Raw genomic sequence first — 57,671 nt, forward strand, 5'->3', positions numbered from 1 at the left:
CCTTTATTTTTCCCTCTACTATCGTCGTACACTTTACATAGCCATTACAATCTATAAAACAACAATAAAAATTTAACACTTAATGCACTTATAAAATTATAATGTGTCTAATCATTTCTATCCTAAAACGCAAAAAAGCACTTGTTGCCTTTAATTGACAATCAAGTGCTTTAAGTTCATATGTTTTTAAGTAGCATAAATTTGTAAGTTTTGTAGTAACAGTATGACACCTTTTACATGTCATGACAACTACTACGTTAAAACTTACGAGTTTGTACGAGTTCGTTAGTTTCGTATACATTCCGTGTGTTTATATTCATCACCCAGTAAAATGTCATCTCGCCTAAGCTCGTACCTCGTTTTCTTATTCTATCATTGCACATAGTACTCTATGATGGTACAACCATCATAGAGTATGTATTTTCAAACACACTATTATTTTTTCCTATCCACTTCACATATATTTTGTTTTTCATAGATTATAGTTAAAGCTTATATCCGTAAAAATATTTTTGTCCCTTTTCCCAGTTTTCACTTGAAAGTTCGTTTATATAGTCAATAAAATCTTTATAATTACTTGCACTAATAATAGTGTTGTAATCCGCAGGTACTCTTTTACCAGTCCAAATTGATAATAAAGATGGTATTAATTCCATTTTTAATTGCTCCTCATTATTAGCAGCAATCATAACCCGCTGAATCAATTTTTTAGCTAAGTCTCCAGGAAAAGCTAAATTCTGTTGAAAATAATAACTATTTGTATCCTTCTCCTGACAATACTTAAAATAAAAATTTCCAATTTCATCTATAGTTGCATCTTCACCAATTTGATCTTCAAAATTAATAAAGGAATCAATAGAGTCTCTTATAATAGTAGCTGTATCACTGAATTCCTCCCACTCTTCAAGTAAAGCCAATAAATATGGAATTACCTCAAGAGAAAGTGAGGTTGTGGCTGCTGATGCAAAAGTGTCTACTGTTTCTTCAGTTACCTCACTAAGAAAACGGAGATTATTTGAATCCCTTAAGTCTTCATGTGTTGCGACAGATAAAAATACTCTAATACATAAATTCAGAACCGCTTCATCTTTAGTCTGATTCATTAATTGAACTAATAGTGGTTTTTGAGTAAAATCCCCCGTTTTAAATAATTCTATTAAGTTAAATAAAACTTCCGTTTCTGTTAAAGATTTTAAAATTTTTTCTTTTATTTCCGATTTAGCTAAAATTGTTTTTTCTCCAAACCATATACTATTCATAAGATTTCTCGTTTCTCCCATAAATGCACCTACTTTCATTAAATTATCTCTTTCCATTTTCTCGTTGCCATTTCAGAACTTTATTTTGAAAAACAGTAACCTCAGTATGTTGTGGATTATTACCAAATACAATAATCCCATTTTCATTCTCATGTATTTTTAGTACCTTAGCATTTTCTTTACCATAACCCATTTCATGATAAAAATCCAAATTCAAATCATCAATTTGCTCTCGACGAATAGTCGATTCTCCTGTATTCTTTATATTTGAACTTACATTCTCTCCCCCAAAAGATAAACCTTGTACATGGTGACCTTTTTCAAGTTCCCCTCTTCTAACCAACGCTTGATAGTCTGCTCTTGCTTCCTTTAGTTCTTTCCCCTTTACTATTGTAGATTCATCAGGATTAGGATACCAATCAGGGTTAGTTTCGTGTAATTTTTTTGCCTCATCATAATAAGGTCCATAAACATCCTTACTCGAAGAATTATTACCCGTACCCTTAACTACATTGGCTCCTCCAACAGGTACTTTTTTAGCTGTATTTACAGCCTCCGTAGCCTTAGCAGTCATTTTAACTCCTTTTCCTACTTTAGCTATCTTTCCAAATGGTGTAAGGCCGGCTACAGCCATGACACCTGCCCCAGCACGTTCCCACCCCGAAAGTTTTTCGCCAGTAGATGGATCAATACCATCCCAAACACGACGAACATCATACTCACCACTTATTTCTCCAGCTATATCCCTGGCTAATTTTCCACCATCAAATCCTTTTTCCTCTGAAGAAGGTTTACCACACATTGCCCCTTCTTCCATTGTAACATCTTGATTATCTGTGTTACGGAATTTTTCAGCAATTCGTTTCAAATCTTCTTCTACTTGTATAATTGAATTGATAGATGTAAAAACTTTTGGTCTCGCATCATTGAACATTTGAACGAACTGTTGATTAGAGGCACCAATCCATTGAAAACACAAATGATCAATTTCATTACATAAATTATTATGTATAGATTCTAATGCGATTCGGGTATTACTTGCACGATTAGCAACTTCTTCTAGCATTTCAGGTGTTACTTTGATTTGAACCATTTCTTTCCTCCCTTTCCCAATTAAAATTATGAGATAAAAAGAAAAAAATGTAAATACAGAAACTTTAGATTAGTATAATAATGTGTATATAAAATAAAATCTGCTTAATTGCAAATAGAACCTATGTGTGTGCAATTACGCTAATAAAATAAAAGGGCATCCCCAAACGGAAATGCCCTTTTATTTCAGGTTTAAATTACACCCATCCCTTTTAATATCTCAATTAAACTAGTATAGAAGTAATCACATGCCTCTGTCTCAGAATTAAATGTCTTAAGATTACTCTTTGTTCCTCGCTCACTATAATATACTTCCTATACTCCATTCTGTTCATTGAAACAATACGATTCGTTTGGTAATCCATCCTTTAAACTATATAAATCCTTTGACACCTCTTCTTGTAAGAATTTCTGTTCTAACCCATTTTTTCACATGTTTAGAACCTACTCTTTTCAATGATTCTTCTTCAATTATTTCCTTTTAACTATTTCATTTCATTTTCAATAAAAAACAGCCCCACTAAGCTTTTAACACTTAATGAGGCCATTCGATTCACACTATTAATTATGGAACGTCGGTTTATAGAACGAACGATTATCAAGTGCAAAGACACGCTCAGTGTATTCGCCTGGTTTTGTGCGTCCTAATGCGCGGTCCATCATGTTCATTTTTGCATCTAAGTTATCGATGTAGTGCAGAATTTCTGCTTCTTTCACTAATGGTGGTTTTGGACTACCCCATTCTGCTTTTCCGTGGTGAGAAAGGACGATGTGTTGAAGAATTAATACTTCTTCTGCATCGATTTGCAGCTCGTCTGCTGCTTTCCCAATTTCGTTCACCATAATCGAAATGTGACCTAGTAAATTTCCTTCTAACGTGTACGTTGTAGAAATTGGGCCAGATAGTTCGATTACTTTACCAAGGTCATGTAAAATAACGCCTGCATATAGTAAGTCTTTATCTAATGATGGGTATAGATTTGAAATAGCTTTCGCTAAATCAAGCATCGATACAACATGATAAGCTAATCCAGATACGAACTCGTGATGGTTTTTTGTCGCTGCTGGATAGTCTAAAAATTCGTTTTGATGCTTATTTAATAAATGTCTTGTTAGACGTTGAATGTTTGGGTTTCTCATTTCAAATATGTATTGCGTAATTTTCTCTACCATATCTTCTTTTTTCACTGGTGCTTTTTCTACGAAGTCTGAGATATCCGTTACTTCATTTTCATTCGCAACACGGATTTGTTTCACACGTAATTGAATACGTCCTTTGTAGTTTAAAATGTCACCAGCTACTTTAACGATTGTTTCTGCTACATATTGTTTCTCAACTTCTGGTGATACGTCCCATAGCTTCGCTTCAATATCTCCACTTGGATCTTGTAAGATTACTGTTAAAAACGGCTTTCCATTGCTTGCTAGACCTTTTGTCGCTGTTTTAATTAACAAGAAAACATCGACTTGTTCACCAACTTCATATTCTGCAATTTTCTTTTTCATTCGAATTCCTCCACCATATCAGTTACTTTTAGTATAGCACACTACAACTCATTTTCTTTACGCTTACGCACTAATTTTATAATCTGTTTTTCTGTAAAATACGTTAGTAAATGCGCATGGCATGTAAAGAAGATGACTTGCCTATCTTGTGCAATTTCCTTTATGAGTTCAATCGTACGATTTGTCCTTACCGCATCAAAATGCACGAAACTATCATCAATAATGAACGGATAATCATGCTCAAATGTTTTCGCTAACGCAAATCTCAGCGATAAATATAACTGCTCCGCTGTCGCTTGGCTTAACTCATGACTGTAAAAACGCATACCATCGTTACGTTCCACCATGAACGGCTCCGCCTCTGACGGTGAAAAGATTTTACTATATCGTCCGCCTGTTAAATAGACAAAGTACTCTTCTGATTTTTGTAAAATACGAGGAAGATGTACTTCATGATAATATTGCTTCGTTTTCGTTAACACTGTCTTTGCGGCCGCATACGCAGCCCACTTCTTCACTTGTTCACGCACTTGCGCTTTTTTCATTTCCCACTCATGCAGTAAATCACCATACGTACTTCCTTCTTCTAAATTCGCAATTTCCATACGATGCTTCGCAATGCGCTCTGTCAGTTCTTTTTCCTTTGTAAGACAGTTTTGCGCAGTTGTCATTTCTTGCTTTAATTTTTCATCATAACCGTCAGCCTCATAATGTTCAGCTAATGACAAACTCGTTAAACGCTGTTCTAACAAATCAATTTGCGGTAATAAACGCCCTACTTGTTTCTCAGCATCTTCACGTTTTTCTGCCAGTTTACCTGCTTCTAAAAACATCTCTTCATCTGTAGAATGCGCGATATGCCATAAACTATCTCGTTCTACTAACAGTTGTTTCAATTGCTCTTGCATGAACTCATATTCCTCTTGCCATTCCGCTAGCTTCTCTTTTAACTGCTTACAAGTTTGGCGTTTTTCTTTCTCATTTTGCATACGGCTTTGCGCCTCGTGGAGCTTACTATACTCTGCACTACCGATAACAGTTTCTAGTTTATGTTCAAAATGCGAAATCATTTCATATAATGAAGATTTCCGAGCACCTTGTTTCTCTAACTCACGATATAATTGCTGCATTTTTTCCATACGCTCAAACGCCGGTAAGATGTGTGCATACGTATAAAATTCAGGGAACGTATAGCGCATTTTATACACATTTACTTGTTCACTAATGCGGAACGTTTCTCGTTCCCATTCCTCATAGGATGAAACGACTTTATCATACGCTCGCTCCATTTGCTGCAACTTATACGACTCGCGCTCAAATAGTTTACGTATCTCTTCATCTTTTTCTAACTCATAGCGCACAGACATCGCTTCTTCACTTTGTCTCCCGCCAGCACTTTGCTGAAGAGTAAGAAGCTCTTCTTGTAACCCGCTTGACGGATCTTTATATAAAACAAGGGCAAGAACAATCCCTACAAAAATAATGACACTAATAAATAAGAGCGGGCGATTGTCTATAAATAAGCTTGTGAATAAAACGACTGTGTTAATAAGAAGTAACAGAAGACAAACTCTTTGCCACTGTTTTTTCTTTTGCATAGCCGCGCCTGCTTTTTCCTCATACTTGCGCTTCATTCTCTCTGCGCCCATACCGATAAACGCCGCATCTTGGAACGATTTCTCTTTCTCAGCTAATGCACTTCGCTCTTCATCCGCTAACATTTGTTTCTTAATCTGTCTTATATTCTCTTCTTGTTCTTCTAATTGCTCCTGCGCTACTTTAAAACGATCATCAAGCTGTGCTTTTTGCGTTTCTAATTCACGCGCCTTTTGTACTGCTTGCGTAATTAACTCTTTCGTTGCCAAACTCATATCAAACGAAAGAACTGTTTCTTTTTCAAAAGTAGCACCAATTTGTTGCTCTAGTTCTGCCAGTTCTTCTTTTATATTCGTAATTGTTCCTGTCAGATCACGCATTTCTTGGCGTGCATTTTCATAAGACATGTGCTGCATTCGAAGTTCTTCTACATAACTTTCTTTTTGTAAAAACGCTTCATCTATTTGAATCGATTCTATTTCCGATTGCACATTCTCTATTTTTTTATAGAGCGAATCAACTTGTAATTGAAGCGGCTCCATCTTCGCCTTAATCGCTTCATAACGCGCAATCCCGTTTACAGGAAATTGCCCGCTCTCGTTTTCTAACACTTTCTCGTGTGCACGCTTTTCAATAACGAGAGGTTCAAGTGCTGCTAATATTTCATAATCTTGCTTTCGCTTTTCTGCACTCTCTTTTTCAACGCGAACAGTAGCTAGCTTCTCTTCACTTTCTTTTAGCTGATCCACTTGCTTTTCATACGTGCCAATTTTCCCTTGCCACTCTTTCATCTTCTCTTCAAGTTTCTTCATCTCTTGCAGTGACACGTTAATTTCAGGTTTACGCCCGCTTGGTTTAAAGCGCTGATCCATTTCTTTTTCTATCTTTTTATCTAGCTGTAATAACGCATCACTTCCGACTGCACTTGCTGAAAATAAATAATTTCCGATATCCGCTTCACCAAGCTGATGAATGTTTTGAAGGCCGTGCATATCAAATGAAAAAACAGATTCAAATAAACTTTCATTCATCCCGCTTAATATATCGTGTAAAATTTCTTCGCCGCCCGTTTTCCCGTCTTCAAAATAAACGGTCACCTCGCCAGCTGCCGTCTTTGGCAATCGTTCAATTTTCAAACGGCCGTACTTCTCTGTTTCCACAGTCATCGCACCGCCATACTTGCCGCCTTCTTTCGGCTCATAACGGCGCTGTCCTCTCGTCGGAAAACCGAATAAAATACTTTTCATAAATGAGCGAATTGTCGATTTCCCCGCCTCATTTTCACCGTATAAAACAGTCAGCATTGACAGATCCATTTCCACATTTTCTAATTTTCCGTACCCATAAATATGGAGTTTTTCAATTCTCATTTCTTATCCCTCTCTTGCTGGAATAATTGCTCTAAAATAATATTTTCTGCTTCCTTTTGAATCTCTTTCTTCTCTTCTTCTGTAAAAGATTCAATACTATTACGCGCTACAGGAGATGTCCAAATACTGCGCAACACGCCGTCCATATTGGTGAAAGCTTCTAACTCTTTTAGCACGTTACCAACGAAATGATTTTCCTCTTTCAAACGCTCGATTTCCGCAAAAGAAACCGTCTCATTTTTCCACTTCATCGCGTATACGAAATCTTTTCGCTCTTCGCTAGCTGCTAAAATATGAAAAATTTCTTCCACACGTTTTTCATCACGTAAATAAGGAGAAAGTGGCCCCTGACCTGTAAATACGACAGTTAAAAGCGTCCCTTCCTCTTCTCTTCGGAACTCATTCATCGCACTTGATATAACAGTCATAAGTTCATCAACAGTTTCAAGTCCATCAATACTCACTTCCATCTCATCCCACACAACATCCGCCGTATGGAAAAATGAACAGTGCGAACCTTGTTTCGTAAGTTCAATAAGGTACGCACCCTTCTCGCCCGTTTCCTTACGATGACGTCCTTGTATATTACCTGGATAAATAATGCACGGCTCTTCTGATAAAATTTCACTTTTATGTATATGGCCAAGAGCCCAATAATCAAACTGCTTTTCTTTCAGCTCACGAATTTGAAACGGTGCATAGCGATTATGCTCTGCATCTCCTTCCACACTTCCGTGAAGCATGCCAATATGAAAAGGCGCATCACTCATTTTCGTATACTGGGCTGTCATATTATCCGTTACCGCTTGCTGCAAATAACTAAACCCGTAAATAGAAGCTACTAGCTCACCATTTTTATAAAATGATTTCTCTTCTACATAAGGCTCCGTAAACACATGAACATTTTCCGGAAATTCAATTGCTGCCCAGCTTCCCCCTAAATGATCGTGGTTACCGTGAATAATAAAAACAGGGATATCGTACTGCGACAGTCTCTTCATTTGCTCGCGCACAAACACTTGCGCTCTCAAACTTCTCGTCTCCGCATCATACAAATCCCCGGCTAGTAATACGAAATCAACGCGCTCTTGAATCGCTTTATCAACAATACGCTCGAACGATTCAAACGTACTCTGCTTCATTCTCTCCCAAACAGACTGCGGTACATTCATCTCCATCCCTTTAAACGGACTATCCAAATGCAAATCAGCCGCATGTATAAACTTCACTTGTTTCACAAATAACGATCCTTTCTTTTTCCGTACTTTACTACGAATAGTAAATCTAGTGTCCATAAAACTTCCCCTTTATTTTAACACGCAATGTCATATATTTCTTTGCATATTCTAGTGATTTATGCCAAAATAGTTATAAGATTCTGATTTTTATTATTGGAGGGAATTTTCATGGGAGTATACGTTCTAACAGTCTTTGAAAAAGATGGTTCAAAAGCATTAGACGAATCATTCGAGGCGGCAACTGAAAAAGAAGCGAAAGCAAAAGGTGAATCTATTTTACAAGAAAAAGGATTGTATGAAAAAACACATCGCTGCACATCTTCTGCAGGTAAGCTCGTTTTATTCCAGCGCTAAAAAAAGAAGCGTCATCCGCTTCTTTTTCACTCTACTATATCTTCGTCACACCACGTAAACACCACATCTAGAATGCGATTACCGATACGTACGCGCTTATTCCATTTTCCTGTTTGGATCTGATGTTGCAATTCTGCTTTCATCTTTTCCGTCCAGTCGTGAATCGTTTCACTACCGTTGTACGGATATACGCTTGGAAACTCTTTCTGCAGTAGATGCAAGCTCTCTGCATCAAAATGAAAATGGAAGAAGTAGTTTGCTGTAAGCGATGGTTCTTGCAATCGTAAAAAATGATCATCAATTTGCTTTCTATTTCTGTAGAAAGTAAAGATATTCACTTTACCACTCGTAATTTGGTCAATTTGAATTTCGTGCTTCTCTATAATCACGTCTTGCCCACCTCGTTATATACTACCTTTAGTATATATGTCTTTTGCAACAAAGTTAACCATTTTCGCGCGAAATTCATTTCCTTCATTATATTACCTGTACCTCCAAGTACAATCAGAACAAATAAAAACAAAGTTGAAGGGGAGCGATCACATGTATTTCGGAAGCAAAGGTTGGTATGTAAAAGAACTTAAAAAATTAGGTATTCGTACTTATGAAGGTAAAAAACTAGAATCATATCGTACGCATGTGTTATCTAGTTTACTTGAGAGAATGAAGAAGGCTTCGGCTTAATAGATGTAGGAAGCAACTTTGGTTGCTTCCTTTTTATATAGTGGAAAAAAAGAAATAATCCTATCTTAACGTTCTATCTTTACCATTATACTCTCTTGATAAAAACCACCCATTATCAACTGAATCTCTATTACCAAATCTCTTTCTAGATAATCATTCGTACATACTTTAAATTTCCCATACTTATTAACCCGTCCGCTTCCAACATACATATTACCACTTGTTATGACAATTGTTGAATGTGGTTCTGCACGACCCAACACAAAATTATGACCATATTCTACAGAAGCTATTGTGATTTTTTGATGCATATTATGAATTGAACCTATACATTTCTTTTTACACAAATTAACATTACTTTCTTCAGCCCTCGAAAACGCCAGATTCCTGTTAATCTTTTCTGAAGAGGAAGCAACATTCCCCAGCCAAATAAACCTATCAAATATAGTAATAGGTAGAAACATCTACGCTAACTCCCCCATTCTTCCTTCTCGTTTTTATCGACTACAATCTTTTGATGAACTTACAACACTAATTTATATATCAATATAAAAAAATATTATTTTTTCATTCAATTTCGCACTGTTAATTTGTATAGAATACATAGAATACTATTCTTCACCCCAGATGCAATGACAACGCTACACAAAATAATCCACAATCCATTAAATGTAAATCCACCTTCAAATGTGTTAATAATAATTATGTTGCCGATTATTAAAAGAATCCATGAAATGGAATACTGTTTTCCATTTGTAATATATAAAACTCCATCCTCATAACAAACTGTAATTCCTCCACCTTGCCAAACACCAATAGCGAAAGAAAAAAGCGTAACTGCCAATAACTCTGCTTGTAAATCTCTAGTCATTGGTTGCGGCGCCGTATAAGTAATAATCCCTATCATCAGGAGAAAAGTAATAATATGTATCCAGTTTAATTTTGTTTGTTTACTTTGCAGCCAAATAAACAAAATTACTACAGAAATTAAAAACAAAGTTGCCATTTAAGTATTCTTCTTCCTTTCCCACATTAAAAACGTCTGTGTAATGCAATTAGAGCGTCCTTAAATCTCTCATACTTTCTAAAGCATAACATGAGAAAATAATAAAAAAATCGTACAAAAGGGCAAGCCTATAATGTACGATTGGGCATATATAATGTTTTAAAAATGAATTAACTTCCTTTCAATAGATACAGCTACTGCTTCTGACCTTGAATTAACACCTAATTTATTGTATATATTTGTTAAATACGCTTTTACTGTTCGCTCAGCTATTCCCATATCGAATGCAATTTCTTTATTCTTATTTCCACGCGCAATAGCTTTCAACACAAACAATTCTTTTTCTGTTAAGTTATTTTCTTCAACCTTATCAGCATATACTTCTTTCCTTTTATAATTCACTATTTTTTCCATAATATTGGGTTGTAGTAAAATCTCACCTCGAATAGCCGCTTCCAATGTTCGAAACAAATTCTCACGATCCGTATCTTTTAGCAAATATCCTTTTGCTCCTAGCTCAATTCCCTTTAACATTAATTCATCTTCGTTATAAGTAGTTAATATAATAATCGGCGTATGATTTTGTTTTTTATTTAAAGCCTCAATTGTTTCTAAACCACTCATTTTAGGCATATTTAAATCCATTAAAATAACATCAGGTTTCTTTTTTTCTATGAAAGAAAGGGCTTCTTCTCCGTTTGCAGCCTCACCTATAATTTGAAATGAATCACTCGTTTCTATTATTAATTTCAGACCTTCTCTTACAACGAAATGATCATCCACAATTAATACGTTATACTTCATCGCTATCTCCTTCATTATTGATAGGTACTTGAATACACACTTTCGTACCCTTCATCTTTTCACTCAATATATATATTTCTCCATTAATCAATCGAACTCGCTCATTTAAGCCAATTAAGCCGTAATGTCCAGGATTCTTACCGATATATCCAGTGTCAAAACCAATTCCATTATCTTCAACTTCAATAGTAAGTTTTTCAAGGTTATCGCTATATTCAACTTTCAAATGTACATCTGTTGCCTGCGAATGTTTTGCGATATTCGTTAAACATTCACTAATTACATATAAACAATGTTCCTTTACTAATCTTGAAATATGCGGGGGGCTTTGAATAGTAAATCTCACATGTATAGACGTAGCCTCAGAAAAACGTTGAACTTCTTCCTCTACAGCTTTATTAAATGAATTAGTAGTATGACGCAAATCATCAATAACCAGCCTTGCGTCATGTAAAGTTTGTCTCGCTCTTATCATAGTTTGTTTCATAATCTCTTGAGATCGCCCTGTATTCCCTTTTTGCATATGGGCGTCTATTGCTTCCAATTGCATAATTAAGCTCGCTACACCTTGCGCTAACGTATCATGTAAATCCCTTGCCATTCGCTGCCTTTCATTAGCTAATGTCAATTCTTCTACTCTCATATATGCAGACTCTAACTCTTGAATGTAGCTCTGTATACGATTACGTGCATCATATTGCTGCTTATTAATATAAGAAAAAGGAATAATAATTGCTAGTACTAAAAGGAACATAGAGATAAGAATAGCTACTTTATTCACACCATAATTCATACTAATCGCAGTACAAAATATGGCATACATGAAAGTAAAAACCGCCATTACTTTAAATATATTGTTATAAACATATAAACTTTGGGCAATTAAAATAGGCGTTAATCCAACAAAAATAGCTATTGAACCATTTGGTACAATAAATGCAGCAAGAAACACAATGAAGAGTTGTACAAAAAAGAAATACAACAATTGTCTATTCTTTAATGAACTTGCATACCAATGAAAGATAGTATGAATAACAATAATTATTGTGAAGAAGAAACTATCCATTGAGAGAATATTATTACGAAATTCTAAAAGCATTGAAGCTATATATACGAGTGTAATCCATAAAACAATAAACCTTCTTGGAATAAATACCGCTTCCAATACATTTGTATCCACGTCTATATTTGAATTCATTTTTTTCATATTCGACCTCCACCATTATATTATACAAGATGCAGCTTACATTTTGATAAAGTGAAACTTTAATTAGAGGGGCTTTTTCCCATCCCCATTACAGAATATAAATATGAAATATTGCATATCGAAATGCATTGATATAATTGTAAGCGCTTACTATAATAAGTGTATAAAGATTTATTGCATCTTACCATTAAAAAAGGAGGCACTCATATGGAAATCGCAATGGCAGTTTTAAAATTTGTAGGTGGAGTAATTCCATTAGTTCAAGAACTTTTAAAAGCATTCATGTAAGGTTATCATTCAGCAATTATCTATAATAATTATCATACAAATGATCTGTATATCAAAAACAAATTGATACACAGATCATTTGTGTGAGAAAACTTTATACGAGAACTATGTAACCTAGTAAAACAATAATAATGCATCTATCTCAAGTTAGAAAAAGACGCTCACAAGGGCGTCTTTTTCTTATATTACTATATATTCAGGAGAAATCGATTTCATCAAATAGATAAACGACGAATTTCTGTTCCCGTTTATTTTTTGATAACGAAATAATCACTCCAACCAAAAATGCTATAATAAACCCAATCAAACTAAGGGGGCACTTTTATCTTGCACGGAAAACACATTCAATTTCACAAGTTTGGTAACCCAAAAGATGTATTACAAGTTGAATATAAAGATATAGAACCATTAAAAGATAATGAAGTTTTCGTTCGTATGTTAGTTAGGCCGATTAATCCATCTGACTTAATTCCAATTACCGGAGCGTACGCTCATAGAATCTCATTACCTAACATACCTGGTTATGAAGGTGTTGGTATTGTAGAAGATGTAGGTGCAGGCGTTACGAGAGACCTTATCGGTAAACGTGTTTTACCGTTACGCGGAGAAGGTACTTGGCAGGAGTATGTGAAGACATCGGCTGATTTTGTAGTCCCTATTCCGGATTCCATCGATGATTTTACAGCGGCACAAATGTATATTAATCCTCTTACGGCGTGGGTTACTTGTACAGAAACGTTAAACTTACAGCGTAATGACGTTTTATTAGTGAACGCTTGTGGGTCCGCTATTGGTCATCTTTTCGCGCAGTTATCACAAATTTTAAACTTCCGATTAATTGCTGTTACAAGAAATAATAAGCATACAGAAGAGTTACTGCGCCTTGGTGCTGCATATGTAATTGATACTTCCACTGCCCCGCTTTATGAAACCGTTATGGAATTAACGAACGGGCTCGGCGCGGATGCTGCGATTGATTCTATCGGAGGACCGGATGGAAATGCATTAGCTTTCTCCTTACGTCCAAACGGGCACTTTTTAACAATCGGTCTTCTATCAGGAATACAAGTGAACTGGGCAGAGATTGTCACGAAAGCAAAAGTGCACGCGAACATATTTCATTTACGACATTGGAATAAAGAGGTATCACCATATAAATGGCAAGAAACGTTTCGTCACTTAATTCGCTTATTAGAAAATAAGCAATTACGTTTTATGAAAGTCCATTCTACATATGATTTAGCGGATGTGAAAACGGCGGTTGATGTTGTGCAGTCTGCTGAGAAAACGAAGGGGAAAGTATTTTTGACGAGTTATTAAATGCAGTTGAAAAATCTATTTTGATTGATTTTCTCAAAATAGATTTTTTTATGTCTAATAAACCCTACTTTAGTATCCTGGCTTCAACTACCTAAAAAATAACATTGTCAACAGCACTTAAATTGGTTATCATAAAAACGAATATAACAGGAGATGAGCAGATGAATATGATCGAAAAGAAATCTTTTTCAAAAGTTTCTCGGCGGAAATTAGTCGATGAAGTGCTGGAACGTCTACAAGAGAAAATCTTTTCTGGCGAGTATGAAGTTGGTGATCGCCTCCCTACAGAGCCGCAATTAATGGAAGAGTTAGGAGTTGGACGTTCAACATTGCGAGAGAGCATAAAAATATTAGTACATGCCGGCATATTAGAAGTTCGCCAAGGACAAGGTACTCGTATTGTTTCACTCAATACAACGCAAGATTCATTTGAAAAACGACTGCAAGCAGCTAATATACATCATGTGTATGAAGCACGAAATATGTTAGATAAAGAAGTAGCAATGTTAGCGGCACATCGCCGAAGTGACGAGGATCTTTTATACTTAAAAGGACATTTGAGTAAAAGAAAAAATGCCCTTCAAGAAGGAAATTATGTAGCATACATAGATGCAGACATTCAGTTTCATCTAGCCATTGCAAAGGCGAGCAAAAACGAAGTTCTACTTGATTTGTATCAATCTTTCGTACCTGCCCTTCGCCACATTTTAAGCCAATTCATATTAAATACAGTGGACTATGAAGATAACTCAGACATTCATGAAAAGTTATTCCAAGCTATTTTAAAACAAAATGCCGAAGAGGCACGAACATACGCCGTTCAAAATTTGGAGCTGAAATAAGCTCCTTATCTATTACATTTAAACATCAGATGATATACTGAATAACATCTGATGTTTATGAGAGGAGAAAATGAAATTGAAACATCAAAAACGAACTTATTTGTATATACTAGCACTATTTTTTGTTTCTATTAATTTGCGTATCGGAATTACATCAATTTCACCTGTATTAGAAACAATCCGACAAGACTTAAATATAAGCAATTTTTCCGTTAGTTTTTTAACAGCTATTCCTGTTTTTTGTATGGGGACATTCGCCTTACTGACTGGAAAGGTAATTAAAAAATATGGGGCAGAAAAATCAATTATGGCTTGTCTTATTTTAATCGGCTTGGCAACATGTATGAGGGCTTTTACCTTTTCTATTTCCACATTATTCGTGAGTGCTTTATTTATCGGTATTGGAATTGCACTTGCAGGTCCGTTACTATCAGGTTTTATTAAAGAGAAATTCCCTACGAAAATCGGCTTAATGATTGGCATATACTCAGTAGGTATGGGAACTGGTGCTTCTTTAAGTGCAGGGTTAACGATTCCTTTACAACATGTGTTAAAAGGATCTTGGAATATGGCACTCGCTTTTTGGGGTGTACTAACTATTATCGCTATTATGTTTTGGTATCCAGTTATGAAACGAAAAAAGAATACGCGTACACAAAATAAAAAGAATAATGGCTTGCCTTTAAGAAATAAAAAAGCATGGGTGTTCACAATCTTTTTCGGGCTACAATCAGGAATCTTTTACTCTATTACGACTTGGCTTGCGCCGGCAAATCAAAGTATGGGTGTGAGTAGCGAGCAAGCGGGTACTCTTATAACTGTTTTTACAGTGATTCAAATGATATGTAGCTTTTTAATTCCGACATTAGCGGATAATTATAAAAACAGAGCACTTTGGTTATTAGGGAGCATATGCTTTGTACTCATAGGTTTATCGCTTATGATTTACCCATTAACTACACCATGGATTCCTTCGATTTTACTAGGTATCGGGCTCGGCGGTGTATTTCCACTCGCTCTTATGCTACCGCTATATGAAACAAAAACTTCAGAAGATGCGAGTGCATGGACTGCTATGATGCAGTCAGGAGGATATATTATGGGCGGATTCATTCCTGTCCTAGCAGGAATCGCTCGTGATTATTTTAATAGTTATACGCAAGTTTTTATTATAATGGCACTTTTAAGCTTCGTTTTATTCCTATTAACTTTAATTATGAACAAAAGAAAAAGTGAAGCGAAAGATCTTATCTCTGCTTAAATCAAAAATGTTAATATATGGTATAATTTAGTTAAAAAACGAAAGGAGCTTCTAACATGTGGTTCATTTCGGCACTCGCACCTATTGTAATAGTTGGTGGAATTGTAGTATTTGTAATGAAGAGAATGGAACGTAAATATAACGAAGAAACATTAGGAAAGAAAAAATCAAAAGAAGCTCAAAACTTATTAGACAGTTTCATACCTATAGGAATGCTTGTCGGCTGTATAATCGGTTTGATTTTCGGCATGTTTTTCCCCGATTTCTCACTGCTTTCCGTTAGTTTAGGAGCTGGCATAGGCTATTTATTTGGATTTTTCGCCTATGAAATTTATAGCAAGACAGGAAACAACTTTTCCTAATCAAAAAATAAGCGGGACAGTACATAGTATTCATATAAACTATGTACTGTCCTTTATTTTTGCATCAACACTATCACCTTACCTTTCACATCCTATACACCTTTTTTATTGATTTTCCTCTCCTCCCTCTCTCGTATATCCGCTTTTTTATTTTCACTAGATCTATACCCATAGTAAAGTAGCGCACATGTAATAACTGAACCTACAATGTAGCCTAAAAAACACCCTAACCAAAACATAATGTAATCGCCTCCATTCATTATAAATTTTATGTAGTACAACGCTTTACATGCTCAATCGTTTATTTCTATCAACTATACACCCTCTAAACCTATTCATACCATTATTTCTCTCCTTACCTCAAATAACAATTTTATTATTTGTCACAAAGTTAACACCTTCGTTAAACATATATAAAGATTGTTGTATTTCTTACTTTTCCCTTTGAAAACAATATATACTACATTTGAGATAAGCAAGTGTGTCAGCTTATTTTAAATTCCCATACAATACCCCTCACAAAATGCTAGGAGCAATCCTAGCATTTTTTACAATAAGGTTGTGCCCACTTTAAACATATGTAATTATAGTTTCTTTTCAACGTTAGTCATGAAACAAAAAAATCCCCTCAAAGCATAAACTTCAAGGGGTGAGCCTGTTTTTTTATTTACTTATATACGTACAGCTGTACCACTTACAGCAACCATTAACATTCCATCACGAACAACTTCATAATCTACGTCGACGCCAACGATAGCGTTCGCACCTTTTTGTCTTGCAAGTTCTTTCATTTCATCCATTGCGATATCACGAGCTTCTTTTAGTTTGCTTTCGTAAGAACCAGCACGACCACCGACAACATCACGAACAGAAGCGAATAAATCGCGGACAATGTTTGCACCCATAATAGCTTCACCATTTACAATATCGATATACTCAATAATTTCTTTACCTTGAATTCCAGACGTTGTTGTTACAATCATGACTGACACTCTCCTAATAAGTTGTAGTTTGAATAAGCTTTCTTATGTCTTTATTATGACATGGAACAAGTAACTAATCTATTGAATTACCTTACAGGAGTGTGACAATTTTGTAAGAATATAATGCCTATTCTGTTTAATAAAGCGCTTTAATATTCGGGTACATAAACGATTCTCTATTTTCTTTCCAATCCTTTTCTACTTCTTTAAACGTTGGTCGCCCTAATTCTTCCTTGTTTCCCTTTTTATGAAACCATTTCTTCACATACTTCTCTCCATTTTTATTTTGAACTGTACAAAGGAAACTGTTACTACTATCCTTTAATATTTTTACAATCACGACAAGACACCCCTTCTCTCTTAAACTTGATCTTTTACTATAAGCCCTTCCTCTCTTATAGTCATACGACTCCTCGGTCGCGCCAAAGTTGTAAGATCAAAAAACGATATTCACTATATTTAATATACGAAGTACATATTATTTATAGAAATCAGAGTTATACGCATTGTGCTTATCAAATATTTTATAAATTTCTAACTTATCATCTAATGTTGCATCTACTAAAATTAATATATTTCCATCGTGAATGTATTCTTCATATTTCTTAGCATGTTCTTCAGGAATGCCTAATCCGATAAAAGCTCCTATTAAACTTCCAGCTCCTCCGCCAATACCGGCTCCGCCAATAGCTGCTGCGATAGGTCCCGCTGCTACAATTGGGCCCAGTCCAGATACGGCAAGTACACCAAGACCTGTTAATAAACCACCGAGTCCACCTGCTACTCCTCCAGCTACAAGCCCTGTCGCTGAAAAGATATCCGCTTTATGTGCAGTTTCATGATTCACTTTTTCACCCGATTTTTCTTCCAGGTGTTCAATTTCCTCTTGATCCTTCGCAATAGCTGAAATGTTATTAGCCGCATATCCTTTATCTTTTAATTCATTAATAACGAGTGCTGCATCATCAATTGTTCTAAAAACACCTACTATTTTTCTATCTACATTCATAACTAGCAACCTCCTAATTTTTTATATCATTTATCTTTATTACTCTTCGTTTTTATATACACTAATTTTTTTATTCACATAACCATTTACGAAAAACGCCAATAATAAAAGAATTACAAGAGAACTACTTAACAAGTAAATGAAATCAAATGTAATATCCGTTATCATTTTATCCATATGTAACAGTCTCCTTTTTATTTAAAGTAAAAGTATAGAACCTTACAATTCATCTTCGGTCAATCTCTTTATGGTATATGTATACCCTTCCCCTCCCTTTCTAAACGTAAAAAACTATAATTATATTTTTTAATTTTATATGTTTAACATTTTTTAAAACGGGTACGTTTATATTGTTATGCTTACTATATGGAAAGGAATATTGCGATGAATGCCATTCAATCTACTACTATTCTTTATAATGAAACACCTACAATAACGCAGATTCATCATTTTTATGCTTTAATGACAACATTTCAAACGAATGTATTTATAAGTAAACATGGAACACTTACTTCTATTAAAAACTTAAGTACATTAGTTTCATTTTTCCTTACTATCAAAAAAAGAGAACTTGTATTATTTATCTTTGAAGGAATAGATGCAAAAAGAGCTTTGAGAACACTCTTTCCTTCTTAAAAGTTTTATGCCCCCCTATTCCCTCGATTGTTACTTTTCATATATAGTTTTATATTTCAAAATGATTTCCTCTATGAAAAACGAACCCCCTAATACAATAGGGGGATTTCTAGTTTGGCGTTACGAAAACTGATATAATATATATTACGTTTTCATTCTTTACGATCGAAAACTTTTAATAACCTTGAAGGTAGGAATTTTTAATGAACTCGAAAGCAAAATTTAGTATTCGTTACAAAATTATGGCTGGTTATTTAGTTATCATTTTGTTCTTACTTATTTCTTTCATTATGCTAAACAATGAGATTTCCAGTTTACAAAAATCTCGTAATTTTATTATTGAGCACGATTTTAAAGTTCTTAATTTAACGAATCAAGTGGAGAAAGATTTACTCACAATTGAAAATAAAGCGAAAGGATTTATCACTTCTAATGATGCAAATTACGTTCAATCCCTTAACGCTGCGGAAAAGGATTACGAAAAACATTATCAAGATCTTTTAACTCTATTAGAGGATAACCCCTCTCAGCAAGAAAAGTTAAAACAGATTAATGAAAACATTACTAGTTGGATTAATAAAGAGATTCACCCATTCATTACAAATCACAATAGTAATAACGTACAAGCAATCGACACGACTCAAATTCAGTCATTACAATCGCAGCTAACGAACTTCCGTAGTGTAGAGGAACAACTAACGAAAAAAAGAGCTGCACAATTAGATACTGAAAATAATAAATTAGAGATTTGGTTATACAGTTTATTGTTCTTACTTTCTTGTATTTCCATTATCATTTCACTCTATATTTCAAATTCCATTACAAAAACGATTAAAAATGTAATTCAAGCTATTAAATCCATTTCTTCTAAAGAAAAAATTACGGAAAGAATTCATGTGAACAGCCATGATGAAATAAAAGATTTGGCTCATACAACGAACCATTTACTAGACGAAATATCGAAAAGAGAGTGGTTGCAAACTGAGCTTGCAGAGTTAATTTTAAAGTATCAAGGTGTATCTTCTATTGAAATGTTAGGTAACAAAATTCTTAGTGGTATTATACAAAAAACGCAAACTTCTTGCGGTGCATTTTATGTTCGTGAAGAGATTGAAGACACGGTCTACTATGTGAAGAAAGCTTCTTTCGCAGATCAAGGCTCTGATGTTGGGAAACAATCCATTAAAATGGGTGAAGGTTTCATTGGACAGTCTGCTTTAGAAAAGAAAAGTTTTATTCTCAGGGACATACCTGAAGAGTTTCGTTACGTTACTACTGGATTATTAGAAATACGCCCTAAAAACCTACTAGTCATCCCTATCTTATTTGAGGATGAAGTAATCGCAGTCATGGAGTTAGTAAGTGTAACTGAGATTTCAGACTTACATCAAGATTTAATTCAACAAACCGTTGATAACCTTGGTTTAACAATCCATAGTATTATGGGACGTATGCGAATTCAAACCCTTTTACATGAATCACAAGCAATGACAGAAGAGCTGCAAGTTCAATCAGAAGAATTGCAAACGCAAGCTGAGGAACTACAAATGCAAGCCGAAGAATTAAGAACTACAAATGAACAATTAGAGTCTAGAACGGAAGAGGCGGAGCAAAAGACAGCTGACTTACAAATTACTAAATCAGAATTAGAAGAAAAAGCAAGTGAGTTATTACGTAGCTCAAAATACAAATCAGAATTTCTAGCAAATATGTCTCATGAATTACGCACACCGTTAAATAGTATTTTACTATTATCTGAAATGTTGAAAGAAAATCATGACAATCATTTATCCGATGATGAAATTGAATTAGCAACCGTCATTCATTCATCAGGGAAAGATTTACTTACTTTAATTAATGACATACTAGATTTATCGAAAGTAGAAGCTGGGAAACTAGATGTGATTTTCGAAGCAACAAATATAAGTGACATGGCAGCAAATATGCATCAAAACTTTTTACATATAGCTGCACAAAAAAACGTTGAATTTACGATTGAAGACAGTGATACGATTCCTGATCTGTTTTATACAGATGCAAAACGGATTGAACAAATTATTAAAAACTTATTATCCAATGCATTTAAATTTACGGAAAAAGGCTCCGTTTCTTTACATTTCGATTCAATAGAAACAAGTAATTTAAGTCATGATATGCAGTCTATAAGTAAAAACTGGATGACAATTTCGGTAAAAGATACCGGCATTGGTATCGCTAAAGAACAGCATCAACTCATTTTTGAAGCCTTCCAACAGGCAGATGGCGCAACGATTCGTAAATATGGTGGTACAGGCTTAGGATTATCTATTTGTAAAGAGTTTGCTAGATTGTTAGGTGGTTGGATTACGTTGGAGAGCAATATAGGCGAAGGCAGTACCTTTACCGTATATATCCCTAACCTTCCAAATGGGTTAACTGATATGCAAGTAGCCCACCTAGAAGTCGCAGCAACGATAGAAGACGTTGTTCCTGATGAAGTTGTTGAGGAAACTATCGTGACGCCAGAAACAAATAACGTCTTCCAAGAGAAAACCATTTTAATTGTTGATGATGATCATCGAAATATATTTGCATTACAAAATGCATTAAAAAAACAACATGCCAACATTATTACTGCACAAAACGGCATAGAGTGTTTAGAAATACTAAAAAACAATGCAAATATTGACCTTATTTTAATGGATATTATGATGCCGAATATGGATGGTTATGAAACGATGGAACATATCCGAATGAACTTAGGGTTACATGAAATACCTATTATCGCATTAACTGCTAAAGCGATGCCAAATGATAAGGAAAAATGTTTATCTGCTGGCGCTTCAGATTATATAAGTAAACCATTAAATTTACATCAACTCTATTCGGTAATGAGTGTATGGTTAATAAAATAAGTGAGGTTTAGTTTAAGTGGAAAATAAGTATTATAACTTTGACCCTTCGGTAGATACGGATCAGCGCACAAACTTAGAAATTGAATTACTATTGGAAGCGGTATTTAAACTATCAGGATTTGATTTTCGCCAATATGCTCGCACATCTATTTATAGAAGAATTTGTAATAGAATGCAGCTCTCTAACATCCCTACCATTTCAAAATTAATTGAAAAAATAATTCATGAGGAAGGGGTTTTAGAACAGGTATTAAATGATTTCTCTATTAATGTAACTGAAATGTTCCGTAACCCTAACTTTTTTAAAGCGCTAAGAGAGCATGTCATTCCGGAATTAAAAAAGTATCCTGAAATTAGAATTTGGCATGCTGGATGCGCAACTGGTGAAGAAGTATTATCCATGTCCATCTTACTTCATGAAGAAGGATTAAGTGAAAAAGCTGTTATTTACGCAACAGATATGAATACAAATGTGCTAGAAAAAGCAAAACAGGGTATCCTTCCGTTAAATAAAATGCAAACTTATACGAAAAACTATTTACAAGCTGGCGGTACACAAGCATTTTCTAACTATTATTCAACAGATAATCGTTTTGCTTATTTTAATCCGTCCCTTTTACAAAACATTATTTTTGCGCAGCATAATTTAGTAACTGACCAATCTTTTAACGAATTTCATATTATACTTTGCCGTAACGTTTTAATTTACTTTACGAGTCAACTTCAAAACCAAGTACAGCAACTATTTTATGAAAGTTTAGGTCACAACGGGTTCCTATGTTTAGGAAATAAAGAAACTCTCCGTTTTTCAAATATAATGCCGCATTATATCCAATTTAATCCGAATGAACAAATCTATCAAAAAATACAATAAAAGCGTATGAAATCCTCTGTTTGGATTTCATACGCTTTTTATTTGGCATTCGTTTGTATCATAATGAGGCACATATCATCTGATTGTGCTTTCTTCTGTTCTTCCTTGTAAAACCCTTCTATCTCTTCTTCTAAATCTCCCCATGTTCTTTCTGTAAAAGCACGTAATTTCTCTTCAGACTCAAATTCATCATCTGCAATTGCCTCAAGAACACCATCTGTAAACAATACGATTTGAGCGTTCTTCTCAAAAGGTATAACTGTCTTTTCAACTTTTATTTCATCAAAAAATCCTACCGCACAACTCCCGCGATTTAGTTCAACCATATTTGTTTCATCAACTAAAACGTATCCAGAAGGATGCCCTGCATTTACATATTCAATCGTTCTCTTTTCTGTATCTACTACTAAATATATTGCTGTAAAATAATATGGAATATCGTCATTCTCATTATGTAAAAGAGTCATATATTTATTTAAGTCTTTAATGACAAGTTCTGGATCGATTAAAGATTTAATCGTTTCACGTAATACAGACGAAATAAACATACAAACTAATGAAGCAGATATACCATGTCCCATCACGTCTAATAATATAATACCGTAGCGGTTTTCATCGATTTTATACCAATAATACATATCTCCAGCTAATTTAAATGAAGGTAAGTAACTTGCTTCAATTTTTATATGATCTTCTCTTAATGGGCTACTTAATAAGTTTCTTTGTACTTGCGTTGCTAGATCTAATTCATTACGAAGTTTTTCTTCTTGTTCTTTATGCCAATTTAATTCCGATTTCAAGCGTAATGCTACACGCATACGCGCTAACAATTCAACTTTATTTATAGGTTTCGTAATATAATCCATCGCGCCTATATCAAGCGCTTCAGCTAATTTATTCGCATCTTCTAAAGCTGTTACAAAAATAATAGGAATATCTTTAAACTTCTCCTCGTTTTGTAATCGCCTACAAACTTCAAGTCCATCAATTTCAGGCATCATAATATCTAATAGTATTAAATCAATTTCATTATGCCTGGAAGAATCTTTTCCAAACTGTATGTATTCGAAAAGCTCTTGTGCAGAATTAAGCGATACAAGATCCTGATATCCGGCTTGTTTTAAAATCTTTTCAATTACAAAGATGTTAACCGGATTATCATCTACAATTAAAATGGACACAAGTTATTTCCCCTTTTCTTATTTAAAATGTAAATCTGTTATCATTTTCTATTTATCTAGTATTGCATACTCAGTTATAAAATGAAAATTTCCTACTCAAACATATTTATACAGCAAAAGAACAAACCCCCCAGAAATGAGAGTTTGTTCTTTCACTCTATAAATTTCCACTTTTAATTTAACACCATTGCTTTATCACTTAAAAGACGATCTAACTCTTCCATATGATTTGTTTCATCTGCAATCATATCTTCTAACTTTACAACTAACTCTGTCATATTTAATTTCGCGGCCTGTTCTTTTCTCGTTTCATAACGCTTAATTGTTTCATATTCTGATTGCCTAGCTTCTTCTAACATTTCTCTAACATCTTCTACTTGTTTCACTGGTAAAGGGATCGTAGTAGGTGTACCACCTAACGTCTTAATTTTCTCCGCTAAATATAGGGCATGTCCTTGTTCATCACTAATTTCAGATTCAAAGAAAGGTTTTAACACTTGTCTATATATACCAGAAACCGTAGCTGCATTATGGTTATACATAATAATTGCTGAGTATTCTCCTGCTAAATCTTCATTCAATCCTTCGATTAGTTCTTTCACATCGTGTGACATTTAATATCTCCTCCTATACTTAATAACTACCCCTTTTCTCATGTTTTAAACATCATTATTTAAAATTTTTATGTATCTAAAAACGCTGCTTGCTTCAATTTACTTATCGCTTGTCTTTTAATACGAGAAACGTGCATTTGTGAAATACCTAACCGTTCCCCTGTATCTTTTTGATTTAAATTTTCTTCAAATATATAATGAATAACACTCTTTTCCGTCTCATTTAATACGTTAAAAATATCCTTTAAAACGAGGCGCCTTTCTGTCTCTTCATATCCTTGCTCTACTTCACCTACAGATTCAATTCTCGCTACCGAACTGCCATCAGATGAATTTTCAACTACATCATCTAAGGAAGATACTCTATAATTATTTTTCGCATCCATAATTTCTAGCACTTCCTCTTCGGATAGTCCTAAATGATCCGCAATCTCGATAATCTTCGGTGAACGTTGCAGTTGATCTGTTAGCTCCTCTATCGCAAGTTTAATCTTCCCGCCTAAATCTTTAATTCGCCTTGGAACATGAATACCCCAAGTTTTATCACGTAAATACTTCTTTATTTCCCCTACTATCGTAGGTATTGCAAACGGCTCAAAAGCATTTCCTATCGAATAATCATACCTTCTTATTGCGCCTAAGAGCCCTAACATCCCTACTTGTATAATATCCTCATGCATCGGTCCACCTTTTGAGTAACGATACGAAATGGAATGTACGAGGTTTTTATAGTGATGAACCAACCTTTCCTGTGCTTCATCACATTGGGTTTGTTGAAAGTCTGCAATTAGTTTAATAACGTCTTCTTTAGCAAGATTTGTAGGTTGAGATTGGATTTCCATCATTCTCCACCTGCTCTCTTTGTATATATTTTGTCATTAAAACTGTCATGCCCTCATCATGCATAATTTGTATATCATCCATTAACGTATTGATTAAATATAAACCTAAACCATTTTCCGGCAAATGTTCTACTGGTTTACTAATATCGTACGGACCAACTTTCTCTTTTAAAGTGCTAAAATCAAAGCTAATCCCATTATCAGCAACCATAATTTCTAATCGATCTTCATATAGCCCAAAGACAATTGCAATTTCTCCAACGTCTTCTTTATATGCATGTTGTACAATGTTTGTACATGCTTCACTAATCGCAATTTTCATATCTTCTATATCGTCATAAGCAAAGCCCATTCGATTCGCAACACCAGCCATTGTTAAACGAATAATAGCCACATATTCTGCCTTTGCAGGAATTTTCATTTCTATCTTTTCAAATCTCTCCATCATCCCTAGTCACCTTCTTTCTACTTTTTCAAAATCAGCATTCAAATTTAATATTTCTGTTAACCCTGTAATATCAAATAATCTTTTTAACCTTTTAGATACACCAATAAATTCTAGTTTGCCATCATTTTTCTTACTTGCTTTTAATAGAGCTATAAACACGCCTAAACCTGTACTATCCATATACTCTACCTCAGTAAAATCTACTACAATATGAACCTCTTTTTCGCTTGCAATAGGCATTACCTTATTTTTTAAATCTGATGCTGTATACGCATCAATCTCACCATTAAGTTGTACCGTATAACCTACATCATTTTGCAAAATATTTACTGCCAAATTCATCATTTCCGCCCCCTTATCTCAAACTATTACTATGTAATTACCCATAAAAATGAGTTTTAAACATATTTTTTAATTTTAATTATAAATAAATTTTCTACACCTTTCCCAGCTTCATGCCTAAAAATAATGTTTAAACCTTATAAATTTGTGTATGTATAATGTATAAACATTATTTTTAGGGGGATCTATCTATGGAAGAGCACAATTTTAAAAAGGGAGATTTCGTTCAATTTTCTTATCGACACGATCATGCTACAAAATTAGTTGGTTCCATTATTAACATACTAAGTAATACAATTGTAGTTGATATAGGTAATGATGAGGACTTATCTCATATAGAACCAAGGCAGGTCGTAAGAATAAATAATTGTGAAAAAGTAACGATGGTTTAATACATAATAGAAAGTTTACTGTTAATGAGTGGGGGTCTTCATCCTCCACTCATTTCTATGCAGATTACATGAAAAAAGCATCCAAATTAGATTAATTGGATGCTTTTTTATGTATATTTATCAGTTCATTCACTTTATAGCTATATATAATAAACTTAAGATTACTATTCATTATCATACTTACGCCTTCCGCAGCATTCTAGAAAAGAATGTAACGATTAAAATAAAGACGATTGCACCTAATAACGCTGGAAGAACGAAAATGCCTCCCCATTCAGGACCCCAATGACCAAATAGCGCACTACCTACCCAAGATCCGATTAATCCGGCAATAACGTTACCAACTATACCTAAAGGAAAGTCTTTTCCTGTAATCATTCCGGCTAACGCACCAATAAGTCCACCTACAATACACGTAATAATAAGTCCCATAATTAAACCTCCTATATTATTTTTATATTGGATTCATCAAGCTTTGGTATGTAACCAAAGCTTGATGAACATGTATTATTCTTTATGATCCAATTCATCACTTATCTTTTGTTTCACTTTTCCGACTTTTTCTTTTATAGTTCCTTTTGTCTTCTCCCACTTCCCTTCATTTTTCAACTCTCTGTCCTCTGTAACTTCACCAATTCCTTCTTTTATTTGTCCTTTTTTCTTTTCAACTTTACCCGTAATTTGTTCTTTTAGCCCGCTCTCACTCATATTTCCCATCTCCTTTTCGTAATAGATTTATAGATTTATAGAGTATACGTGCATCTTCTTTCTTGTAACCATTCACCGACTCTTTCTAAATCCTTAACGAATAACAAGATTTTTCCTTCATCCAGCTTTTCTTCATAAAAGTCAGCTTCTTCCTCATTAAGTCCTAACTCTTGCATCTTATTTCTTAACTGATCTCCCGTTTTTTGAAAGACGTTAATAATGCTTGTCCCAAGTCCCTCCTCTTTTATTCCAATTGTATTCACGTCTGCATTGTCTGCGATTCTATCTGTCCTTTCTTTCTCATGTGTTAATACGTAAATATCTTTTTGGTCTATCCCTTTCTTCACTAGATCATTCGCCGCATTCATGACCTCTTTCTCCGTAATAAATTCATATACAAAAGGTTTACTATACTTCGTTTCCATCTTTAACTTCCTCCTTTAAAATGAATTATTTGTTATATTATATGTAGTACACCCATTTTCGAAATGTTAAACATAAAATATGAAAAAAGTTATGTGAATTTTATCTATCCCAAAACTAGTAGAATAAATCTACTTACAATAACTACCTAAATTAACAGAAAATTATTATAATTAAAAGTAAGGAGGGATACTATGAAAAAAACCATATCTATATGCACTCTAACCGCTCTATCTTTCACTTTAATAGGCTGTGCAAGTACCTCAGCTACAGACAAAGCTCCACAAGCTAAGCAAGAACAGACACAGACTACCTTTCAATTAAACTCTGCAAATATTACACATATTGAAATACTTAGCACAATAAATAACAACATTTCAAAATCTCAAACAGACAACGAAGAAATGATAAACTCTATCGTTTCAGCAGTTCAAAAAGGCAATCCTAAAACAATTACACTTGATCAAAAAAAGCGAGAATCTGCACATTCTACTATAACCGTTACATATAAAGATGACGCAAAAGAAGAGTTTCTTGTGTGGGTTGATAATAAAGAGCAAATTACGATTGCGAAAGATGAGAAGAAAGATAAGATTGAAGGTGTGACAGTGAATATTAAAGATGCGAAAATGATGAAGGATTTCTTTAAGAAGACATCTTAAAAGATGTCTTTTCTTTATACATTAAAAAGACCCACCTATTTCCGTAGGTGGGCCTTATCTTTATTACACAATAAGAAAGTATACTCTCTTTTTCACTGAATTTTTATGTAATTATACATATCCATGAAAATAGATAAAGTTGTTATTACAACATATTTTCCACTTTCAACCTAGTTATCAGTAGAATGTTTTTCTACAAAATCAAGAATTCTAGCATTCACTTCGTTAGAGAACTCACCGTTGATGGCGTGAGATGCATTTTTCCAGTTCACTATATCTATATCTTTAACGTACTTTTTTCCAGTTTCAACTGCTTTTACTGAATTGTGCATTGTACTTTTTTCAGCCATTAAGGCAAGCACTGGAACATGGATATTTTTTAAGTCTTCTTTACTAAATAAATCAGGCGCTGGCGTTTTCAATTTATAGTTACGCATGCCCGACTCGATTAATTTAGCAATAGGTTCATCGTCATTTATTTCTGCTCCTCCAGAAACATAACTTAACATTTTTTCTCTTATGAACTTAGGCACAATAGGAACGGAAGCTGGAATAGATGCTAGAATCATCTTTATTGAGATTTGCGCAAATACAAAGACTGGATCCAATAAACTAGCCGTAGCAATACGCTCAGGATTATATCTAGCCAAATTCATTGCTGTCCAACCTCCAATAGAGACACCCACGATATGAACTCTTTCTAAACCTAACCCTTCAATTACTTCATTCAACCATTCTGCTTGTTGTTTTTGATTTTCAATCACCTTCGTTTGCACACTCATTCCAGGTTCACCGAGTGAATCGATTGTGTAAACAGGCCTTTTCTCCCTTACCCCTTCTAAATTCGGTACCCACATTGGAGTAGATGCACCCCGTCCAGGAAGTAAGAGCATTGGTTCCTTCTGTTTATTTTCCTCTTTAGTAAAGTAATACGTACGAATTGTGCCATATGTAGTTTCTATATCTTTCATATCGTTAGGTACTGGAAGAAGTGCCATTGATTCATCATAGGCAATTTGAAAATCTTCTTTTCCTTTTTCAGATATAAAGTGACCGATCTTATTATCATCTCTCTTCATTTGAATTCCTCCTTTCTACAAATATATAGATGAACTTTATTTATATATTCATGGGAATCATCCATTGAAAATTTATCTTCTTTAAGCCAAAACTGTCATTTTGAAAAAAAGAAAAAGACACCCTAAGGTGCCTTCTTCCGACTTGAACCATCTTAATTTTAATAATATGTATTGGACTCCCATCCAACTATTATTTTACCACATTAAATTGTTTTGTTTATTGAGAAATACAATAGTTTATTTAGGCTGGTCTTCTGTATTAGATTTTTTTGTAATCCATGCAGCGAGTAACAAGAGAACAAGCTATTAATGAAAGGGAAAAACACATGCTAAGCCGGTGTAACATGCCAATAAAATTTATACTGTCTATCTTATATATTACGTAGGAAGCAGAAGAAAAAGGAATTAGCACGTAATTATCGTGAAGAAGAAGCCATAGTGGTAGTTCTAGTGAGGTTTTTACTAAATTAAGTTACGTACTTTTCCAAATTATATATACAATGAAATTAACCCGGATATAACAATCAATGGAAGGATTACTGCAAGTTTATTTTTTAGAGGGACACGTTTGTCTGGGACGCCTGGATGGGTAACGAAAGCAAGTAAAACAATTGCTCCAATAATACCTAAAAGTATATGAATGATAATCATCCTCCTAAGGAATATTATTATCAAAATTATATCACATTCAAACACAAACAAATGGGTTTAATGTAAATTATTACTAAATGTTCTGTTTATAAATTTTAAAAAAGTCCCCCAAAGCATCCGCTTTAAGGGGACTTCTCCTATCATCTTCTCTCTTCATACAACCGATTTGCTTTATACGAGCAAAAGAAAAACATACATGTCGCAACAGGGATAAACGTCCAAAAAAGTCCTCTCATTAATGCAAATGGCGTTTCAAATAAGAATGACCATAGAAATGATACACCTTGCTTATCCCAAAGTCCTGGCGTCAAGTATAGTTCTTTCGGATTTACAAGTGCTCCTAAATTAATCGTTTCATTAAACGTAAATAGAAATAATATCGGCAAATAGCAGATCGCTAATTCTAAAAATGTTTTAGATAGACGTTTATATTTCCCTGCTCGTGACATTTGATCTGAAAAAATGTCATCTTCACTTTCCTCATTTACCTTTTTAAAATAGTACGTACCTGACCAACGATTACCAGCTATATGCTCCCAGCCACTATCTTCAAATAACGTGCGGTAATTCATAAATTCACTTTTTCTAGTAAATACTCTATGGTCTATTCTAATCGTCGCATCTTCCGGCTCTGTATATCTAAATGTATAACCAAATGTATTGCTTTCTAGTTGATAGCCTTTCCAAGCCATCTCTTCTAACCATTTTTCCTCTTTCTCAAAGTCTAAAAAGAATTTCAATCTCCACATCATCGTTTCCCCCTAACTATACGTGTAATAAACTTTTTGTAACCTCAATAATGTGCTGCATTCTCATAAAGTCTAAGTGCAATACTTCTTTCCCGCGTTCCGTAATGACATACACTTTTCTTCGTTTATCTTCACTTTTTACCGATTCAATTAACCCTTGTTTTAATAAATTTTCAACCGCACCATACAATGTACCCGCTGCGATCTTTACTTGTTGATTACTTAATTCCTCTACCTTTTGCATAATTAAATATCCATGAGCTGGCTCTAATAACGCTAAAAGAACGTAATACGTCGTTTCCGTTAATGGTAAATTTTTATCTCTATTCATAAAGACCTCCAATGTAACGATAAGTATATAGCTAAACTATATAGTTCAACTGTATAGTTTGATTTTATACAGTTGGACTGTATATGTCAAATTAAGTTATAAAAAAACAACCTAGATCCAACATGGGATCTAGGTTGCTTTTTTACATAAACGTAATCGTCACTAAAGAATATCCTTCTTTTGCATTATACGGCTCCGCTTTATAAGAAACACGGTTTGCTCCTTGCGGATAACCGATTTCTCCAATTACTTTTTTCACATCTTGCAATGCACCATCCATTGATTGTTTATAAAGGATTTCAATCTTTGGTGACTTTTCGTTATAACGTTGCTGCATTTTATTTTTGAATTCATTATAGTTATTTGCGATGTATTCATTTCCTAAATAATTTAACTTTGTATCTTTTAGAATTTGCTGATATGCAGGAATTTTCGTACCACCTGCCGCAATTTTATTTGTTAATGTACTATAATAATTTGTTGTAGCTTGCGGATAGTCCCCGCGGTTCCACTCATGATTTCTCGCGATTTGCTCATCAGATAAGTTGAAATAAGAATACGTTACGCGGCCCTGTTCATCTGGCACAGGATCGTCGAATGTTGTATCAAGGTGATACCATTTGTTTTCGATTTTCACTAAGTTCCAAGCATGAGGCTGTCCGTCTCCAGTTCCTACTACAAAATGATTCTCAATTCCAGCTTCTTTTAATAATTGATAGGTTAATAGTGCGTAACCTTGGCAAACCGCAGAACGATTTACAAGTGCTTCATATGCTGTATAAGCTTTATAAGACGTATCATAAGAAACATGTTTTACGACATAATCATGAATCGCCTTCACTTTTTCGTGATCATCCATTCCAACTTGCGTAATCGAAGAAACAATTGCCTTTGCTTGCTTCATTACATATTCCGTTTGTTCCTTCGTTTCACGGTATGTAATCTTTAACGTAAACGTATAATTTCCAGGTGATCCAGAAAGTCCATATGAAACATTCGATCTATTATTATTTGTATACTCATTTTTACTTGCCACTTCTTTATAGGCGTTGAAAAGTGTATTCATCACTTCTTTTGTATTACTATTTTTCGTTTTATACGGAAGTGTAATATTCGTTTCGTACGTATTAATACGCTTCTGCACTTCAGCTTTGAATGCTGCTAATAATGCCGCATCTCCTGTATCTTGCACCGCAACTTCAGGCTTTTTATATTTCAAAGTATTATATAAAAACTGCGCATATTGTTCACGTTTTACCGTACTATATGGCTCAAATTTCCCTTCACCTGTACCAGAAGCAATGCCGTTTGATTGCACTGCACTAATTGCATTTTCACCCCAAAAACCGTTTGGAACATCGTTAAATGTATGCTTTTGTTTCGCAGAAAGTTGGAAAGCGTTTGTAAGAATTTGCGCCATTTCTGCGCGGCTAACAAAATCTTTCGGCCTAAATCCACCGTTTGCATCACCTTTAAAAATCCCTAATTTCGTTAACGTTAAAACCTCTTCAGGAAACAATGTTGCACCTGAGCGAATATCTCGATACGGATTGTTTAAAGTAGATCCATCTTGTAATACGTAACGAGCACTGTCATTACTAAACGTACCACCTTGCTTATTCGGTACTAACACACGATAAATTAAAGCTGCAACTTGTTCTCTCGTCGCAACATCACCGAAACCAAACTTTCCATTTCCATAACCTGAAATAATATTTTTACTCGCTAAATCTTTAATCGCTGGATACGACCAATGCGATGTAGGCACATCAGAAAAAACACCCGCCTCAGCAGCTCTCACATCACTGCCGTTTGTATACAGTAAAGCACCACCAATAAGTGATAATGATGTAATTGATTTTAATAGTTTTGTGTACATAATTCCTTCTCCCAATTCGTTCTCTATTTATGTTATTTTTTGTCGAAAAATCTAAAAGAATATGACAAAACATATTATACAATTAAAATTTTTTGAAGGGTACACTAATTTTGGAAATATGCAAAAACTCATATTTTTATATTTTTTCGTATTAATATTATGTTGTTTTATTTATGAATATCTATAGGTAGTAACTCGTTATACCCCCCTCATGGTAATCTCTAATTCTATATTGAAGTTCTTTAAAATAATTCTTCTTTATTTCTCAATATAAGGAGCCTTGGATTTTCATTAACACTCCTGTAATATTATTAACAAAGAGTAAGGTAAGAGTTACTCTTTGCCATTTTAGAAGAGGTTCTGTTGGAGACAACAGAACCTTTTTTTCATATAGAGGTAGTTTTATTAAATTTTTCACCACTAACTATAAAAAAACATCTTATAATCATAATGTAACAAATTGATGCAGTTAGGGTAGATCAACTGCCAGTTACACTAGAACTTATTCTTTTCATTCTTATAGTAATCAGTGCTGTTGGCTATTTAATAAAAGACTACCGACTATCATAATCTAATTTATAAAAAATGAATTCCTTCGAATAAAACTCAATATTATGTCCATAATGTTGATAGGCTGTATGCCAACATTCATTTAGTTTTCTCAGTATCTCCTTGTATTGAGCAGTTAGCCATTGCTAGCTGCTCTTTTATATGTAACCTTGTTAGATAAGTTTTCATATAATGTAGTCATTCCTTTCTTATAAATTTAACTCGTCACTTGAATTATAAAAATTGAATTATATCCTATAACATTTTCAGAAATCATCCATATTTTATTTCTAAAAAAGTGCTTTGTTTTACTGAAAGGTGGTTGCGGAAACAACCGCCTTTTTATTTATGGCAAAATGAGATTTCTATTAAGATTCATTACAAAGTATGTTATTACTGGTACAATCTAGTATAATAAATACAGATCAAATATTGAAAGGAAATATGACAATGAAAAGATATTTTAACTTCATTTCACTTTTCTTAACTGTACTTGTAATAATTAATCTTACAAATATACATACAAAGTACCAATTCTTTATAGGTGCATCTATAGCATTATGTTTAACTATTATTTCTACAAATGAAATTATAAAATTTCTTGCTACTAGTAGCTTATTAGTTTACGCATTTGCGGCTTTTACTCTTTTAAGTATTGCTTGCTAACTTTCAATGTCGCTTTGTATTAAAATCGCGTTTCATTTAATTTTATTACAATAATATAGAGGCACATACGATTTTTTCTTTGTTTATGGGTTCTTACGTAATAGTAAGAACCTATTTTTTTACAGAAAGAATGAACATAGTTATTTAACGTGGAAAAATAATATTTGGATGGGATTCCAGTACACATTATTAAAATGAAGATGGTTCAAGTCGCAGGAAGGCACCTTTGGGTGTCTTTTTTGTGGAGAAACAGTTTAAAAACTAAAAGAACCTCAATAAATGAGGTTCAAAAAATCTACTATTTTAAATTGCCTTCATAAAAAGCAACGCCATTTTGAACATGTTTTAAATACCATGTAATCGTCCCGCCACAAACATTTTCAGTAAAACTATTAGCATATACTCCATTTGAGTAATAAAGAGTTCTTTTGAATTTACCATTAGAATACTCATAAGGAATTGAGCATTTTGCTTGTTTCGGAGAGTTCACAGCTTTTTGCGTATCAGCTGAAGCTGCCCCAATTCCTCCTGTTAATGCAATACCAGTTGCCAATAGCCCTACTACTAATTTCTTGAACATAATAAATCCCCCTTTAATAGTGTTTATAACTTACAACTTAAATGTATCACTTTTGCATTTTATGTAAATATCTTGAATATGTAGAAATATTTATTTAAAATTTGGTAATATTGGGATTTTATTTTATCAAATAGAAAATAAAGGTTGGGTCAAAAATTATGTAACAATGCATAATAAATCAATCAGATATTATGCTATACTCACAAAGAGCTGATACAAAATTTCTTTAGATTGGAAAACTAAAGTCTTATCTACCTAAAAGGAAGGCGCCTAATGGCGTCTTTTCTTTATTTTCAAAAGGACCTGCTCCATTTGTTCTTTAAAACATAAAGTGAATTGAACCCGTTAAAATCAATGGAATGAACCCTAGTTTTCCCCTCTTATCTAAAGGAGGCACTATTGTTATGGGATATGGTGGTAGTTGCGGCGAAGGCTGCGGTTTCGCTGGAGGATTTGCTCTATTAGTTGTACTATTTATTCTATTAATCATTATCGGATGCAGTTGTTTCTGCTAAAAAACTATTAGAAAAGGTACCTATATATAGGTACCTTTTCTTTATGTGCCTTATTCATTATTGGGTTCCAAATTTTTATCACGATTTGATTCGGTTTTTTTATTTTTCGCATTCGTCATACCTCAAATATGAATCGATGTAAGACATGAGGTGTTAACTAAAAGAATTTGGGACCATTTTCTCCCACAAAGGAAATACCTTTTTGAAAACCTCTACCATAGCAGGATCAAATTGTGTACCAGATCCTTCTATAATACGTCTATAAGCTTCTTCAGGAGATAGGGCTGAACGATATGCTCTTGAAGAAGTCATTGCATCAAATGCATCTGCTATTGCAACAATTCTTGCGCATAATGGTATTTGATTTCCTTTTAGTTTTTGAGGATAGCCCTTTCCATCCCATCTTTCATGATGAGAAAGAATTATGTCTTCACTACCTTTTATTAAAGATATATTTTTAAAAACTTCTAATCCTAATCGTGGGTGTGTCTTAATAAGATTATATTCTTCTTCTGTAAGAGAAGATGCTTTCTTTAAAACTTCATCAGGAATACCTATTTTCCCTATATCATGTAATAAACAAATAAAATGAAATTGTTTTAAAGAATTATCCTCATATTCATTTGTTTCTTTAGCAAGAATAGTAGCATAATTTGCTACACGTTCACTATGTCCTTTCGTATATTGATCCTTTAATTCCATTATCCTCATTATCGATAAAGCTGTTTCTTTCATTTGTTTTTCATAGGATACTTTAATTTTTTGTACTAAAAATTTTAATGAAAGAAATACAAATAATGACGTAACAAAAATTGTTAGAAACAATAATATTAATGATATTGGATAGTTAATTTCAAAATAATAAATAGCAATTAAAAATCTACATATCATACAAATAGATACCCATAGAAGATAATGAATACTTAAAAATAAAGGTGCAGAAATTACTAAGAAGCACTCTAAATAAGGGATATGTAAAGAAGCATCTGGATTACGTATAAACATAAGATCGTATGCTAAAAGATACATAATACTTACTCCAAGAAAAATATATTTTGTAAACATTTGTTTATTTATTTTTTGTAAACACTTATTATATAAAATAAATGAAATAAAAATAAATAAAAATACGAGTTCAAATAAAAGTTTCTGTAGTGAAAAATCCTTTCTAAGAATAAAATGTTGATAAATATTATCAAACAAAAGAATACTACAGGGAATCAATAGAAACATTTTTATCGGTTCTTTCGTTTCAATATTTTTAATACCTTTAATCATTTTACACACCGCCAAACCTTTTTAATAAAAAAAATAAGCTCATATAGATATTATTAATAATATCCAAGAATAGATAATAGTGCAAAAAACACCCTTTCTCATAACTTATAAATACGGTACCACCATGATAGGAATGTATAAAAAGATAAATAGGGTTATAGAAAAAGGCGAATTCCTTTTGAAAGTAGGAATTCGCCTTTTTCTTGCTACCGATGATAGGACATTACGTTAATCAACCATGAATAAGTATTCATCACAAAAAATCCACATCTTTGATTATCATTTTAAATAACCCCGTTGTTTTTTCCCCTTTGCTAAGCTCTTTTTTATTACACGGTTCACTTCACTACAATCTCCCTCTATCTCATCAAACTCAAGTGACTTTCTCCACATAAACACATGGACTCAACAAATCACTTTTAACATTTATAAAAAGAAAAGGCCTTTTATTTTAATTAAAAGGTCTTTTCTTTAAATATATTTATTAAGATTTATATTTTTTGACTGTACAAGGAATAGTTACAATGTATAAATCTATAGCATAGATTGTAACCCAAATACCTTTACCTTCAGCCGCTAGCTTTTCATTTAATTGTGATAAATGCTCTGCAACTTTTCTTTTACCCCATTTTCTAGGAAACCATTGAAAAACCTTAGGAACATTATGTTTTTTGTTATACCATACATTCAATCTCCAAAAAATCAAGAAAAATGAGACAATTACTACAATACAAAAAATATCAAAATATGAAATTCCTAAAATCATATAATATATTCTCCATTTCCATTAAAGCTCAGATAATTTTTTCTTATATAAAATCAGAAAAAGGATAGCAGCCTCCCGCCCTCACAATATACAGTTATATACAGCTTATCATACAATTCTATTAGAGGAAATATTATCAAAATACCCTCAAATTATATCTATCTAAAAACAAAATATAGACCTATTCACCTTTACGATACATTTATATGTTACGTTGGATAATTCCTTTTATAAGCCGTTTTTTTGATGCAGATGCTATTATTCTCAATACAATAGAAACAATTATTGGAATATATATAGGAGTAAGAAGATTCCCTCTAGCTTAAGCTAGAGGGGATCTTCTTACTCCTATTTCAAACTTACTCACAATCTCTTCAAACGTATGCGCACCTGCATCTGGATATTCTAAACTTGGTCATAGGACAACGATTACTTTAACAAAAGTTTTCACTAGAAACTTATAGATTATTTAACTGACTCTACTTGTTTTTCTAATTCTCTTCCAAGGAATGTAGCAAGCTCAAGCATACCAAATTGATTCGCTACAGACTCTGCGTCAGAATTATAGTTTGTGTTTGTATTAATATCATACGTATAAATTGTTCCATCCGCACTGCGAATAAATTCAATACCAGCAACGGTAATTTCATTTTCTTTCAAAAACTCTTTGTATTGTTCAATAATTGGCTCGTGGAAGTCTGATATAATTTCAAATTTTGTTGGCGCTTCAGTCTTACTCTCTTCTCCTACTGGGCAGAAAGCATCTTGAATCGAACATGCATCTGCTGGACAAAGTTCAAACCCTTCTGATGTATCTACTTTAACCGCATATACAAACTGACCGCCTACAAACTCACAACGTGTAATATATGGTTCTGGCGCTTCAATATATTGCTGGATTAAAGTGATTCCATCAATGGGTTCTTCAAACGCCGGACCGTCCAAATATTGTTCTAAAGCATCAATGGAATAAAAGAGTTGAACACCAAGGCCTTTACCTGCACGGTTATGCTTTGTAATGAACGGTACTTCTCCTAACTCCCTTGCTGCTTTTACTATATGATCACGGCCAACAGCACCAATTGTTTTCGGCACTTGTATCCCAAATTTTCTTAATGCTGCATATTGATTCAATTTACTTACTTCAAGACGTAAAGCACGAGACCCATTAAATACTGTGCGCCCGTATCCCTCTAGCCAAGCAAGAACTCCTTCAGTCAATTCAGGTGCATATCGATGCCCTCTCGTATGTGAAGAGGCACTCATGCGGCTATAAAAAACACCTTTTGGAGGTTCTTGTTCTAATGAAAGTGTTCCTTCATTTAAAAGCCACTCCTCATACGGTAACTCCAGTTCTTCCAATCTTTTTACTAAATGATTCGTCCATTCCTTATTCTCATGCAATATGTAAATTTTACTCATTTGTAATCAATTCCTTTCTTTTTGCTTCAACTAATGGCATCACTTTTTCAGAAAATCGTTTCATCTCTTCAAGCTGTGGTGAAAATTGTAAAAGCAATAACGTAACACCGACTTCTTCAAAAGCAAGTATTCTTTCTGCAATTTGTTCTGGTGTTCCGATTAAATTAGGACGTAACCCGCGATTCGATACGGAATAATCATTGAGCTTCACTTGCTGTTCCAACTGCGATTTACTCACAAAATCTTGGTAACCCGCGTAACCTAACGCATCATCTTTCACATCCGTTATGCGTCTCCATTCTTCTAACGCCTCTTCTTCTGTATCACGACAAATGACGTAAGCTGCAAGCCCAAATGATTGCAATGGCTCCTCTGTCACTTTCTTTCTACGATTCTTCATATCTTCTATTTTCACAGCTACTTCTTCCACTGTTCCCCCGTGCATTACATATGCATCCGCGTGATTTACAATGACCTCTTTTCCTCGCTCACTCTCACCACCTGCATAAAGCTTGATGCCTTGTTTCTGCACAGGTTTCGGACTTAAATGTGTATGCTGTAGCTCATAAAAATTCCCTTTATAAGAAAACTCTTCTTCTTTCCAAAGCCCCTTCAAAATTGTTACAAATTCCTCTGTGCGATCATATCTTTCATCATGTGCGGTAAATAACCCGCCGTACTGTCTCGCTTCTTCTTCCCACCATGCTGAAACTACATTTAATGTAAAACGACCATTACTTAATTGATCGATATTTGCTGCCATTTTCGCTGTAACTGCTGGATTGTGGAAACCAGGTCTTACAGCTGTCATAATCTCTAATTTATTAGTTACTGCTGCAAGTGCTGCCGCAGTTGTCCACGCTTCTAAACTTGGTGCTGACACACCTTTTATATCATTTAAGTTTAATTCCGCAATAAGTGTTGTTGAAAAACCTAATTGCTCTGCCGCTTGCGCTGTTTGTTTTGCATACTCAAACGTAGGCGGCATAGATTCATCATCCACATTTCGAAGCCATCCTCCAAAAACCGGTAACCAAAAACCATACTCCACTATCTATTCCCCCTTTATGCTTTTAGCCATAAAAAAAGCTACTCTTATCGAAATAAGAGTAGCCTTCTTAACTAAGTGAACCGCTCTTATCTTTCAGGTGTTTTTTCACCTGCAGGATTTGGCACCTTTCGTCTAAAACGAGGTTGCCGAAGTTTCATAGGGCCCGTCCCTCCACTTCTCAACATAAGAATTGTTTGATTTTCATTTATTATAATCATCAGAATAATAAAAATCAATCCTTTAATACTTATTTTTCCGATATACATTAAATGATATGCAGAAAAATCATATTGTTATAGAGATTTATAAGGGTATTATGTTGTTTTGCTTGCGGAATAATAGACACGAAATTTCATGTTACATGCAAATAAACAAGGAACCTATTAGTCGGTTCCTTGTTTATTTAACTAAAGCAAACTTATTTGGAGAAGCCAAATAAAAGTTAAATCAACTCCTATTTAACATTCCCCTTCAGATATATGACAGTAAAGAATACATCATCACGTTGTCAGCAAGCAAAAGTGTATTCTGCATTTCTGAAAACAGTAGATGGCAGATTGTGACCTGCTGAATCTGCTAAAAAAGAATATACAAGAACATCCTTAACATCATCTTTATTTCCACTAATAATAACATCAAGAAAATCTTCTATTTGGAATTCTGGCGTAAACAACACAATCTTAGTTGTTCTGTTTGGTTCTAAAGAAACAAAAGTACGAGAGATTTCAACTAATTCATTTTGAGTTGGAAAAGAAGTGTTTGGACTTCTCTTAACAGTTACCGTTACATTACTAGTATGGCAGCGTGAATCATTGTTTAACATAATGTTGAGAGCAGTTGGAATAATCCCATTTTCAGAAACCGGAACTCGAAACACTCCAGTAGATTTATGAGCCATATAATCACATCCTTTCAAAATAAAATATATTTACAATATATTAGATGCAAAAGATGTTCATTTTGATAGGGACAAATTACTGATATGTGGTACGTATGTGAAGAAATCAAATTGGCAATAGAAATAGACTTTAAACTAGACAAATAAAAGTTGATCGATATTGTTAAAAAACAAAAAAACTCTAACTAATTCGTCATGGCGATTTAGTTAGAGTTTTTTTGTTTGAAGTATTCACGAGTATCTACCCTTATCTTTTCAGGTAAAACAATATCAAGTTCTTGATCTAACCATGCAAGAGTCTTTTTACGAAGAAACTCACGCATGTGTTCTTCTGCTTCAAGCATTACTAAGTTAATTGTACAAGAAGAATTGCTAGGTTCACAAGAATTACAAGCCTCATCTCGATATAATAGACCATTCTGCACAATATTTTTACATTGAAAAATAGGCTTTGGACCTTCGACAGCTTCTATTACATCCCAAAAAGAAATATCTTCTGGAGACTTAGCTAACCTATATCCTCCCTTTACACCTGGGACAGAATTCACAATGTCAGCTTTAGATAATTTACCGAAAACTTTTGAAAGGAATGTTTCAGAAAGTCCTTGAAACTCTGCCAAATCCTTTATTCCAACACTTTCCTTGGAAGGAGTATTAATTAAATAAACTAGGCAATGCAAGGCATATTCAACCCCAACACTATATTGCATATACAAATCACCTGCTTTTTATTTTAAGGGTTATCAAATTGTATCTTAGGACCATTTAGAATTTTAGTCAAATAAAAAAGGGCTCTTTTAGAATAGTATGTATTTCATTTGACAAAAATAATTTCGGAGTTTATATTAAAGACAACATTAATCGACGATTAATGTTGTCTTTAATTGAAACGTAAAAATTTTTAAAAAGGGGAAATACAAATGAACAAAACACTTATTATCAACGCACATCCGAAAGTGGATGATCCATCATCAGTCAGCATTAAGGTTCTTAACCACTTTTTAGTATCTTATAAAGAATTAATTCCTAATAATGAAACGATTGAACAGATTAATTTATACGATGATGTAGTACCAATGATAGATAAAACTGTTTTAAGCGCATGGGAAAAGCAAGGAAATGGACAAAAGTTAACTGATGAAGAACAAAAAGTAACAGAGCGTATGTCCGAGATTTTACAACAATTTAAAAGTGCAAATACGTATGTTATCGTATTACCTTTGCACAACTTTAATATTCCATCAAAGTTAAAAGATTACATGGACAATATCATGATTGCACGTGAAACATTTAAATATACTGAAACTGGATCAGTCGGATTACTTAAAGATGGAAGAAGAATGCTTGTTATACAAGCAAGTGGAGGAATTTATACAAATGATGATTGGTATACAGAAGTGGAATACTCTCATAAATATTTAAAAGCAATGTTTAATTTCCTTGGTATTGAAGATTATCAAATCGTTCGTGCCCAAGGAACAGCAGTACTAGATCCAAATGAAGTATTACAAAATGCGTATAAAGAAGTTGAAGAGGCGGCTTCTAGGTTGGCTAACAAATAAATTTTTTCACTGGAAGAATGATGGTTATAAATAAAGAACCCCTCCACCACAAGGCAGAGGGGACTTTCCTATTCCTATTTCAAACTACCCGCAATCTCCGTAAAGATAACTCCAAGTGCATGTGCACCTGCATCTGGATAGCCTAAGCTTCTTTCACCAACTGTACCAGCGCGGCCCATGCGAGCTACGATTTCTTTCGTATACTCTGCTCCTTTAACCGCTGCTTCTGCACCTTTTTCGAAGGCAGTTTTCATGTCTTCTTCGTTTGCAGCGCTAGCTAGCCAAGAGTCTACACATGGAGCAAGTGCGTCAACAAGTGTTTTGTCACCAACTACTGCTCCTCTACCGAACGATCTTTCACCAATAGATTGTATACCTTGAAGAGCTGCTTGCAACATTTCAGCGAATTCTTTCACTGTTAACTCACGCTTCTCGCCTGCTGCTTTACTAGCTGCGCGGAATGCTCCGCCCCAAATTGGACCTGATGCGCCGCCGCAATGCTCCATAATAATCATCGAACAACCGTCAAGGAACGATCCGATCGTTACATTCTCTTGATCTACAATAGAATGCCACTCACGTTTTAATTGCTTAAATCCTTTTGCTACACTCATTCCGAAATCGCCGTCACCTGCATGTGTGTCTAACTCACAGAACGGTACTTCATTTTTAATAATAACGTCGCTCATTTTATCAACGAGATAAATCATGTTGTTTAATGTGATGACATTATTTTTAATAACAGCATGCTCTTCTGCCGTTTCTAGTTCAAAGGAAACTTCCTTCTCTTCTGTATCTTCAAGCACATTCACGTACTCTACACTTTCAACTGGTCCATCTACTTTAAACGCTGGTGTATTACATTCTTTTGATAGTAATGTTTTTAACTCATCATCTAATTTCATTACAGTTAAAGACATACCAGCCATATCGATACTCGTCATATAGTTACCGACGAATACTCTATTAATTTTAATGTTTCTTGCAGCTAATTCTCTCGTCACTGCATTATTAAATAAGTAAAGTTCCTGCAGTGGTGTTCCGCCAAAACCGTTAACTAGAAGCGCGATTTCTTCGCCATCTTTTACTCCTAAATCTTTTACAAGATCATTTGTCATACGGTTCGCTAATTCATCTGCTGACAACATTTTTTCACGTTTAATTCCTGGCTCACCGTGAATACCTACGCCGTATTCCATTTCATCTTCCGCAAGTGTGAAAGTAGGTGATCCGCTCGCTGGAACTGTACAAGACGTTAATGCTGAACCGATTGTGCGCACGTTAGCCGCTGCTTTTTCTGCGACAGCTTTTACCGCTCCTAAATCCATACCTACTTCCGCTGCTGCGCCGGCAATTTTATGAACGAGAATAACGCCCGCAACGCCGCGGCGTCCTACTGTATACAAACTATCTTCTACTGCAATATCATCGTCCACTTTTACGTAGTCGACTTCAATTCCATCTTCAGTCGCTAAATGCGCACCGTTTTTGAAATTCATAATATCGCCGCTGTAATTTTTAATAATTAATAACGTACCTTTTTTACTAGCTGTCTCTTTAATTGCTTGATACACCTGAATTTGTGAAGGCGAAGCAAACACATCTCCGCACACTGCCGCATCTAACATTCCTTTTCCGACTAGTCCTGCATGCGCTGGCTCATGACCACTCCCGCCGCCACTAATTAATGTTACTTTATTTTCGTTCATTTCTTTCTTCTTAATGACTTTATATTTTTTCAAAAGCTCAAGCTCTGGGTGCGCCATAACCATTCCGTTGCACATTTCCATTACTAATGTTTCTGGTTTGTTTATAATCTTTTTCATTGTGATTCTCCCTCAATTCCTTTAATATATTGTGATATATTTGAAATCTTCTTCTTACTACTCATGTTAAAATGAAAGCGTTTTATAGTAAACGGACAAAATGGACAATCTGTCTAAAGACACCGCTCTCATTTCTCGGTAGGATTTTCATATTAATAACATTCTAGGGATGATTCACATGACCTCTTCTATAATTTCTAAAAAGATAATCGCGAACTCATTGAAGTATTTAATGGAAACAGAGTCATTTCATAAAATATCAGTAAGCGATATTATGTTACACTGTCAAATGCGTAGGCAAACTTTTTATTATCATTTTAAAGATAAATTTGAACTATTAAGCTGGATTTATAGGGAAGAAACGAAAGAAAACATCATCGACTTTCTCGACTATGAAACGTGGGAAAACATTTTCGATTTATTATTTGATTACTTTTATGAAAATCAAAAATTTTACCGAAATGCTTTTAAAGTCATTGAACAAAACTCGTTTAATCACTATTTATTTGAGCATACGAAAAACTTATATATGAAGATTATTGATGAACTATCTGTGAGCTGCGGATTCAGCCTTTCTGATGAGACAAAAAATACGATTGCCTCCTTTTATAGTCACGGCTTCGTTGGAACGATAAAAGATTGGATTGAAAGCAAGTGCGAAGTAGATCCGTCCATTATGTCTTCTCTCATGAAAAATATGATAAACAATCAATTACTACTATTACTGGAACAATCAGCAAAGTAATTAAAGGGTGGCAAAAGCAATGAAAAAGATTATGAATGATGTACAACATATCGTTCAAGATATGTTGCATGGCTTTTATTTTGAACATAACGACAAAGTAAATTACGACGAAACAAATAACATCATTTATGTAAAAGGTATCGAAAAACTGAAGCAAAACGTTGTTATCATAAGCGGTGGTGGTAGCGGACATGAGCCTGCTGATATTGGTTATGTAGGAAAAGGAATGCTTACGGCGGCAGTAAACGGAAGCATCTTCACTCCGCCAACAGTGGAACAAATTGTCGCAGCAACTCGCCTCATACCAAAAGATAAAAGCATTTTATTCATCATCAAAAACTTTAAAGATGACGTAGCAAATTTTCTAGCTGCAGAACAAATTACCAAAGAAGAAGGAAGACAAATTGACCATATCATCGTAAATGACGATGTTTCAATTGAAGATGATGCTTCTTTTAATAAAAGAAGACGCGGCGTCGCTGGTACTGTTTTCGTTCAAAAAATATTAGGTGCGGCCGCTCTTGAAAGTCATTCTTTAGAAGAACTGACTGCAATCGGCCGTTCTATCACTGAAAACTTACACACATTAGGAGTCGCCCTTTCACCTGCCAACGATCCAGTGAAAGGACAAGCTTCATTCACATTAAACGAAGATGAAGTCTTTTACGGCGTCGGTATTCATGGCGAAAAAGGTTACCGTAAAGAAGCGCTATCCTCTTCTGAAATATTAGCGATTGAACTGATGAACAAACTAAAAAGTATTTACCGCTGGAGAAAAGGTGACAACTTCGCCATTCTCATTAATGGACTCGGTGCGACACCATTAATGGAACAATACATTTTCGCAAATGACATTCGCCGTTTATGCGAGCTGGAAGGATTACAGATTACATTCGTAAAAGTCGGTACCCTTCTAACTTCTTTAGATATGAAAGGTGTTTCGCTTAGTTTGCTTAAAGTAGAGGATTTGGATTGGGTGAAGTGGTTGAAAGAAAATACGGAAACTGCTAGTTGGTAATAGAAATAAAGTGAAACTTTAATCAGCCCTCACCAATCGGGCTTTTACGGGCAGACCGACCCTCACCTTGAAATGAACTTTTAGATAACTCAACATAACAAGCAAAAAGTCCCTTCAAAGTTAAAGGGACTTTTTAGTATGTAGAAATTAGCCTAAACCTAAGATTACATCTCTTGAAAGGGGGCATTTTTATGTTATTCAGGTTTATTGAGGAGCTTTTGTTTGAAGCAACTTTAACCCCATACCAATAAAAATCAGTCCTGTTATCTTATTTAGAATCATTCCTACCTTTTGGTTTCCTCTTAATTTTTTTGTACCATATGAAGAGAAATAAGCAACAAATAAACACCATAATAGTCCAGTTACTGTAAAAGTAAGTCCTAAGATGATAAAAGGCATAGGACCTGAAGCCTTTGTATCTATAAATTGCGGAAGAAACGCAATAAAGAATAAAGAGACTTTTGGATTCGTAAGACTTGTTAAAAGCCCTTGTATATATATCTTTCTAATGTTTAATTTATTGGATGAAGCTTGGAAATCTACATTTGTCTTATCAAGTATCATTTTAATCCCTAAATATACAAGATAGATAACACCTATAACCTTAATGATGTTAAATAGCACAATGGATTTTGTAAGTATAATAGATAAACCAAAAGCAACCAACAACGTATGAACTAAAGAACCAGTAATAATACCAAAAACAGAATACACACCTGCTTTTCTACCTTGTGAAATACTTCTCCCCACAATATACATGGTGTCCGCACCAGGAATTAAATTCAATAAAATTCCTGTTAGTAAAAACACTTCATAATTAATAATACCGTACATTTTAGCACCTCTATCTATTTTTTTGGTGCCCTTATTGATATTAAATTAAACAAACGAAAAAAGAAAGTATTTTCTATTTATTCAATAAAGTTAGTGGATTTTTGATTTACAACCAATCATGCTTTTACGGGCAGCCCAACCCCGACCTAACTTCTTTTCTTTCGCTGAATTTTGAGGTAGGGATCTTACTGCCCAGCAAATAGCGGGATAAAGTGAAACTTTAATCAGTGGGGGTTTTCTTCATCCCCCACTGATTATTAGTTGAACCAATCGGACTTTTATGGGCAGTTGATCCCCTACCTAACTTCTTCACTTTCGCTGAATTTTGAGGTGGGGTCTTACTGCCCATTAAAGCGGGATAAACGAAATCGCACAAGGGCATAATCACCTCACTGAAGGATGACAGGTCTTCCAAATAAAGCTGGATGATAAATGAACATCGCACCTACAAATGAACATACTAGACAAAAAACAGCCTCGTATTTTATGACTACAGGAGAGTTCGTATCAAGCTTTTTTTCCGCTCTTTTCAATATCAATTTAAATAACGCTGTATATAATATTTTATATAAGACATACCCAATAATTGCCCCAAGGGTATTCGTAAATAAATCATCAATATCCGTAATTCTATTATTTAATAATTGATTTAACTCAATTGCCAATGAAAAAAAGAATCCCGCGCATACGGTGTTTTTCATTTTTCTAAACTGCGGCCAAATAGTCGGTAGTAAAAAACCGAACGGCATAAACAGTACAATGTTTAAAAGATACGTCGTACTACCTGCCGTATCAAATAGAGTCAAATTAATTTGATTTACACGAATCCACGTTTCATATCTACTTATATCCCATACAGTCGCGATTTGCGTCACCTTATACACGAGCGAAAGGTAGAACAGAAAAACATATACCCATAGAAAATGCCGAATAGATATAGTTCTTTTCGCTTTAAAATAACATCCAATTTGAAATACAATACAAAACATAATTGTAAAAAAATAAGTATACAAATAACTCATCAAAACTTCTGTATGCATGTGGAATCCCCTAACTTTACATTTTCATCTATTATTTAAGAACATAGTTTAAGAACTGGTACTTTGTTCATATATTTAATCTTCTACTTTGTCTTCGGATATCGGGGATATATTAAAAATAAAAAATTCCCACTCCTTCATTTTCAGTCTCCTCCTTGATGTAACTTGTTTATAGGATAAGGAAAACTTTTAAAATAAAAAGTGGGGTAAATATAAAATTTTTCTTAAAATTTATGTTGGGTTTTATTATTGCTCTTCTTAATAATCCGCTATTCATTGTTAGGAAACAGTATGCTTAAACTTAGTTTTCACTCTATTCCTTCGCATCCCTCATACTGTAATACCCCAAATTAATAATAACCAAGAAGTACCCACTCATAATTCCAGCAGCAAATGTCCACATGTACTCACGGTGTTCAATTTCATACATAATAATCGCACCGAGTATGGCAGCTGCGAACCGATTTATCATTCCAAGCATCGGTGCTTTTTCTTTTTTTACGATGCTATTTCCGAACTTTTCGATACGTCTTCCTAAAATCCAGGCGCAGTACATACTAACTAAAAGGCCGATGCTTATCCCTACAAACTGGGCTCGAAAAGGTGTCATCAACCATCCCAGTAACATCACGCCTAGCAAACAATATATTTGTATGTTGAATGATCTTAATGCCATACGAATCATGTTATGCTCCTTATCTTTCCTATTAATCCCATCTTTCGGACTTCAAGCTTTCCGATATATCTTTTTTAAAATGGGGGAATTTGATTTTGCTCACCATTAAATAAGCAAGTACGCATGTGCCAAATGCCACGGAAACTGGGTTATTTAAGAGGCATAAAATGAGGAGACACATTGCCGCAAATGGAATGGGCATTCCGATGAATGTTGGGAGTTTGCTTTGTACTGTATTAAATCTAGCAAGCCGCAGCATTCCGCAAATACTATACGCGAGCGCACATATCATCCCGATCGATTGCAAATCTTTTAAAGCGACACTATAGGCAAGAATAGATGGTGCCACACCGAAAGTCACTAAGTCCGCAAATGAGTCTAGCTCTCCGCCTATTTCCGAAACAGCATCAAGTTTCCGAGCGACCATACCATCAAACAGATCAAATACCATACCTGTAATAATGAACATAACTGCACCATACATATCGTGAACGAAAACAGCGTGAATAGCCAAAAGCCCACACACAAAGTTTGCTATCGTAAGCATATTCGGTATGTAACTCATCACACGCTTCTCCTCCTTTCTACTAATTGCTTCTTCCCGGGTTTTACTCATTAGACTCAAGATCCTTCTGCTTTTCTTCCAATATCACTTTATTTATTTTTGTTAACGTATCAGTCATTTGTTGCAAAGCTTCGATATCAATTTTTGAGAAATATTTCTCGATTAATACATCATCTAACTTCGACAATTGCTCCATATACTTACTACCGTTTGGACCAAGTGTAAGGAAATACTCCCTTTTATTATTCGGATTAACTTGTTTTGAAATCATCTGTTGCTTTTCCAATTTCGATAAAACTTGGCTCACCGCACTTTTCGTTATATTAAACGTACTCGCAATGTTATTTGCTGTTGTGTTTTCATTTAAATGAATATGAAATAGCATGCTCTCTTGCTGCCCAGTAAGACCGAACTCATCCTTTAAATCTTGAAATAGTAAAATGTAGAGTTCCGTGTAGGCTCGATTCATTTCATTAATTACTTCTTTATATGATCTCGTCATAGCGTTCTTCCTCCATGCTGTTATTTCGTTTTTTAATAGTTTAGTTCACTTAACTAAACTATATTATACCTTTATGTTTGTGTAAAGGGAAATATCGCTCCATGCTTTATTCACAATGAAAAAGAAGACATCCATTAAGATGTCTCCTTTTCATACTTAAGACTCCAAACTCTTACCGTTCGTCTTAATTACTTCTTTATACCAATCGAAGCTTTTCTTCTTCGATCTTTTTAATGAACCTTTTCCTTCATTATCTTTATCAACGTATATATATCCGTAACGTTTTTTCATTTCTCCAGTAGAAGCACTTACAAGGTCAATTGGGCCCCAGCTTGTATATCCGATAATATCTACTCCATCTTGAATCGCTTCGGACATTTCAATCATATGCTTCTCTAGGTAATCAATACGGTATTCATCATTCACTTCATCTTCACCATTTAATTGATCGATTGCACCGAGACCATTTTCAACAACAAATAACGGTTTTTGGTAACGATCGTACAGTTGGTTCGCTGTAATACGGAAGCCTTTCGGATCAATCGTCCATCCCCACTCTGATTTTTCAAGATACGGATTTTCAACAGAACCGAATACATTCCCGCTCGTTATGCTTTTTAACACTTCTGGATCTGTGCTTGTTGCTCGGCTTGAATAGTAGCTAAAGCCAATATAATCAACCGTATGCTCTTTTAAAATTTCCTCGTCTTCTTTTTCCATTTCAATTGCTAAATTGTTATCTTTAAAGAAGCGTTTTGCGTATCCAGGATATGCTCCTCTTGCTTGTACATCTATGAAGAAGAATGATTCACGGTCTTGTTCCATTGCACGAAGTACGTCATCTGGATTACATGTGTACGGATATGTCGCACCTGCCGCAAGCATACAACCGATTTTTGCATCTGGAATGATTTCATGACACGCTTTTACAGCTAACGCACTTGCAACAAGTTGGTGATGCGCTGCTTGATACTGAATTTGTTTTTTATTATCCCCTTCTTTAAACGCTAGACCTGCTCCCATGAAAGGTAAATGTAAAAGCATATTAATTTCATTAAACGTCATCCAATATTTCACTTTATCTTTATATCTATTAAAAATCGTTTTTGCGTACGTCTCGAAGAAGTTTACAAGCTTTCTACTTCTCCAGCTTCCATACTTTTCTACTAAATGAACAGGTACATCGAAGTGAGCCATCGTAACAACTGGTTCAATACCGTGCTTTAACAGTTCATCAAACAAATTATCATAAAACAGTAATCCTGCTTCATTTGGCTTTTCATCTTCACCACTTGGGAAAATACGCGTCCACGCAATAGATACACGTAACGCTTTAAATCCCATTTCTGCAAATAGAGCGATATCTTCTTTATAACGATGATAAAAATCAATCGCTTCATGTGACGGGTAAAACTCTCCTTCTACTGGTGTAAAGGAATGAATATTTCCTTTCATAATATCCCAACGATTTTCACCAGTTGGTAATAGATCAACCGTCGTTAATCCTTTTCCGTCTTCTACATATGCTCCTTCAACTTGATTGGCTGCAGTTGCTCCACCCCATAAAAATCCTTTTGGAAAATTAACTTTAGACATATAGAAAAACTCCTTTATATAAGAATGAACGAGGAAAGCTATTGTAAGTTTTAAAGAATACCTTTCTTCGTTTGAACCTGTATGAAATGTAACTACTATTTAACTCCTAACTTTAGTAAGGAATCTCCTGCTTGAATCTTTTCTATTTCCGTTTTTTTGATGCTATATTTATCATAATTTGTAACAACAACTGGTGTTGTCACAATATAACCCGCCTTTTGAATTTCAGCTATATTAAATTCGATAAGTAATTGCCCTTTTTCTACTCTTGCTCCTTGTTCAATATGAGAAGAGAAAAATTCGCCATTTAATTTCACAGTATCCATTCCAATATGGATTAAAATTTCAGCACCTGAATCCGCCGTAATTCCTACCGCATGATTTGTTGGGAACAGCGCAGAAATCGTACCTGAAACTGGTGAAAACAACTTTCCTTCTGAAGGCTCAATCGCAACTCCTTCACCTAGCGCACCTGATGCAAATGCAGCATCGTCAATATTTTGAAGCGGCATAACAGCGCCATGGAAAGGGCTAAAGATTACTTCATCATCGTTTGATGCAGCGATTTTATCAATTGTTTCAGCTGTTTCTGTAGATGTTTGTTTTTTCGTAAAACCAAATAAGTAAGTTAGAACAAAACCTACTATTAGAGAAACAACTATCGAAATAATTGCTCCCCAAAATCCAGCTGTAATCCCATCTTTCGGACTAATAAATGTCGGAAGCGTAAATATACCAAGTCCACCTGTCATATAAACTTGTGTACCAAATACGCCAAGTATTGCGCCGCCAATGCCTCCAGCGATACAGCTCATAATAAACGGCTTTTTAAGAGGAAGTGTAATCCCATAAATTGCCGGCTCTGTAACGCCGAAAATACCTGAAATAAAAGCTGGAATGCTAAGTGTTTTTAATTTCTTGTCTTTCGTTTTCATCCAAACACCAAGCACAGCACCAATTTGAGCAAATGAAGCGGCAAATATAAGTGCTAATATCGGATCCACACCGTTTACTGCTAAATTGTTATAGCCAATCGGAACAACGCCCCAATGAAGGCCAAATATGACAAGTACTTGCCAGAAAGCACCGAGTAAAGCACCCGCTACTAATGGGCTTGCATGATAAACCCAAAGCGTCGCCTGTCCTAAAAACTGTCCTGCCCACGTCGCAATTGGGCCAATAACGAGAAATGTAACTGGTACAACGATTAATAATGTGAAGAATGGTAATAAAAATGTTTTCACAACATCTGGAATCACTTTCTTTAACGACTGTTCTACTTTTGCTCCAAAATAAGCAGCGAGAATAATTGGAATAACAGATGATGCATAGTTCATTAAAATAACTGGTATTCCTAAAAACGTAATATGAATTGGTGATTCAAACATCGTTCCTGCAAATAACGTATATAATGGCTCACTTGCTTTTAAACCGGATAAAGCCGGATAAACTAAAGCTCCTCCAATCGCCATACCGATGAATGGTGATCCCCCGAATTTCTTACTTGCTGTATATCCAAGGAAGATCGGGAAGAAATAAAATAACGAATCGCCAACTGCATTTAATATTTGATACGTTCCTGATTGTGTACTTAACAAGCCTAACGCTACAAATAGAGCATTAAATCCCTTAATCATCCCAGTTGCAGCTAACACACCTAAAATAGGAGTGAAAATGCTAGAAAGAATATCTATAAGACTACTCTTTTTCTTCTCACTCGCATTTTCTTCCTCTGTTTCTTGAAACCCTCCAGCAGCAATAACCGCTTTATATACGTCGGATACATGGTTACCAATTACAACTTGATATTGTCCACCGCTTTTCATAACAGTCACAATATCTTCCATACTTTTCAGTACTTCTGTATTTGCTTTCCCCTCATCTTTTAACTGAAATCGTAAACGAGTTATACAATGTACAACGCTATGTATATTTTCTCTCCCGCCAACATTCTTCAGTATGTCTTTTGCTAATTTTTCATACTTCATAGTAACTTTCCCTCCCTACAATCATCCCATTTATTATTTTTTATAAAAGAAAAAACCTAAACTAACCTTAACGGCGTGATACATACGAATCACTCCATTACAAGTCAATTTAGGTTTTGCCTGCCAAACAGTAACAATCCCGTTTATTCAATTACATAATTCATTGCGTTTCGTTACACGATGAATGTGCAACGTCAAGTACACCTTTTCATCTTTTGAAAGATGACTATTATGTGCTTTTCGTAAGTATGCTTCGATTTTTTCTGTACAACAATATGCCTCTTCATACTTACTTTTCACTTGCTCGTATAAAAAATCATCATCAGCCGAGTTCAATTCCTTCTGCATTAAACGCTGCGCAAAATATCGTAAGTGCGTTACAAAGCGGCTATAATTAAATGAACTTTCATCTAAGTTCATCTTATAGTGGTACTTTACAACATTTAAAATATCTTGGACGATTTTCGTCATCGCTACCGTTTGTTGCATCGCCGGCTCTCCTTGCTGCGCATTCACGAAATGCAAGGCAATTGACCCTGCCTCATCTTCAGAAAGTGTAAACCCAGTCTCTTCTTTAATTATGTTCAAAGCTTGTAGACCAATTTCAAACTCTTTCTGATAAAACCTCTTAATCTCCCAAAGCAAAGTATTTTTGAGATCCATTCCTTCTTTATGCCGAGTTAAGGCGAAACTTAAGTGATCCGTTAATGTAAGATAAATATAATCACTTAAAGTCCCCGGCAAAACAGTCTTAGCAAACTGAATAATTCTCTCTGTAATCTCTAAATTTTCTACAGGAATTTCAGTTAGCAACCTAGCAAGTTTCTCTGATAATTCTTTTGTTTCTAGCACAAAGGTCTTTTCTATCTTAGATTCATCAATCGCATCGCCGACTTTTTTCTGAAATCCCAAACCTCTGCCCATCAGTACAACTTCTGTCTCATTATCCTTCATCGTACAAACAACATTGTTATTTAAGATTTTATGGATCCTCATATTGTTCCGCCTTCTTCTTCTTCTTAAAGTCACAAAAGGTAATAAAAAAACCTAAACTGATTCCAAAAGCCACACTACACCCGTAGCCTCTAGATCAATTTAGGTTTTGCCTGCCGAACAGTAACAATCCTTTTACTTATTAACTTACCTTTATTATACACAAAGAGTAAGCGGTTGCAATGATAAATTATTGAATATTTTTTTACAAAGAAAATACTAACCGTTAATCAGCTGTTGCTTGAATTCATTACAAGACTAGTTATATACATCATTATATTTTACAATTACTGTAGGTAACTTACATATTTCACCACATGTATCACTCTGAATAATCAAACATAAATATCGATAAAATTCCATATAGACCCATTAATGGTTAAAATGTTATAATAGAACTACCCTACATAGTTACTCATATTCATACTGAGGAACTAGCGTCTTATTAAGCAATGCGCATAAATTAGATAAAAAAGACACTGTTTACAGTGTCTTTTTTATTTATATTCTCATGGAAAATATCTCTTTTATACACAAAATCTATTAACCGAAGAAGGAGACTATCATATGGAGCATCCTGTAGCCAGAGAACTGCGGTTCATACGTGTATGCCTTATTATCTTGATCATTGTCATTGCATTTTGGGATCGTGAGAAAACTGTGGAAATCACTGACCATGGTAGTGATCCTAGCTTAAACATTAGCAATATGACCCAAGTTGGAGATAATACATTTGCCTATAAAGACGACTCGAATCAAATTAAAATATTTAAGTTTGACCCAGATACAAATGAAATAAAACTAATAAATGAATTTTATGCTAACGAATATTAATGAAATTACATTGGACAAAAGGCACCTCAAGGTGTCTTTTTTTATTTTCAAAAGGACCTGCTCATGTTTATACGTCAAAACATAAAGTAAATGGAATCCGTTAAAAAACACGAGTGACCCTTTGTTTTCCCCTCTTATTAAAGGAGGAACTATTATGGGATTTGGTGGTAGTTGCGGTGGAGGCTGCGGTTTTGCTGGAGGATTTGCATTATTAGTTGTGTTATTCATTTTATTAATCATCGTTGGAGCTTCTTGCTTCTGCTAAAAAACTATTGGAAAAGACACTCTTATATGGGTGTCTTTTCTTTGTAAACGAAAGAGTATGAGAAATGGAGCCTTTAGCCATAATTATGACTAAAGGCTTTTTGTATACAACTTAAAAAGGAGCTGACTTTATGGAGCATAATAAAAACGGGATGCTTGCTTTAATCGTTTTATTTGTAGGACTAGCTTTTTTTGTTTTCGGTATGGTTTATCATTTATGGGGAACGGTTTAAAAACAAATAATAATTCATTTAAGAAAAAGTACTCGCATGAGTACTTTTTTTAAGATGTCATGTAAAAACATTCTAAACTTACTTACATGCATACAATCATCAATGATAGTTATATAATTGATAATGTTATAAATTATCAATCTATTTTTATATAATTTGGAAAGGAGCTAAAAGCTAAAAATGTTAGAAATCATTTTTATTGCTGTATTACTTTTGTGTAGCATCACTCCCATCTTTATCGAACGAGGTTTGACGAAAAAAAATGTAGTCATTTTACTGATCAATTATGCATTCTTATTTGCCACCATCATTGTAATTGGCGCAAACTGGCGTATGATCCCCGCCTATTTCTTATTGTTCGTTTTAACATTACAAGTTTTTTTGAAACCAAAAACTACAGCCGTTTCTAAAAAGTTAGTGATGAAAGTTTTAAAAGGTTTAGGAATTATCGTAACCGCTATCGCAATGTTTACATTACCTTTACTTTTTCCGATCTTAACACTCCCTGAGCCTACTGGAAAATATACAGTAGGAACGAAAGCTTTTCATTTAATTGATACAAATCGAAAAGAAACCACTGTACCAAATAATCATGGAAATCGTGAGTTAATGATACAAGTATACTATCCTGCCGAAAAAGGATCTGGGAACCCTTCTGCCTATTTTAAGAACATAAACGAGCTGGCTGAACAATTGGCAGTAACAAACGGTGCTCCGTATATCGTAACGACACATTTAGGGCTGACCAAAACACATTCTTATCAAGATGCTACGCCACTTCAAGCTAAAGAAAAATTCCCCCTCCTCTTATTCGGCCATGGAATGGGATTATACGGTCAACAAAATACATTCCAGTTAGAGGAATTAGCTAGTCAAGGCTATGTCGTAATCGCTCTTAATTTCACAGGATACGCAGCAACAACGATTTTCCCTAACGGAAACCGTATAGACTCTATACCAATTGAATATACACCTACTGCCTTAAATACCATAGTTGAAAAATGGGAACAGGATACTACTTTTGTTTTAAACGAAGTAATAGAAGGTAATTTCGATAAAAGTTTTAAAACTATCGCAAACTTAATTAACTATGACAAAATCGGAATGTTCGGTCACTCTTTTGGCGGAGCAACTTCCGCACAAATGTTAGTAAAGGATGCGCGTATTAAGGCTGCAATTGATATGGATGGCGGATTGTATGGCGATCCAATGCCTAAAGACGGTCCTCAAAAACCATTCATGTTGATGAATGCTGAAGCTACCATTCATTTTATGAAAGAGGCTGAGAATCAAAAGATAACCGGAACCCAAAATGAATTATTGGAAATAGTCTATTTAAGAAATAAAACGATTGAAAAACCTGGCGTATACACAGTAGTAATTCCAAAAACAAACCATACTAGTTTTACAGATTTAGCAGCATTTTCACCTATTATTAACGAACCAGACGAAGATGTAGCGGCAAATTATACACTCATTAATAAACTAGTAACTAGCTTTTTCGATCAAAATTTAAAAGGGATAAACCAAAATCATTTAGAAGAAATTCAGAAGCAATATCCTGACCTTCCTCTCATGAAACATTAATAATCTTTTCCTAGTTATGTAACCCCTCCTTATACTTGAGGGGTTTCTGCTTTCACACAATTATAAAAAAAGGCCCCATCACTGGGGCACTCAAAAAATAATATAAGTAAATGAATTAAAACAAATAACAGACAACTAAAATATATAAGATTTAAATTATATAATCCATATATATGCAATATTACATAAAAATATTTACTATTACATGCTATACTAAAAAAGGAATCGAAAATCGCTATTTTCTTCTTAGTTTTAAAGCAATATGGATATATACCTTCTTGTCGCATTTGGATTGTACTAGCAAAAGAAGACATCACAGTTGATGTCTTCTTTTCTTATATTTTTATGATTTTTTTGAGTTGATGCTCTCCAATCAAGGAAAGATGTTGGGCGTCTAGAATAAGTTGCCGTTTGTTAAAAAGAAAAAATATTGCTTTTTGAAAAAAGTGATAACATATATTTCTTTCTCTTTGTTCAATGTAACCTTATTTTTCTAACAATAAGGCTATAGTTTGATTCCCTCCGTTGCCAGTTTCGCCGGAAACATCATCGTAAATTTCTTTTACAGTAAACCCTACAGCAGTTACCTCTTTGATGAATAATTCTTTTGTGAAGAATTGATACCAAATGTTGTAAGTTTCTATTTTTTCATCGGTTACCACTGTTGTTTGTTCTAATGTTACTCTATCAGGATATTTGAGATTTCTCCCGATAGCTAAATAGCAATCCTTTGACCAGAAACCACCATTTTCATTCATACTCCAATATTGTTCTTCCTTGAACTGATCAAATTTATT

At 34.4% G+C, this 57,671-nt stretch carries 63 protein-coding genes, 1 pseudogene and 1 riboswitch (1 of these 65 running past the window's edge); of the genes and pseudogenes, 20 read left to right on the forward strand and 44 right to left on the reverse strand.

The genetic code is table 11. The features are described from left to right. Positions 1–485: 485 nt before the first annotated feature. From imm47 to AC3WTI_RS12945, 5 genes are all read right to left on the reverse strand, one after another. Positions 486–1,298, reverse strand: coding sequence for an Imm47 family immunity protein (imm47, locus tag AC3WTI_RS12925; protein WP_087952378.1), 813 nt, complete (start codon positions 1,296–1,298; stop codon positions 486–488). A 4-nt stretch (positions 1,299–1,302) separates the two neighbouring features. Continuing rightward, positions 1,303–2,352 carry a WXG100 family type VII secretion target gene (locus AC3WTI_RS12930; RefSeq protein WP_087957610.1) on the reverse strand — a complete coding sequence of 350 codons (1,050 nt, stop codon included), beginning with the start codon at positions 2,350–2,352 and terminating at the stop codon, positions 1,303–1,305. A gap of 560 nt (positions 2,353–2,912) precedes the next feature. Continuing rightward, positions 2,913–3,857: a 3'-5' exoribonuclease YhaM gene (gene yhaM, locus AC3WTI_RS12935; RefSeq protein WP_087957609.1), complete on the reverse strand. Its 945-nt coding sequence runs from the start codon at positions 3,855–3,857 to the stop codon at positions 2,913–2,915. 41 nt (positions 3,858–3,898) lie between these two features. Next, the gene (locus AC3WTI_RS12940; RefSeq protein WP_097840724.1) at positions 3,899–6,823 is read right to left on the reverse strand and encodes an ATP-binding protein; all 2,925 of its coding nucleotides are present in this window, start codon (positions 6,821–6,823) and stop codon (positions 3,899–3,901) included. Then, positions 6,820–8,061 carry a metallophosphoesterase family protein gene (locus AC3WTI_RS12945; protein ID WP_142305818.1) on the reverse strand — a complete coding sequence of 414 codons (1,242 nt, stop codon included), beginning with the start codon at positions 8,059–8,061 and terminating at the stop codon, positions 6,820–6,822. The genes AC3WTI_RS12940 and AC3WTI_RS12945 overlap by 4 nt, the downstream gene beginning before the upstream one ends. Before the next feature lie 168 nt (positions 8,062–8,229). Here AC3WTI_RS12945 and AC3WTI_RS12950 point away from each other — a divergent pair, with 168 nt between their 5' ends. Then, the gene (locus AC3WTI_RS12950) at positions 8,230–8,415 is read left to right on the forward strand and encodes a YhzD family protein (protein ID WP_000539551.1); all 186 of its coding nucleotides are present in this window, start codon (positions 8,230–8,232) and stop codon (positions 8,413–8,415) included. 26 nt (positions 8,416–8,441) lie between these two features. Here the strand turns inward: AC3WTI_RS12950 and AC3WTI_RS12955 are convergent, their stop codons facing one another. Next, a complete protein-coding gene (locus AC3WTI_RS12955) occupies positions 8,442–8,804 on the reverse strand; it encodes a hypothetical protein (RefSeq protein WP_087957606.1) in 363 nt (120 codons plus the stop codon). 154 nt (positions 8,805–8,958) lie between these two features. Here AC3WTI_RS12955 and AC3WTI_RS12960 point away from each other — a divergent pair, with 154 nt between their 5' ends. Next, a complete protein-coding gene (locus AC3WTI_RS12960; protein ID WP_000273536.1) occupies positions 8,959–9,099 on the forward strand; it encodes a YflJ family protein in 141 nt (46 codons plus the stop codon). A gap of 65 nt (positions 9,100–9,164) precedes the next feature. Here AC3WTI_RS12960 and AC3WTI_RS12965 read toward each other — a convergent pair whose 3' ends face one another. The 4 genes from AC3WTI_RS12965 to AC3WTI_RS12980 all read right to left on the reverse strand — a co-directional run bounded on the left by AC3WTI_RS12965 (position 9,165) and on the right by AC3WTI_RS12980 (position 12,116). Beyond that, complete coding sequence (locus AC3WTI_RS12965; RefSeq protein ID WP_087957605.1) at positions 9,165–9,563, reverse strand: hypothetical protein; 399 nt, start codon at positions 9,561–9,563, stop codon at positions 9,165–9,167. Between the two features lie 107 nt (positions 9,564–9,670). Then, positions 9,671–10,105 (reverse strand): hypothetical protein, encoded by a 435-nt coding sequence (locus AC3WTI_RS12970; protein ID WP_087957604.1) that lies wholly within the window; start codon positions 10,103–10,105, stop codon positions 9,671–9,673. A gap of 159 nt (positions 10,106–10,264) precedes the next feature. Then, positions 10,265–10,909 (reverse strand): response regulator, encoded by a 645-nt coding sequence (locus tag AC3WTI_RS12975; RefSeq protein ID WP_000876838.1) that lies wholly within the window; start codon positions 10,907–10,909, stop codon positions 10,265–10,267. Further along, positions 10,899–12,116 (reverse strand): sensor histidine kinase, encoded by a 1,218-nt coding sequence (locus AC3WTI_RS12980; protein ID WP_087957603.1) that lies wholly within the window; start codon positions 12,114–12,116, stop codon positions 10,899–10,901. The genes AC3WTI_RS12975 and AC3WTI_RS12980 overlap by 11 nt, the downstream gene beginning before the upstream one ends. Positions 12,117–12,219: 103 nt before the next feature. On the opposite strand from AC3WTI_RS12980, the pseudogene AC3WTI_RS12985 reads away from it, so the two are divergent. From AC3WTI_RS12985 to AC3WTI_RS13005, 5 genes and pseudogenes are all read left to right on the forward strand, one after another. Continuing rightward, positions 12,220–12,404 (forward strand): annotated as a pseudogene (locus AC3WTI_RS12985) (hypothetical protein). Between the two features lie 327 nt (positions 12,405–12,731). After that, positions 12,732–13,724 (forward strand): zinc-dependent alcohol dehydrogenase family protein, encoded by a 993-nt coding sequence (locus tag AC3WTI_RS12990; RefSeq protein WP_142305816.1) that lies wholly within the window; start codon positions 12,732–12,734, stop codon positions 13,722–13,724. A gap of 161 nt (positions 13,725–13,885) precedes the next feature. Further along, the gene (locus tag AC3WTI_RS12995; protein ID WP_087957601.1) at positions 13,886–14,566 is read left to right on the forward strand and encodes a FadR/GntR family transcriptional regulator; all 681 of its coding nucleotides are present in this window, start codon (positions 13,886–13,888) and stop codon (positions 14,564–14,566) included. 70 nt (positions 14,567–14,636) lie between these two features. Beyond that, the gene (locus tag AC3WTI_RS13000) at positions 14,637–15,827 is read left to right on the forward strand and encodes an MFS transporter (protein ID WP_087957600.1); all 1,191 of its coding nucleotides are present in this window, start codon (positions 14,637–14,639) and stop codon (positions 15,825–15,827) included. Positions 15,828–15,883: 56 nt separating this feature from the next. Next, on the forward strand, positions 15,884–16,189 hold the full coding sequence (locus AC3WTI_RS13005; RefSeq protein ID WP_087957599.1) for a hypothetical protein: 306 nt from the start codon (positions 15,884–15,886) through the stop codon (positions 16,187–16,189). Between the two features lie 671 nt (positions 16,190–16,860). On the opposite strand, the gene AC3WTI_RS13010 is transcribed toward AC3WTI_RS13005, so the two are convergent. From AC3WTI_RS13010 to AC3WTI_RS13025, 4 genes are all read right to left on the reverse strand, one after another. Next, positions 16,861–17,172, reverse strand: a complete 312-nt coding sequence (locus AC3WTI_RS13010; protein ID WP_087957597.1) for a YbjQ family protein — start codon at positions 17,170–17,172, stop codon at positions 16,861–16,863. A gap of 136 nt (positions 17,173–17,308) precedes the next feature. Further along, entirely contained in the window at positions 17,309–17,512 is a 204-nt protein-coding gene (locus AC3WTI_RS13015) for a DUF4028 family protein (RefSeq protein WP_253621514.1), read from the reverse strand. Positions 17,513–17,650: 138 nt separating this feature from the next. Next, positions 17,651–18,181: a general stress protein gene (locus AC3WTI_RS13020; protein ID WP_087957595.1), complete on the reverse strand. Its 531-nt coding sequence runs from the start codon at positions 18,179–18,181 to the stop codon at positions 17,651–17,653. A 39-nt stretch (positions 18,182–18,220) separates the two neighbouring features. Continuing rightward, entirely contained in the window at positions 18,221–18,358 is a 138-nt protein-coding gene (locus AC3WTI_RS13025; RefSeq protein ID WP_000359813.1) for a hypothetical protein, read from the reverse strand. A gap of 207 nt (positions 18,359–18,565) precedes the next feature. On the opposite strand from AC3WTI_RS13025, the gene AC3WTI_RS13030 reads away from it, so the two are divergent. The 3 genes from AC3WTI_RS13030 (at position 18,566) to AC3WTI_RS13040 (ending at position 22,585) form a co-directional block, all read left to right on the forward strand. Then, a complete protein-coding gene (locus AC3WTI_RS13030) occupies positions 18,566–18,817 on the forward strand; it encodes a hypothetical protein (RefSeq protein ID WP_142286612.1) in 252 nt (83 codons plus the stop codon). A 203-nt stretch (positions 18,818–19,020) separates the two neighbouring features. Beyond that, the gene (locus AC3WTI_RS13035) at positions 19,021–21,711 is read left to right on the forward strand and encodes a response regulator (RefSeq protein ID WP_253621513.1); all 2,691 of its coding nucleotides are present in this window, start codon (positions 19,021–19,023) and stop codon (positions 21,709–21,711) included. A 16-nt stretch (positions 21,712–21,727) separates the two neighbouring features. Further along, entirely contained in the window at positions 21,728–22,585 is an 858-nt protein-coding gene (locus AC3WTI_RS13040; protein ID WP_087957592.1) for a CheR family methyltransferase, read from the forward strand. 38 nt (positions 22,586–22,623) lie between these two features. Here the strand turns inward: AC3WTI_RS13040 and AC3WTI_RS13045 are convergent, their stop codons facing one another. The 5 genes from AC3WTI_RS13045 to AC3WTI_RS13065 form a co-directional block, all read right to left on the reverse strand. Beyond that, positions 22,624–23,766: a fused response regulator/phosphatase gene (locus AC3WTI_RS13045; RefSeq protein ID WP_087957591.1), complete on the reverse strand. Its 1,143-nt coding sequence runs from the start codon at positions 23,764–23,766 to the stop codon at positions 22,624–22,626. A gap of 173 nt (positions 23,767–23,939) precedes the next feature. Next, positions 23,940–24,380, reverse strand: coding sequence for a ferritin-like domain-containing protein (locus AC3WTI_RS13050; protein ID WP_061678679.1), 441 nt, complete (start codon positions 24,378–24,380; stop codon positions 23,940–23,942). Positions 24,381–24,448: 68 nt separating this feature from the next. Then, positions 24,449–25,225: an RNA polymerase sigma factor SigB gene (sigB, locus tag AC3WTI_RS13055; protein WP_087957590.1), complete on the reverse strand. Its 777-nt coding sequence runs from the start codon at positions 25,223–25,225 to the stop codon at positions 24,449–24,451. After that, positions 25,188–25,670 carry an anti-sigma B factor RsbW gene (gene rsbW, locus AC3WTI_RS13060; RefSeq protein ID WP_087957589.1) on the reverse strand — a complete coding sequence of 161 codons (483 nt, stop codon included), beginning with the start codon at positions 25,668–25,670 and terminating at the stop codon, positions 25,188–25,190. Before rsbW ends, sigB begins: the two co-directional genes overlap by 38 nt. 6 nt (positions 25,671–25,676) lie before the next feature. Then, positions 25,677–26,015, reverse strand: a complete 339-nt coding sequence (locus tag AC3WTI_RS13065; RefSeq protein WP_142286611.1) for an STAS domain-containing protein — start codon at positions 26,013–26,015, stop codon at positions 25,677–25,679. A gap of 188 nt (positions 26,016–26,203) precedes the next feature. On the opposite strand from AC3WTI_RS13065, the gene AC3WTI_RS13070 reads away from it, so the two are divergent. Next, positions 26,204–26,404, forward strand: a complete 201-nt coding sequence (locus AC3WTI_RS13070) for a methyltransferase (protein WP_087957587.1) — start codon at positions 26,204–26,206, stop codon at positions 26,402–26,404. 180 nt (positions 26,405–26,584) lie between these two features. Here AC3WTI_RS13070 and AC3WTI_RS13075 read toward each other — a convergent pair whose 3' ends face one another. The 3 genes from AC3WTI_RS13075 to AC3WTI_RS13085 form a co-directional block, all read right to left on the reverse strand. Continuing rightward, on the reverse strand, positions 26,585–26,836 hold the full coding sequence (locus AC3WTI_RS13075; RefSeq protein WP_000522903.1) for a GlsB/YeaQ/YmgE family stress response membrane protein: 252 nt from the start codon (positions 26,834–26,836) through the stop codon (positions 26,585–26,587). A 75-nt stretch (positions 26,837–26,911) separates the two neighbouring features. Further along, positions 26,912–27,112 (reverse strand): CsbD family protein, encoded by a 201-nt coding sequence (locus AC3WTI_RS13080; RefSeq protein ID WP_000004258.1) that lies wholly within the window; start codon positions 27,110–27,112, stop codon positions 26,912–26,914. A gap of 35 nt (positions 27,113–27,147) precedes the next feature. After that, entirely contained in the window at positions 27,148–27,537 is a 390-nt protein-coding gene (locus AC3WTI_RS13085) for a YflT domain-containing protein (protein ID WP_087957586.1), read from the reverse strand. 192 nt (positions 27,538–27,729) lie between these two features. On the opposite strand from AC3WTI_RS13085, the gene AC3WTI_RS13090 reads away from it, so the two are divergent. Beyond that, entirely contained in the window at positions 27,730–28,197 is a 468-nt protein-coding gene (locus AC3WTI_RS13090; protein ID WP_087957585.1) for a hypothetical protein, read from the forward strand. 170 nt (positions 28,198–28,367) lie between these two features. Here the strand turns inward: AC3WTI_RS13090 and AC3WTI_RS13095 are convergent, their stop codons facing one another. From AC3WTI_RS13095 to AC3WTI_RS13115, 5 genes are all read right to left on the reverse strand, one after another. Next, positions 28,368–29,276: an alpha/beta fold hydrolase gene (locus AC3WTI_RS13095; protein ID WP_097840727.1), complete on the reverse strand. Its 909-nt coding sequence runs from the start codon at positions 29,274–29,276 to the stop codon at positions 28,368–28,370. 489 nt (positions 29,277–29,765) lie between these two features. Further along, positions 29,766–29,927, reverse strand: a complete 162-nt coding sequence (locus AC3WTI_RS13100; protein ID WP_179192326.1) for a hypothetical protein — start codon at positions 29,925–29,927, stop codon at positions 29,766–29,768. Between the two features lie 140 nt (positions 29,928–30,067). Beyond that, on the reverse strand, positions 30,068–30,679 hold the full coding sequence (locus tag AC3WTI_RS13105; RefSeq protein ID WP_087957583.1) for a DUF2812 domain-containing protein: 612 nt from the start codon (positions 30,677–30,679) through the stop codon (positions 30,068–30,070). 13 nt (positions 30,680–30,692) lie between these two features. Next, positions 30,693–31,007: a PadR family transcriptional regulator gene (locus tag AC3WTI_RS13110; RefSeq protein ID WP_001078074.1), complete on the reverse strand. Its 315-nt coding sequence runs from the start codon at positions 31,005–31,007 to the stop codon at positions 30,693–30,695. Between the two features lie 142 nt (positions 31,008–31,149). Then, on the reverse strand, positions 31,150–32,886 hold the full coding sequence (locus AC3WTI_RS13115; RefSeq protein WP_087957581.1) for an S-layer homology domain-containing protein: 1,737 nt from the start codon (positions 32,884–32,886) through the stop codon (positions 31,150–31,152). A gap of 999 nt (positions 32,887–33,885) precedes the next feature. On the opposite strand from AC3WTI_RS13115, the gene AC3WTI_RS13120 reads away from it, so the two are divergent. Next, on the forward strand, positions 33,886–34,101 hold the full coding sequence (locus AC3WTI_RS13120; protein WP_137014997.1) for a hypothetical protein: 216 nt from the start codon (positions 33,886–33,888) through the stop codon (positions 34,099–34,101). A 298-nt stretch (positions 34,102–34,399) separates the two neighbouring features. On the opposite strand, the gene AC3WTI_RS13125 is transcribed toward AC3WTI_RS13120, so the two are convergent. Further along, positions 34,400–34,681, reverse strand: a complete 282-nt coding sequence (locus AC3WTI_RS13125) for an LCI fold-containing protein (protein ID WP_087957579.1) — start codon at positions 34,679–34,681, stop codon at positions 34,400–34,402. A gap of 404 nt (positions 34,682–35,085) precedes the next feature. Here AC3WTI_RS13125 and AC3WTI_RS13130 point away from each other — a divergent pair, with 404 nt between their 5' ends. Beyond that, entirely contained in the window at positions 35,086–35,196 is a 111-nt protein-coding gene (locus AC3WTI_RS13130; protein WP_000540371.1) for a YjcZ family sporulation protein, read from the forward strand. 153 nt (positions 35,197–35,349) lie between these two features. On the opposite strand, the gene AC3WTI_RS13135 is transcribed toward AC3WTI_RS13130, so the two are convergent. From AC3WTI_RS13135 to AC3WTI_RS13160, 6 genes are all read right to left on the reverse strand, one after another. Next, positions 35,350–36,474: an HD-GYP domain-containing protein gene (locus AC3WTI_RS13135; RefSeq protein ID WP_253621512.1), complete on the reverse strand. Its 1,125-nt coding sequence runs from the start codon at positions 36,472–36,474 to the stop codon at positions 35,350–35,352. Positions 36,475–36,958: 484 nt separating this feature from the next. Beyond that, on the reverse strand, positions 36,959–37,240 hold the full coding sequence (locus AC3WTI_RS13140; RefSeq protein ID WP_087957577.1) for a hypothetical protein: 282 nt from the start codon (positions 37,238–37,240) through the stop codon (positions 36,959–36,961). A gap of 465 nt (positions 37,241–37,705) precedes the next feature. Then, positions 37,706–38,662, reverse strand: coding sequence for an ATP-grasp domain-containing protein (locus AC3WTI_RS13145; protein ID WP_097840728.1), 957 nt, complete (start codon positions 38,660–38,662; stop codon positions 37,706–37,708). Then, a complete protein-coding gene (locus AC3WTI_RS13150) occupies positions 38,655–39,713 on the reverse strand; it encodes an LLM class flavin-dependent oxidoreductase (protein WP_253621511.1) in 1,059 nt (352 codons plus the stop codon). Before AC3WTI_RS13150 ends, AC3WTI_RS13145 begins: the two co-directional genes overlap by 8 nt. A gap of 83 nt (positions 39,714–39,796) precedes the next feature. Then, positions 39,797–39,903, reverse strand: a riboswitch (SAM riboswitch). 318 nt (positions 39,904–40,221) lie between these two features. Further along, positions 40,222–40,611, reverse strand: a complete 390-nt coding sequence (locus AC3WTI_RS13155; protein WP_029437700.1) for a hypothetical protein — start codon at positions 40,609–40,611, stop codon at positions 40,222–40,224. A gap of 203 nt (positions 40,612–40,814) precedes the next feature. Next, positions 40,815–41,321, reverse strand: coding sequence for an RrF2 family transcriptional regulator (locus tag AC3WTI_RS13160; protein ID WP_087957574.1), 507 nt, complete (start codon positions 41,319–41,321; stop codon positions 40,815–40,817). A 210-nt stretch (positions 41,322–41,531) separates the two neighbouring features. On the opposite strand from AC3WTI_RS13160, the gene AC3WTI_RS13165 reads away from it, so the two are divergent. Further along, positions 41,532–42,173, forward strand: a complete 642-nt coding sequence (locus AC3WTI_RS13165; RefSeq protein ID WP_098275738.1) for an FMN-dependent NADH-azoreductase — start codon at positions 41,532–41,534, stop codon at positions 42,171–42,173. 74 nt (positions 42,174–42,247) lie between these two features. Here the strand turns inward: AC3WTI_RS13165 and dhaK are convergent, their stop codons facing one another. Continuing rightward, the gene (dhaK, locus tag AC3WTI_RS13170) at positions 42,248–43,999 is read right to left on the reverse strand and encodes a dihydroxyacetone kinase subunit DhaK (RefSeq protein ID WP_253621510.1); all 1,752 of its coding nucleotides are present in this window, start codon (positions 43,997–43,999) and stop codon (positions 42,248–42,250) included. 178 nt (positions 44,000–44,177) lie between these two features. Here dhaK and dhaS point away from each other — a divergent pair, with 178 nt between their 5' ends. Beyond that, positions 44,178–44,744, forward strand: coding sequence for a dihydroxyacetone kinase transcriptional activator DhaS (gene dhaS / locus AC3WTI_RS13175; RefSeq protein WP_000204220.1), 567 nt, complete (start codon positions 44,178–44,180; stop codon positions 44,742–44,744). 19 nt (positions 44,745–44,763) lie between these two features. Then, on the forward strand, positions 44,764–45,762 hold the full coding sequence (gene dhaQ, locus AC3WTI_RS13180) for a DhaKLM operon coactivator DhaQ (protein WP_253621509.1): 999 nt from the start codon (positions 44,764–44,766) through the stop codon (positions 45,760–45,762). A gap of 204 nt (positions 45,763–45,966) precedes the next feature. Here the strand turns inward: dhaQ and AC3WTI_RS13185 are convergent, their stop codons facing one another. The 8 genes from AC3WTI_RS13185 to licT form a co-directional block, all read right to left on the reverse strand. Beyond that, a complete protein-coding gene (locus AC3WTI_RS13185) occupies positions 45,967–46,596 on the reverse strand; it encodes a LysE family translocator (protein ID WP_144488364.1) in 630 nt (209 codons plus the stop codon). Positions 46,597–46,985: 389 nt separating this feature from the next. Further along, positions 46,986–47,636, reverse strand: a complete 651-nt coding sequence (locus AC3WTI_RS13190; protein WP_097840921.1) for a VanZ family protein — start codon at positions 47,634–47,636, stop codon at positions 46,986–46,988. Positions 47,637–47,949: 313 nt separating this feature from the next. Then, positions 47,950–48,321: an ATP synthase subunit I gene (locus AC3WTI_RS13195; protein ID WP_098903328.1), complete on the reverse strand. Its 372-nt coding sequence runs from the start codon at positions 48,319–48,321 to the stop codon at positions 47,950–47,952. 22 nt (positions 48,322–48,343) lie between these two features. After that, on the reverse strand, positions 48,344–48,928 hold the full coding sequence (gene pssA / locus AC3WTI_RS13200) for a CDP-diacylglycerol--serine O-phosphatidyltransferase (RefSeq protein ID WP_253621508.1): 585 nt from the start codon (positions 48,926–48,928) through the stop codon (positions 48,344–48,346). Continuing rightward, positions 48,921–49,379 carry a MarR family winged helix-turn-helix transcriptional regulator gene (locus tag AC3WTI_RS13205; RefSeq protein WP_098346322.1) on the reverse strand — a complete coding sequence of 153 codons (459 nt, stop codon included), beginning with the start codon at positions 49,377–49,379 and terminating at the stop codon, positions 48,921–48,923. Before AC3WTI_RS13205 ends, pssA begins: the two co-directional genes overlap by 8 nt. A gap of 156 nt (positions 49,380–49,535) precedes the next feature. Further along, positions 49,536–50,975 (reverse strand): 6-phospho-beta-glucosidase, encoded by a 1,440-nt coding sequence (locus AC3WTI_RS13210; RefSeq protein WP_098903329.1) that lies wholly within the window; start codon positions 50,973–50,975, stop codon positions 49,536–49,538. Between the two features lie 95 nt (positions 50,976–51,070). Then, the gene (locus AC3WTI_RS13215; RefSeq protein ID WP_098903330.1) at positions 51,071–52,963 is read right to left on the reverse strand and encodes a beta-glucoside-specific PTS transporter subunit IIABC; all 1,893 of its coding nucleotides are present in this window, start codon (positions 52,961–52,963) and stop codon (positions 51,071–51,073) included. Positions 52,964–53,110: 147 nt separating this feature from the next. After that, positions 53,111–53,959, reverse strand: coding sequence for a BglG family transcription antiterminator LicT (gene licT / locus AC3WTI_RS13220; protein ID WP_098903331.1), 849 nt, complete (start codon positions 53,957–53,959; stop codon positions 53,111–53,113). 564 nt (positions 53,960–54,523) lie between these two features. On the opposite strand from licT, the gene AC3WTI_RS13225 reads away from it, so the two are divergent. The 3 genes from AC3WTI_RS13225 to AC3WTI_RS13235 all read left to right on the forward strand — a co-directional run bounded on the left by AC3WTI_RS13225 (position 54,524) and on the right by AC3WTI_RS13235 (position 56,874). Continuing rightward, on the forward strand, positions 54,524–54,790 hold the full coding sequence (locus AC3WTI_RS13225) for a YmzC family protein (protein ID WP_097840915.1): 267 nt from the start codon (positions 54,524–54,526) through the stop codon (positions 54,788–54,790). A 154-nt stretch (positions 54,791–54,944) separates the two neighbouring features. Continuing rightward, positions 54,945–55,055, forward strand: a complete 111-nt coding sequence (locus AC3WTI_RS13230) for a YjcZ family sporulation protein (RefSeq protein WP_000505681.1) — start codon at positions 54,945–54,947, stop codon at positions 55,053–55,055. Between the two features lie 412 nt (positions 55,056–55,467). After that, positions 55,468–56,874: an alpha/beta hydrolase family protein gene (locus AC3WTI_RS13235; RefSeq protein WP_253621507.1), complete on the forward strand. Its 1,407-nt coding sequence runs from the start codon at positions 55,468–55,470 to the stop codon at positions 56,872–56,874. Between the two features lie 485 nt (positions 56,875–57,359). Here the strand turns inward: AC3WTI_RS13235 and AC3WTI_RS13240 are convergent, their stop codons facing one another. Further along, positions 57,360–57,671 carry the final stretch of a class I SAM-dependent methyltransferase gene (locus tag AC3WTI_RS13240; RefSeq protein ID WP_097840911.1) on the reverse strand. Its footprint extends 516 nt past the window's final position, so 312 of the gene's 828 nt are visible here — the last part of the coding sequence; its start codon lies off the right edge, out of view — the gene reads right to left on this strand; it ends in the stop codon at positions 57,360–57,362.

This window comes from Bacillus sp. EB106-02-03-XG38 (assembly GCF_058792175.1).

Coding starts and splice junctions, on each gene's coding strand:
- imm47 (WP_087952378.1), bottom strand. CDS start 1,298: ATGAAAGTAGGTGCATTTATGGGAGAAACGAGAAATCTTATGAATAGT.
- AC3WTI_RS12930 (WP_087957610.1), bottom strand. CDS start 2,352: ATGGTTCAAATCAAAGTAACACCTGAAATGCTAGAAGAAGTTGCTAAT.
- yhaM (WP_087957609.1), bottom strand. CDS start 3,857: ATGAAAAAGAAAATTGCAGAATATGAAGTTGGTGAACAAGTCGATGTT.
- AC3WTI_RS12940 (WP_097840724.1), bottom strand. CDS start 6,823: ATGAGAATTGAAAAACTCCATATTTATGGGTACGGAAAATTAGAAAAT.
- AC3WTI_RS12950 (WP_000539551.1), top strand. CDS start 8,230: ATGGGAGTATACGTTCTAACAGTCTTTGAAAAAGATGGTTCAAAAGCA.
- AC3WTI_RS12960 (WP_000273536.1), top strand. CDS start 8,959: ATGTATTTCGGAAGCAAAGGTTGGTATGTAAAAGAACTTAAAAAATTA.
- AC3WTI_RS12965 (WP_087957605.1), bottom strand. CDS start 9,563: ATGTTTCTACCTATTACTATATTTGATAGGTTTATTTGGCTGGGGAAT.
- AC3WTI_RS12970 (WP_087957604.1), bottom strand. CDS start 10,105: ATGGCAACTTTGTTTTTAATTTCTGTAGTAATTTTGTTTATTTGGCTG.
- AC3WTI_RS12975 (WP_000876838.1), bottom strand. CDS start 10,909: ATGAAGTATAACGTATTAATTGTGGATGATCATTTCGTTGTAAGAGAA.
- AC3WTI_RS12980 (WP_087957603.1), bottom strand. CDS start 12,116: ATGAAAAAAATGAATTCAAATATAGACGTGGATACAAATGTATTGGAA.
- AC3WTI_RS12995 (WP_087957601.1), top strand. CDS start 13,886: ATGAATATGATCGAAAAGAAATCTTTTTCAAAAGTTTCTCGGCGGAAA.
- AC3WTI_RS13000 (WP_087957600.1), top strand. CDS start 14,637: ATGAAATTGAAACATCAAAAACGAACTTATTTGTATATACTAGCACTA.
- AC3WTI_RS13005 (WP_087957599.1), top strand. CDS start 15,884: ATGTGGTTCATTTCGGCACTCGCACCTATTGTAATAGTTGGTGGAATT.
- AC3WTI_RS13010 (WP_087957597.1), bottom strand. CDS start 17,172: ATGATTGTAACAACAACGTCTGGAATTCAAGGTAAAGAAATTATTGAG.
- AC3WTI_RS13020 (WP_087957595.1), bottom strand. CDS start 18,181: ATGAATGTAGATAGAAAAATAGTAGGTGTTTTTAGAACAATTGATGAT.
- AC3WTI_RS13025 (WP_000359813.1), bottom strand. CDS start 18,358: ATGGATAAAATGATAACGGATATTACATTTGATTTCATTTACTTGTTA.
- AC3WTI_RS13030 (WP_142286612.1), top strand. CDS start 18,566: ATGAATGCCATTCAATCTACTACTATTCTTTATAATGAAACACCTACA.
- AC3WTI_RS13035 (WP_253621513.1), top strand. CDS start 19,021: ATGAACTCGAAAGCAAAATTTAGTATTCGTTACAAAATTATGGCTGGT.
- AC3WTI_RS13050 (WP_061678679.1), bottom strand. CDS start 24,380: ATGTCACACGATGTGAAAGAACTAATCGAAGGATTGAATGAAGATTTA.
- sigB (WP_087957590.1), bottom strand. CDS start 25,225: ATGATGGAAATCCAATCTCAACCTACAAATCTTGCTAAAGAAGACGTT.
- rsbW (WP_087957589.1), bottom strand. CDS start 25,670: ATGATGGAGAGATTTGAAAAGATAGAAATGAAAATTCCTGCAAAGGCA.
- AC3WTI_RS13065 (WP_142286611.1), bottom strand. CDS start 26,015: ATGATGAATTTGGCAGTAAATATTTTGCAAAATGATGTAGGTTATACG.
- AC3WTI_RS13070 (WP_087957587.1), top strand. CDS start 26,204: ATGGAAGAGCACAATTTTAAAAAGGGAGATTTCGTTCAATTTTCTTAT.
- AC3WTI_RS13075 (WP_000522903.1), bottom strand. CDS start 26,836: ATGGGACTTATTATTACGTGTATTGTAGGTGGACTTATTGGTGCGTTA.
- AC3WTI_RS13080 (WP_000004258.1), bottom strand. CDS start 27,112: ATGAGTGAGAGCGGGCTAAAAGAACAAATTACGGGTAAAGTTGAAAAG.
- AC3WTI_RS13085 (WP_087957586.1), bottom strand. CDS start 27,537: ATGGAAACGAAGTATAGTAAACCTTTTGTATATGAATTTATTACGGAG.
- AC3WTI_RS13090 (WP_087957585.1), top strand. CDS start 27,730: ATGAAAAAAACCATATCTATATGCACTCTAACCGCTCTATCTTTCACT.
- AC3WTI_RS13095 (WP_097840727.1), bottom strand. CDS start 29,276: ATGAAGAGAGATGATAATAAGATCGGTCACTTTATATCTGAAAAAGGA.
- AC3WTI_RS13100 (WP_179192326.1), bottom strand. CDS start 29,927: ATGATTATCATTCATATACTTTTAGGTATTATTGGAGCAATTGTTTTA.
- AC3WTI_RS13105 (WP_087957583.1), bottom strand. CDS start 30,679: ATGATGTGGAGATTGAAATTCTTTTTAGACTTTGAGAAAGAGGAAAAA.
- AC3WTI_RS13110 (WP_001078074.1), bottom strand. CDS start 31,007: ATGAATAGAGATAAAAATTTACCATTAACGGAAACGACGTATTACGTT.
- AC3WTI_RS13115 (WP_087957581.1), bottom strand. CDS start 32,886: ATGTACACAAAACTATTAAAATCAATTACATCATTATCACTTATTGGT.
- AC3WTI_RS13120 (WP_137014997.1), top strand. CDS start 33,886: ATGAAAAGATATTTTAACTTCATTTCACTTTTCTTAACTGTACTTGTA.
- AC3WTI_RS13125 (WP_087957579.1), bottom strand. CDS start 34,681: ATGTTCAAGAAATTAGTAGTAGGGCTATTGGCAACTGGTATTGCATTA.
- AC3WTI_RS13130 (WP_000540371.1), top strand. CDS start 35,086: ATGGGATATGGTGGTAGTTGCGGCGAAGGCTGCGGTTTCGCTGGAGGA.
- AC3WTI_RS13135 (WP_253621512.1), bottom strand. CDS start 36,474: ATGATTAAAGGTATTAAAAATATTGAAACGAAAGAACCGATAAAAATG.
- AC3WTI_RS13140 (WP_087957577.1), bottom strand. CDS start 37,240: ATGATTTTAGGAATTTCATATTTTGATATTTTTTGTATTGTAGTAATT.
- AC3WTI_RS13145 (WP_097840728.1), bottom strand. CDS start 38,662: ATGAGTAAAATTTACATATTGCATGAGAATAAGGAATGGACGAATCAT.
- AC3WTI_RS13155 (WP_029437700.1), bottom strand. CDS start 40,611: ATGGCTCATAAATCTACTGGAGTGTTTCGAGTTCCGGTTTCTGAAAAT.
- AC3WTI_RS13160 (WP_087957574.1), bottom strand. CDS start 41,321: ATGCAATATAGTGTTGGGGTTGAATATGCCTTGCATTGCCTAGTTTAT.
- AC3WTI_RS13165 (WP_098275738.1), top strand. CDS start 41,532: ATGAACAAAACACTTATTATCAACGCACATCCGAAAGTGGATGATCCA.
- dhaK (WP_253621510.1), bottom strand. CDS start 43,999: ATGAAAAAGATTATAAACAAACCAGAAACATTAGTAATGGAAATGTGC.
- dhaS (WP_000204220.1), top strand. CDS start 44,178: ATGACCTCTTCTATAATTTCTAAAAAGATAATCGCGAACTCATTGAAG.
- dhaQ (WP_253621509.1), top strand. CDS start 44,764: ATGAAAAAGATTATGAATGATGTACAACATATCGTTCAAGATATGTTG.
- AC3WTI_RS13185 (WP_144488364.1), bottom strand. CDS start 46,596: ATGTACGGTATTATTAATTATGAAGTGTTTTTACTAACAGGAATTTTA.
- AC3WTI_RS13190 (WP_097840921.1), bottom strand. CDS start 47,636: ATGCATACAGAAGTTTTGATGAGTTATTTGTATACTTATTTTTTTACA.
- AC3WTI_RS13195 (WP_098903328.1), bottom strand. CDS start 48,321: ATGATTCGTATGGCATTAAGATCATTCAACATACAAATATATTGTTTG.
- pssA (WP_253621508.1), bottom strand. CDS start 48,928: ATGAGTAAAACCCGGGAAGAAGCAATTAGTAGAAAGGAGGAGAAGCGT.
- AC3WTI_RS13205 (WP_098346322.1), bottom strand. CDS start 49,379: ATGACGAGATCATATAAAGAAGTAATTAATGAAATGAATCGAGCCTAC.
- AC3WTI_RS13210 (WP_098903329.1), bottom strand. CDS start 50,975: ATGTCTAAAGTTAATTTTCCAAAAGGATTTTTATGGGGTGGAGCAACT.
- AC3WTI_RS13215 (WP_098903330.1), bottom strand. CDS start 52,963: ATGAAGTATGAAAAATTAGCAAAAGACATACTGAAGAATGTTGGCGGG.
- licT (WP_098903331.1), bottom strand. CDS start 53,959: ATGAGGATCCATAAAATCTTAAATAACAATGTTGTTTGTACGATGAAG.
- AC3WTI_RS13225 (WP_097840915.1), top strand. CDS start 54,524: ATGGAGCATCCTGTAGCCAGAGAACTGCGGTTCATACGTGTATGCCTT.
- AC3WTI_RS13230 (WP_000505681.1), top strand. CDS start 54,945: ATGGGATTTGGTGGTAGTTGCGGTGGAGGCTGCGGTTTTGCTGGAGGA.
- AC3WTI_RS13235 (WP_253621507.1), top strand. CDS start 55,468: ATGTTAGAAATCATTTTTATTGCTGTATTACTTTTGTGTAGCATCACT.